Raw genomic sequence first — 57,071 nt, 5'->3', positions numbered from 1 at the left:
CTAGCTGCGGAAACAGCCGCGTCAGCAGTCGATTTCGGGGGCCCCTACCTCTTGCTGGGCGCTGGTGAACGCCGCGGCGCCGTGCAGCAGCGCTGCGCGGTCACCGTCGGGCATCTGTTCGGCGACCTCGCGGAACAGTCGGACGCGCATGTCGACGAGCTCGGTAAGGACGGCGCGGCCGGCCGACGTGAGGTCGAGGATCGTGGCGCGCCGGTTCCGGGGCGACACTCCTCGGGAGACCAGCCCGGCGGCGGCGAGGCGGTCGCTGAGCCGGCTGGCCGAGGACGGCACCAGCCCCAGCTCCGCGCCCAGTTCGGTCACTTGACTGGGCCCCAGCCGGTCGAGCGCCTGCAGCGCGCGCAGCGCCGGGAGCCCGATGCGCCGCTCCATGTGTTCGAGCACAACGACATTGAGGTCGAGTAACCCGCGGGTCGCGCGCTCGAGCGATTCCGAATAGCCGGCCACCTCCGGTGCAGCCGCCCGCGATGACGCAGGTGCCATCACCGGCCTCCGTTCGTCCGTTATGCCGCCACTTTACATCCGAACTGCACGACATCTTTACAGGAAATTATGCGGTTTGGAGATTATCCAGGATGGAAACAACTTCCCTATCCAGGGAGTCGAGCCGAATCACGTGGAGGTGACGCCATGGACAGCACACCCGATCGGCCTCTGCGCCGGATCAGCCTCGATCCGGGCCACTGGCGGCAGGTCCGTCGGCTGCTCTTCGCCGAGGCCGTGGTCCTCGCGCTGGTCGGTATCGGCGGGCTGGCGGCCTACACGTTCGCCGGCCCGCTGCGTATCGGCGCCGGTGCCCTCGAGCTCACGCCCGCCCTGAGTGTGGCGATGCTGCTGGTCGCACTGGCCGCGGCGGTCGCGGCGACCCGGCGCACCCTGGCCGGCTGGTTCAGCGCGGCGGTTGCGGTCGGTGGGTTGGTGCTGGTGATCGTCAGCGCCGTCGCCGCGACGCATTCGGCGCCCGGCCCGTTCGGGTTCACCGATGCCACCGTGCTGATCTATGCGGCGGCCTTCGTGTTCCACTTCGCGCTCGGTGTCTGGCTGATCCCCGACCACATCGAGGGCCCGGAGTGGGTGCCTGCCGGGCTGGCCGCGGTGTCGGAGCGGCGGGGCCGGGCATGAGTCGGACGGTCGACTTCGCGCCACACGTGTTGCGCGAGTACGCCCTGCTGGCAGACGGCGAGCGCGGTGCGCTGATCGGCCCGCGCGGCGACATCAGCTGGATGTGCGCACCGCGCTGGGACGACGATGCCGTGTTCGCATCGTTGATCGGCGGGCGCAGCATGTTCGCGATCACGCCGACCCGACGCCACGTGTGGGGTGGTTACTACGAGGAGGGCGCCCTCATCTGGCGATCCCGGTGGACCACCTCCGACGGCATCATCGAATGCCGGGATGCGCTGGCGTTTCCCGGTGATTCGCACCGGGCCGTCATCCTGCGCCGGCTGCTGGCGGTGCGCGGCGACGCCGACACGCGGATGGTGCTGGCACCCGGTGCCGGGTTCGGCGAACACGGTCTGGCCGACCTGCACCGCGACGACCACGGCCGCTGGCACGGCCGGGCGGGCAAGCTGTGGCTGCGGCTCTCCGGCGCCGGTACGGCGTCCGCCGACGAACACGCCGGACCGCTGCCGGCGCTCGGCGGTGCGCTGCACGTCGCCGAAGGCGGTCACCTCGACATCGTGCTCGAGTTGTCCGACACCCCGATCCAGGCCCGCGCACCCGATCCGGTCGAACTCTGGCGGCACACCGAACAGCATTGGCGAACAGCGGTTCCCGATTTCACCACCGCGACCGCACAAGGCGACATCCGGCACTCCTACGCCGTCCTGCGCGGGCTGACCAGCAGCGGCGGCGGGATGGTGGCCGCCGCGACGATGAGCCTGCCGGAACGGGCCGAGGAAGGCCGCAACTACGACTACCGATACGTATGGATCCGCGACCAGTGCTACGCCGGGCAGGCGGCGTCGATCGAGGAGGCGCATCCGCTGCTCGACAGTGCGGTGAACTTCGTCGGGCAACGCCTGCTCGACGACGGCGCCGCGTTGAAACCCGCCTACACCGTCACCGGCGACCCGGTTCCCGGCGAGCATTCGCTGCACCTGCCGGGCTATCCGGGCGGCACCGACATCGTGGGCAACCATGCCAACACGCAGTTCCAGCTCGACGCGTTCGGGGAGGCGCTGCTGCTGTTCGCGGCCGCCGCGCGCCACGACCGCCTCGACAGCCGGGCCTACCGTGCCGCCACCGTGGCCGCCGACTCGATCACCACCCGCTGGCGGGAACCCGACGCCGGAATCTGGGAACTCGACGACCGGCGTTGGACGCACTCGCGTCTGACGTGTGTGGCGGGGCTGCGGAGGATGGCCGACCACGCACCGTCGCAGTCGGCCGGTTCCTGGCGGTCACTGGCCGACACCATCGCTGCCAGCACCGCCGACTGTGTGCACCCGAGCGGGCGCTGGCAGCGGGCCCCCGACGATCCGGATGTCGACGCCTCGCTGCTGCTGCCCGCGATCCGTGGCGCGGTACCGGTGGCGGATCCGCGCAGCGTCGCGACGATCCGGGCCGTCGAACGCGACCTTGGCCGCGACGGCTACGTGTACCGGTTCCGGCACGGCGAGCGCCCCCTCGGGGAGGCGGAGGGCGCCTTCACGCTGTGCGGATTCCTGCTGGCGTTGTCCCACCACCAGGGCGGCGACGCCGTGGCCGCCGGCCGGTACTTCGAGCGCAACCGCGCCGCAACCGGGCCGCCCGGCCTGTACTGCGAGGAGTACGACGTCGTCCAGCGACAACTGCGCGGCAACATCCCGCAGGCGTTCGTGCACGCGCTGCTCATCGAGACGGCGCAGCGGCTGTCCCGGCCACCGGGCGCCGGGCAGACACCACAGCACCGATGAAAACAGGAGGCCAGATGTCCACACCGCGAACAGTCGTCGTCACCGGGGCCAGTGCCGGCACCGGCCGCGCCGTCGCCAGGGAATTCGGGGCGCGCGGCGACAACGTCGTGCTGCTGGCACGCGGCCGGGCCGGTCTCGACGGCGCCGTCGCCGAGATCGAGCGCGCCGGCGGGCGCGCGCTCGCGATACCGACCGACGTCGCCGACCACGAGCAGGTGACGCGGGCCGCCGCCACCGCCGAGGACGTGTTCGGGTCCATCGACATCTGGATCAACGTCGCATTCACCTCGGTGTTCGCCCCGTTCAGCCAGATCAGCGCCGAAGAGTTCCGCCGCGTGACCGAGGTCAGCTATCTGGGTTACGTGTACGGCACGATGGCGGCGCTGGCACACATGAAGCCCCGCAACGCCGGCACCATCGTGCAGGTGGGATCGGCGCTCGGAGCCCGCGCGATCCCGCTGCAGTCGGCATACTGCGGCGCCAAGCACGCGATCAACGGCTTCACCGAGTCCGTGCGCACCGAACTGCTGCACGACCACAGCGGCATCCACATCACCGTCGTTCAGATGCCCGCCCTCAACACCCCACAGTTCTCCTGGGTGCGGTCGCGGCTGCCGCGGCACCCACAACCCGTGCCACCCATCTACCAGCCTGAGATCGCCGCCAGGGCAGTGTGTTTCGCCGCAGACCATCCCCGGCGCAAACAGTATTGGGTGGGAGCCAGCACCGCGGCGACCATCACCGGGCAGAAGATCGTGCCCGCCCTGCTGGATCGCTACCTGGGCAGGACCGGATACGCCTCACAGCAGACCGATGAGCGGGTGGACACCGACCGGCCGGACAACCTGATGCACCCCCTGGACGCCGATCCGGGCACCGATCACGGTGCGCACGGTGAGTTCGACTCCCGCTCGCTGGGAGTGTCGCCGCAGTTGTGGATGTCCCGGCACGCCCGATCGCTGTCGGTCGCCGCGGGCGCCGGCGCGGCGCTGGCCGCCGGTGCGGTGGTGCGCCGATTGGCGGCCTGAGGCGATGTCGGCCGCTGCAATGCGCGCCATCGAACTGGGCCGGGCCGCGTGGGGTGCGGCACTGCTCGCCGACCCGGATGCGGTGCTGGGCACCGTGCACGGGCTCACCGTCGACGACCGCAGTCGTGTCGTCGCGCGCATCCTGGGCGCCCGACAGCTCACCCAGGCCACCCTGTCGGGGCTGCGGCCCACCCCGGAGGTCCTGGCAATGGGCACCTGGGTGGATGCGGTGCACGCGCTGACCGCGCTCGGCCTGGTGGTGGTCGACCGCAGCCGCGCACGTGCCGGAATCACCGACGCCGTCATCGCCGCCGGATGGGCGGGTGCGGGATGGCGCGATCTGCGCCGGGCCGCGCCGACGCCACCGGCCCATCGGCGCGTCCGGGACCGGCTGGCGGTTCGGCTACTGCATCTGGCGCCGGGCGGGCGGGGACTGCTGCGGGCGGCTCAACCACGGTGAGCGGCGGATCCCGTCGTCTGGGGAGCGTGATGCAGATGCAGGATCAGCTCGCGCGGCCCGGTCGGTAGCCGCCAATGGAACGTGATCGCGGCCAGTCGCAGCACGGTGGCGATCAGCGAACCGACCACGATGGCCAGCCACTGCGAGCCGAACCGGTCGATGGTCACGTAGAGCACCGACCCCAGCATCGCCGGCGCGGCGTACATGTCGTCGGGACCCAGCACCAGCGGCACGTCACGCGCCACCACGTCACGGATCACGCTGCCGGCCACCGCCGAGATCACTCCGAGCACCGCCGCGGCGAACCAGCTGGCCCCGTGGTCGACGGAGATCGCCGCCCCCGACGTGGCGAAGAACCCCATGCCCACCGCGTCGAGGACCAGTACCAGCCGGCCGAACCGGATGACCCACTTGGCGAACACGGTGGTCAGCGCCGACGCGACCAGGCAGACGGTGATGTCCTGCCAGTGCTGCAGCGACGCCGGCGGATCCAGGTTCAGCAGCAGGTCGCGCAGCACGACCCCGCCGATCCCGGTCAGCACGGCCAGCGTGGCGATACCGAACAGGTCGAATCCCCTGCGAACGCCGACCACCGCACCCGACGTCGCCAGCACGGCTATGCCGACGTAGTTCACGATGTGTTGGATCACGCACGCACGGTAGGGCCGCAGACTTCCGATCTTCTGGCAGCCGGCTGGGAGGCGCCGGCACGGCACCGGTCAGCTCAGCGGTGCCCGGTAGCCGGCCATCCGGTGCAGCGCGGGAGAGGCCGCGCGGGCCCCGTAGACCGCGTAGGTGTCCTCGGTGAGCAGCGCCGCGACGCGTGGGTCACCGAAACCCCGATCGATCCGGTCGCGCACGAACGCCAGCTCGGAGACGCGATGGGCGAAGAGCTGTACCGATTGCCCGGCCTGCTTGCCGCCGATGCGTGTCGCCTCGGCGATCGCCGCCTTTCGGGCCCCGATCGATCCCAGCCAGCCGGCCTCGTTCGGGGTGACCACGCCGGCGGCGACCATGCCCGGCAGTTTGGCGGCGACGACGAGTTGTTCCCGTCGTCTGCTGCGAACGGCCAGCATGATCGCCAGCGCGAAGATCGGCATCATCCAGAACACGTAGACGGCCAGATAGGCGCCGAAGCCCAACAGCGACGATCCGTTCCACATGGCGTGCAGCGTCACCGCGCCCGCGTAGCCGAGCAGCAGGCAGCCGACCCTACCGGGCACGTTGCGCTGCTGCAGCGCGAACCACACCCCGACGGCGAACATCGAGGTGAACAGCGAATGCGCGAACGGCGACATGATCAACCGCAGTGCGGCGGTGGTCAGCGAATCGGTCAGCGAATCGCCGTCGGCGATGTAGAGGATGTCCTCCAGCCAGGAGAAACCGGCCCCAACCAGACCCGCGTACACCAGGCAGTCGGTCAGCGAGTTCAGCTCGTTGCGGCGGGCGCCGGTCATCATCAACAGCAGGAACACCCCCTTGGCCGCCTCCTCGGTCACCGGGGCGCCCAGGACCAGCGTGACCGGGCTGATGTCGGTTTCGGCGGTGGCGCCCATGGCGGGGTTGAACCACATCTCGATGACGACCTGCAGGATTGCGGAGATGACGACCGCGGCAGAGGTGCCCCAGATGAATGCGAAGATCAGCAACCGGGGCGGCTCCGGGGCGAATCGGTCCAGCCACAGGTAGGCCAGCACCACGACGGTCATCGCCACGCTGGACAGCACGAACCCCACCGCGGTGCCCGCCGGGTTGACCGCTGTCAGCAGGATGACCAGCAGGCCCGCCAGCGTGCCCAGCGCGATGAGCACCCCGAGTGGGGCGCCGACGGTGCGGATACGGCGCGCGAACGGAGCTGCGAAGTGGGGCGGCCCCCCGGGAGCGCCGGTGTACGACACCCCTGCAGGGTAGCCGCCGGTGCTCACCCGGGTGGTCCGGCGCGACGCGGTTTGTCCTGCGTGTACCCAGTCGAGTAACCTCGACGTGTATCTGTGTGCGCACGAATCGCAGGTGCGAACAAAGAAGCGAAATGTCCCTACGATCAAACCTGTCCGGAGCAACCCACCACATGCCAAGTCCCTCCGTCACCTCTCCGCAAGTTGCCCTCAACGACATCGGCACTGCTGAGGATTTTCTCGCCGCCATCGACAAAACCATCAAATACTTCAACGATGGCGACATCGTCGAGGGAACGATCGTCAAGGTTGACCGTGACGAAGTCCTGCTCGACATCGGTTACAAGACTGAAGGCGTCATCCCTTCCCGTGAGCTGTCCATCAAGCACGACGTCGACCCCAATGAGGTTGTGTCCGTCGGCGACGAGGTCGAAGCTCTGGTCCTCACCAAGGAGGACAAGGAAGGCCGCCTGATCCTGTCCAAGAAGCGCGCCCAGTACGAGCGCGCCTGGGGCACCATCGAAGAGCTCAAGGAAAAGGACGAGGCCGTCAAGGGCACCGTCATCGAGGTCGTCAAGGGCGGCCTGATCCTCGACATCGGCCTGCGCGGCTTCCTGCCCGCATCACTGGTGGAGATGCGTCGTGTCCGCGATCTGCAGCCGTACATCGGCAAGGAGATCGAGGCCAAGATCATCGAGCTCGACAAGAACCGCAACAACGTGGTGCTGTCCCGCCGCGCCTGGCTGGAGCAGACCCAGTCCGAGGTGCGCAGCGAGTTCCTCAACCAGCTCACCAAGGGCGCCATCCGCAAGGGTGTGGTGTCCTCGATCGTCAACTTCGGCGCCTTCGTCGATCTCGGCGGGGTGGACGGCCTGGTGCACGTCTCGGAGCTGTCCTGGAAGCACATCGACCACCCCTCCGAGGTGGTCACGGTCGGCGACGAGGTCACCGTGGAGGTGCTCGACGTCGACATGGATCGCGAGCGGGTTTCGTTGTCGCTCAAGGCGACCCAGGAAGATCCGTGGCGGCACTTCGCCCGCACCCATGCGATCGGCCAGATCGTCCCCGGCAAGGTCACCAAGCTGGTGCCGTTCGGCGCGTTCGTGCGCGTCGAGGAGGGCATCGAGGGCCTGGTGCACATCTCCGAGCTCTCCGAGCGTCACGTCGAGGTCCCCGACCAGGTCGTGCAGGTGGGCGACGACGCGATGGTCAAGGTCATCGACATCGACCTCGAGCGTCGCCGTATCTCGCTGAGCCTCAAGCAGGCCAACGAGGACTACAACAGCGAAGAGTTCGAGGCCTGGAAGTACGGCATGGCCGACAGCTACGACGAGCAGGGCAACTACATCTTCCCCGAGGGCTTCGACGCCGACACCAACGAATGGTTGGACGGCTTCGAGGCGCAGCGTGAGGAGTGGGAGGCCCGCTACGCCGAGGCCGAGCGCCGCTACAAGATGCACACCGCGCAGATGGAGAAGTTCGCCGCCGCTGAGGCAGCCGCGGTCGCCGAGTCCGCCACCAGGTCCTCGAACGGCGTCTCGCGGTCCGACGAGCCCGCGGCCGGCGGATCGCTCGCCAGCGATGCGCAGCTCGCCGCGCTGCGGGAGAAGCTCGCAGGCAACGCATAGTTCGCACCGACCGAAGGCCCCGGCTCCATCGTGAGCCGGGGCCTGCCCCTTTCTCGGGCCGGTTCGGCGGCCCTGCCACACTGGTGCGGTGTTGCGCATCGGGTTGACCGGAGGAATCGGAGCAGGCAAGTCGACGGTGTCGGCGACGTTCAGCGACCTGGGCGGCATCGTCGTCGACGGTGACGTCATCGCCCGGGAGGTCGTCGAACCGGGTACCGAAGGGCTGGCCAGCCTGGTCGATGCGTTCGGAGAGGGCATCCTGCTGCCGGACGGGGCGCTGAACCGGCCGGCGCTGGCCGCCATCGCGTTCAGCGACGAACAGAAGCGCGCGACACTCAACGGCATCGTGCACCCCCTGGTGGGGCATCGGCGTTCGGAGCTCATCGAGAACGCCCGTGCGGCCGCCGAGAATCCGGTGATCATCGAGGACATCCCGCTGCTGGTCGAGTCCGGAATGGCGCCGATGTTCCCGCTGGTGGTGATCGTGCACGCCGATCCCGAGATCCGCGTCAAGCGCCTCATCGAGTACCGCGGCTTCACCGAGCAGGACGCGCGGGCCCGCATCGCCGCGCAGGCCGACGAGGCACAGCGCCGGGCGGTGGCCGACGTCTGGCTGGACAACTCAGGGACGGCCGGGGAGCTGGTGGAACAGGCGCATGCGCTGTGGCACGGGCGGATCCAGCCGTTCGCCCACAACCTGGCGGTGGGCCGGCCGGCCACGGTCGAGCCCCGCCTGGTTGCGCCGGATCCGCAGTGGCCCGCCGAGGCCCGGCGCATCGTGGCCCGGCTGCAAACCGCCTGCGGGCACCGGGCCGGCCGGATCGATCACATCGGATCGACCGCCATCGCGGGCATGGATGCCAAGGACATCATCGACATCCAGGTGACGGTGGACTCACTGGTGACCGCCGACGAACTCGCCGGCCCGTTGCACGCGGCCGGCTATGTGCGGACACCGATCACCGAGGATGTCGGCAAGTCCGATGCGCGCAGCACGGTGCCCGGGTTCGACCACACCGGCGATCGCGCGCTTTTCGGCAAACGGTTGTACTGCTCGGCCGATCCGGGCCGGCCCACCCATGTCCATGTCCGGGTGGCGGGCTGGCCGGGGCAGCAGTTCGCGCTGCTGTTCGTGGACTGGTTGACTGCCAGCCCCGCGGTGCGGTCGGATTATCTGGCGCTCAAACGGCGGGCGGCCGAGGCCGGGCACGCTGATACCGGCGCCTACGCGCACGCCAAGGAGCCGTGGTTCCTCGACGCCTACCGGCGGGCGTGGGAGTGGGCGGACACCACCGGTTGGCGGCCCGGCTAGGCCGGCGGGAGCGCAGCGTCGTCCGGAGTCACCGCGAGGTCGGCGGGCAGGGCGGGATCACCCGGCGGCAGGTCGGCGGGCAGCGGGGCAGCGGGGTCCACCGGAGCGACGTTGTCGATCCCGCTGACGGGCGCCTGGCAGGTCAGCGAGCCGAAGTCGGGGTCTTCGCGCTGTGGGGTCAGGCGCGGCCCGACGAAGTCGTCGGCCTGGGCGACGACGGCGTCGTCGACCAGGATCTCGCAGTGCAGGTTGGCCGAGTACGGCCATTCGATGGACACCCGGACGTTGGCGATCTGCGACGCCGGCAGCACCGCGTTGGCCTCGAACACCCGGCCCGGGACCATCGTCGGGTTGGCGGTCTGGAACTGGTCGCCGTCGGCGCGGTAGGAGATCGTCGCGCCGCGCGACACCCCGTCCACCCGGGCCCGGTAGATGATGTTGTGCAGCACCTCGGGCGCCGGAGCGGGCGTGTCGACCGCCGGCTGGATCTCCGGATCGGCCCCGGCGACCGCGGGAAACGCCGCCGGCGCCGTCAGTGCCACCGTCGCGGCCCCGACGGCCGCGCATGCGGTTCGGGTTCGGCTACCTGCACTCACAACGAAGCAGTCTATGCGTCCCGCCACGTCAGGACCATGCCGTTGGCCGCCATCCAGCCGTTGAGATCGTAATCGTGCCTGGCCAGAGCGTCGACGGTGGCCACAGCGGTGTGGATCGCGCGGTCGGCGGATTCGGCGCTGAGCAGCCCCTCGGTGACCGCGGTCAGCAGCTCGTCGACGTCGGTGACCGTGACCCCCGACCCGGTGCGCACCACGAGGTCCAGGTAGTGGTCTTCGGCGTGCCACCGGGTCGGGCCCGGGGTGTATTCGCCCACGTCGAGGTAGAAATCCTGGTCACGCTCGTGGCCGGGGTTGAAGTGGAAGACCGTCGCGCGCAGACCCAGCGACGGCAGCAGCCAGGACTCGATGTAGTGGAACTGCGCCCGGCCGGGGGTGGGCCGGGCCATGTAGAGACCCCACGGCGCGACGGTGTAGACGTCGACGGCCCGGACGATCCCCTTGGGGTCGGTGTTGGTGCGCGCCGCGATGTCGAAGGTCTCGTGTTTGGGAGGGTGGATGTCGATCAGGATATGCGGCCGGCCGGCGTCGGCGCGATCGCCGGGACAGAACATGTCGGTGCCACGTTCTACCCTGGTGAACATGGCTTTCGCGACCGAACACCCGGTGCTCGCGCACTCGGAGTACCGCGCGGTGGATCAGATCGTCCGTGACGGCGGACGCTTCGAGGTGATCAGCGAGTACGACCCGGCCGGTGACCAGCCCACCGCGATCGACGAACTCGAGCGACGCATCCGCGGAGGTGAGCGGGACGTGGTGCTGCTCGGCGCCACCGGAACCGGCAAATCGGCCACCACGGCGTGGCTGATCGAGCGGCTGCAACGGCCGACACTGGTGATGGCGCCGAACAAGACGCTGGCCGCCCAGCTCGCCAACGAGCTGCGGGAGATGTTGCCGCACAACGCCGTCGAGTACTTCGTCTCCTACTACGACTACTACCAGCCCGAGGCCTACATCGCGCAGACCGATACCTACATCGAGAAGGACAGCTCGATCAACGACGACGTCGAGCGGTTGCGCCACTCGGCGACATCGAGCTTGTTGTCCCGGCGCGACGTGGTGGTGGTGGCCTCGGTGTCCTGTATCTACGGCCTCGGCACACCGCAGTCCTATCTGGACCGGTCGGTGGAGGTCAAGGTCGGCGACGAGGTGCCCCGCGATGCACTGCTGCGGCTGCTCGTCGACGTGCAGTACACCCGAAACGACATGTCGTTCACCCGGGGAACCTTCCGGGTACGCGGCGACACCGTCGAGATCATCCCGTCCTACGAGGAGCTCGCGGTGCGCATCGAGTTCTTCGGCGACGAGGTGGAGGAGCTCTACTACCTGCACCCGCTGACCGGGGACATCGTCCGCAAGGTCGACTCGCTGCGGATCTTCCCGGCCACCCACTACGTGGCCGGGCCGGACCGGATGGCGCACGCGATCTCGACGATCGAGGCCGAGCTCGAGGAACGGCTGACCGAGCTGGAGGGGCAGGGCAAACTGCTGGAGGCCCAGCGGTTGCGGATGCGCACCAACTACGACGTCGAGATGATGCGTCAGGTCGGGTTCTGCTCGGGCATCGAGAACTACTCGCGCCACATCGACGGCCGTCCCGCGGGGTCGGCGCCGGCGACGCTGCTGGACTACTTCCCCGAGGACTTCCTGCTCGTCATCGACGAGTCACACGTGACGGTGCCCCAGATCGGGGGCATGTACGAGGGCGACATCTCCCGCAAACGCAACCTGGTCGACTTCGGCTTCCGGCTGCCGTCGGCGGTCGACAACCGGCCGCTGACCTGGGAGGAGTTCGCCGAACGGATCGGCCAGACGGTGTACCTGTCGGCCACCCCGGGCCCCTACGAGCTCAGCCAGACCAGCGGCGAGTTCGTCGAACAGGTGATCCGGCCGACCGGGCTGGTGGATCCGCAGGTGATCGTCAAACCCACCAAGGGGCAGATCGACGACCTGATCGGGGAGATCCGCAAGCGCACCGAGCGTGACGAACGGGTCCTGGTGACGACGCTGACCAAGAAGATGGCCGAGGATCTCACCGATTACCTGCTGGAGATGGGGATCCGGGTGCGCTATCTGCACTCCGAGGTCGACACGTTGCGCCGGGTGGAGCTGCTGCGTCAGCTGCGGCTGGGGGAGTACGACGTGCTGGTCGGGATCAACCTGTTGCGTGAGGGTCTGGACCTGCCGGAGGTGTCGCTGGTGGCGATCCTCGACGCGGACAAGGAGGGGTTCCTGCGGTCCCCGCGCAGCCTGATCCAGACCATCGGCCGCGCCGCCCGAAACGTCTCGGGCGAGGTGCACATGTACGCCGACACGATGACCGACTCGATGAAGGAGGCGATCGACGAGACCGAGCGGCGCCGTGCCAAGCAGATCGCCTACAACGAGGAGCGCGGCATCGACCCGAAGCCGTTGCGCAAGAAGATCGCCGACATCCTCGACCAGGTGTACCGCGAGGCCGACGACTCCGAGGCGGTCGAGGTCGGCGGTTCCGGTCGCAACGCCTCCCGCGGTAGGCGGGCACAGGGTGAGCCGGGGCGTGCGGTGAGCGCCGGCGTCTACGAGGGACGTGACACCGCGAACATGCCACGCGCCGAACTGGCTGATCTGATCAAGGATCTCACGGCACAGATGATGGCCGCGGCGCGTGACCTGCAGTTCGAGTTGGCCGCCCGCATCCGCGACGAGATCGCCGACCTGAAGAAGGAACTCCGTGGCATGGATGCCGCCGGTCTCAAATGACTTGATCTCAACCACGGTTGAGGTCGTACGGTCTGGGCTGTGAGCGACATCGCGACTTTCGCCGGCGGCGGCGGCTGGCGGGAACTGCTGGGGCCCAGGTACCTCGGGGCCTCCATCGTGCTGGCCGGTGGCGTGGCGCTGTACGCGACCAACGAATTCCTGACCATCAGCCTGATGCCCAGCGCGGTCGCCGACATCGGCGGGCAACGGTTCTACGCGTGGGTGACCACCGTCTACCTGGTGGGGTCGGTCGTCGCGGCCACGACGGTGCACTCGGTATTGATGCGGTTGGGTCCGCGCCGGTCGTACCTGACGGGGTTGGGCATGTTCGGGGTGGGCAGCCTGGTGTGCGCCACCGCTCCCAGCATGGAAGTGCTGCTCGTGGGGCGCACCGGGCAGGGCGCCGCCGGGGGACTGCTCGCGGGCCTGGGGTACGCGGTGATCAACACCGCGTTGCCGAGTTCGCTGTGGACCAAGGCATCGGCGCTGGTGTCAGCGATGTGGGGGGTCGGAACCCTGGTGGGCCCGGCTGCCGGCGGGCTGTTCGCCCAATACGGTTCCTGGCGTTGGGCTTTCGCGCTCCTCGTCGCGATGGTGCTGGTGATGTCGGCGCTCGTCCCCGTCGCGCTGCCGCGACACACCGGCAGCCCCGATGGTCGCGGCCCGGCGCGCATCGGCGTCCCGGTGTGGTCGCTGCTGCTGCTCGGCGGCGCGGCCCTGGTGGTCAGTATCGCCGGCATCGCGCGCGACGTCCGGGTCACCGCGGCTCTGGTGGCGGGCGGGTTCGTGCTCGTCGCGGCGTTCATCGTCGTCGATCGGCGGGTGCGGGCATCGGTCCTGCCGCCCAGCGCCTTTCGGCCCGGACCGCTCAAATGGGTGTATCTGACACTGGGCGTGCTGATGGCGGCGACCATGGTGGACATGTACGTCCCGTTGTTCGGTCAGCGGCTGGCGCATCTGGTGCCGGTGGCTGCCGGTTTCCTCGGCGCCGGGCTGGCGGTGGGCTGGACGACGGGTGAGATCAGCAGCGCGTCGCTGACCCGGAACCGGGTCATCGTCGGCGTCGTGGCGGTGGCGCCACTGGTCATGGCGACGGGCCTGACCATCAGCGCGCTGACGCAGCGGCCGGACATGGGGCCGGTGCTGGTCGGGGTGTGGGCGGTTGGTCTGGTGGTCAGCGGGGCCGGGATCGGGATGGCCTGGCCACATCTGTCGGCGTGGGCGATGAGCAAGGTCGCCGACCCAGCCGAGGGTCCGGCCGCCGCGGCGGCCATCAACACCGTGCAGGTGATCTCCGCGGCACTCGGTGCCGCGCTGGCCGGCGTGGTGGTCAACCTCAACGAGGTCGGCAGTGTCGCGGCGTCGCGCTGGCTGTTCGCGGTATTCGCCGTGCTGGCCGCGCTGGGCGCGGTCTCCGCCATCCGCAGTGGCCGGCCGGCCGCAGCGCCGAAAGCCTGACCGGCTTCACTCCTCCACACGACGCACGAGCGTCCAGTGGTTGCCTTCGGTGTCGCGGCGGTACGGCAGTTCGTCGAGCAGCTTCTGGATGGCCTCGAGTGTCTCGGGGCCGGTCGTGGTCTCCGGGACGCATCGCGGTTCAGGACCGGTCATCACAGGCGCTTTCGGCCGTCGCCTACACGCTGAGGGTGGCGATAGACGGTGATGGGGTTGTTGCAGCACACATGGGCAAGCGTTGGATCACCGTTGGGTTGGCGCCCGGTACGGATTTGCTGGGGGATGTCAGCGTTGCGATGTCCCCGTCTCGTGACCCACCGTTGCTCAGAGTTCGGGTCTTGGTGGCGAAGCCTAAGGTCGGTGACCAGGCGTCAGTCACCGCGTCGCGTCCGGGCGGTATCGGTTGGATAACCGAATCCGCCAGCGCTTGAGTAACTCCGGTGACGCGATACGTTTCTCTGCGGGTGGACCAGGCGAACGAATTCAGGAAAGACCATGTCAAGAAAGATCAGTCGGATCGGTGTCATGGCGCTGGCGGCCGTGGGTATGGCCGGTCCGGCGCTGATGATCTGTGCTCAGGCAGTGGCCGAACCGAGCCCGGGTGTGCCGTGTATGGACTTGGTGCAGCAGCTGGTTTCAGAACCGCCGAGTGTGCCCGAATCGCTCGACACGGCGACCAACGTGTTGAACACCGTTGTGCCCGAGCAGGCTCCGTCTTTACCGCCGGTGCCGGTCGCCGAGGTGGTGCACGGTGTAACTGCGCTGGCGGCCCCCGGACCGGTGCCCCCGCCACTACCGGCGGGTCAGATCCCGCCGGTCCCTGCCGCCGCGCCGATGGTGCAGGCGGCAGCGGTGCCGGAGCCGGCCGTGCCGGTCGTTCCCTTCGCCGCCGCCCCCGTTCCGGCGGTGGTGCCACCCATCCCGCCCGTGCCGGTGGTCACCGGGGCGCCGCCCGCGGCACCACTGGTCGACGCGGCGGCGCCGATACCCGCTCCTCCGGTGGAAGCACCGGTGGAGGCCGCTGTGGCCGCGCCCGCTCCGGTCGAACCCGTAGCCGCCGCCCCGCCGCCTCCCGTCGTCGCCGAGGCGCCCATCGAGATGTCAGCTGCCGCACCGGAACCGGCAGTGGCTGCCCCCGCCGCGCCGGAATTGCCCGCCCCCACCATGCCGGAACCACCGGTGGCCGCACCGGCCGATGCGCCGCTCGCGGCGCCGGTCCCGGCCGCCGAACCCGTTGTGCCCGAAGCGATCGCGGTTTCAGGTCCGCCGGCCGCCGCGCTCCCGGAAGCCGCGCCGGTGGCCCATGCCGCCGCCGGGCCGGTGGCCCCGGGGCCGGTGGTACCCATCGTGGCCGCGGTGCCGCCCGTCCCGATCGTGCCGGTTGTTCCCGCGGGTGCGGGCGCGCCGGCGCCCGCCGGGCTCCCGATCCCCGCGGTTCCGCTCGGCGATGTGATGCCGGGGATGCTGCTGCCCTCGACGCTGCCGGTGCCGCAGGACCTGGTGTGCGAGGGCACCGCATGGTCGGCCTCCGACAACCCCGCCGACCCCGGCCCGGCGGCGATAGAAGAGCGGATCCGCCGCGATCAATGGTGACCTGGACCACTTCTGCCGCTCCAGGTAACAGAGGTGGCAAGATATTCCTTGCCGCAGTGCGTGATTGACTACGGGTGTATGCCCCGTCACGTTGTGGCGGCGATCGTGACGTTGTCGGCGCCGGCGAGACCGGTTCCTGGGAGAATGCGATCCCGGTGTGGTGATTCGCACCCGTGTTCGCCTGATGCCGGGTTACTGTCTCGGTGGCGTTGCAACTGACACTGGGAGGATATGGATGAGCGCCTATCAAACCGTGCTGGTTGGTACGGACGGATCGGATTCATCGTTGCGTGCCGTGGACCGCGCCGGCGAGATCGCCGCCGGGGCCCACGCGAAGCTCGTCGTGGCGACGGCCTACTTCCCACAGAGCGAGGATCACCGGGCCGCCGACGTCCTCAAGGACGAGGGCTACAAGATGTCGGGCAACGCCCCGATATACGCGATCCTGCGTGAGGCGCGCGACCGCGCCAGGGCGGCCGGCGCCGAGAACATCGAGGAAAAGGCCGTGGTCGGGGCACCCGTCGATGCGCTCGTCGAACTCGCCGAGGAGGTCGGAGCCGACCTGCTGGTGGTCGGCAACGTCGGTCTGAGCACCATCGCCGGGCGGCTGCTCGGGTCGGTGCCCGCCAACGTCGCGCGCCGGTCCAAGACCGATGTGCTGATCGTGCACACGTCCTAGCGACACAGCGGCGGTTCGACCCGAACCTCGGGGCCCGCGGTCACCAGCCCCGCTCGCGCCACTCGGCGAGATGCGGGCGTTCCGCGCCGAGCGTGGTGTCGTCGCCGTGCCCCGGATACACGGCGGTCCGATCGTCGTAGACGTCGCACACCTTGGTCGTCACGTCCCCGAGCAACTGCTCGAAGTCGCCTTCCTTCCACGTCTTGCCCACCCCACCCGGGAAGGGAGTGGCGGTTGTCACTTCACCCACGGTGTCTGCGGTGAGGGTCTAGCCGTTGGCACAATCATGTGCCATTCGGTGGACGACCGACTCCTGGGCCTAGTGAGCCACGCCGGGGCAGGCCGATGTCCTTTGCCTTATGTAGTGGAGTAGCTAGCGCCGCCGCGCTGATGCTCCGATGCCAAGTACTCCACCATCTGGCAAAGGTTGACAACAGCCGCGCTCAACTTATAGATAGTGGCGTCCCGATCTTCCACGCACGACTGCCAGTCCGGGAACTCCTGCGGCAACTTATAGTTGTCTGCGTTGGTGTGGATTTTTTGCTCGATTTGGTCGCACAGATCTGTAAGGGTCAACTCTCCCGGGGCACCGATGTCGGTGAACCATTTATCAGTCATGTCAGATCGTCTCCTTATTGTTTCCATGTAGTGCAAGCGTCGGCCCCTGCGCCGGACTGAGACTAGGGTCGGAGGTCATTCCGAACCTCCTGGCAAGCGACTGGCCCCGCCCGGCGGTTGTCACGTCACCAGCCCCGCGCGCGCCATTCGGCGAGGTGTGGACGCTCGACGCCTAGCGTGGTGTCGTCACCATGTCCGGGGTAAACGACCGTGTTATCCCCATAGCAGCCGAAAACCCTGGACTCGAGGGAACTCATCAGTGAATCGAACTCTTCTGGGCGTGTTGTCCGGCCAGGACCACCCGGGAACAGGCAGTCGCCGGTGAAAAGGTGCACCCGGCCGCCGGTGGCCGGCCCGTCGAGGGCCAGCGCGACCGAGCCGGGGGTGTGCCCGCGGAGATGAAGGACCTCGAAGGTGAGGTCACCGATGTCGATCGTGTCGCCGGCGGCCAGCAGGACGTCCGGGGCGACCGGTAGCGGGCCCGCGTCCAGGCGGTGGGCGGCGGTCGGTGCGCCGGTCGAGCCGGCCACCTCGGCCAGCGCCAGCCAATGGTCCCGATGCTGATGGCTGGTCACGATCAACGACACCTTCGGTGCGTACCGCTCGATCAGCTCCAGCAGCACCGCGGCGTCGTTGGCGGCGTCGATCAGTAGCGTCTCCCCGGTCGCCGTGCTCGTGATGAGGTAGGCGTTGTTGTCCATCGGGCCCACCGACACCTTGACGATCGAGGCGCCGGGAAGGGTCCGTCGGGCGGCCGTCCCGCGCTCCACGTGCCCGGTGTAGTTGTCGTCGACCACTGTCATGAGCCTCACGGTACTGCGCGCGGGCGCGCCGCCGTGGCCGCCGGCACGATTCTGCGGTCTTACCGGGTCGGGACTTGTCGGTGGCGGCACCTAGCATGGTGCCTGTACTGCGTCTGCGGCCCGAATCGCGGCCATTTCACGTGGAAGGGACATCGTTGGCTGACCGCCTGATTGTCAAGGGTGCCCGGGAGCACAACCTGCGTGGCGTCGACCTCGACCTGCCCCGCGACGCGATGATCGTGTTCACCGGCCTGTCGGGTTCCGGCAAGTCATCGCTGGCGTTCGACACGATCTTCGCCGAGGGGCAACGTCGCTACGTCGAGTCGCTGTCGGCCTATGCGCGCCAGTTCCTCGGGCAGATGGACAAGCCGGACGTCGACTTCATCGAGGGACTGTCGCCCGCGGTGTCGATCGACCAGAAGTCCACCAACCGCAACCCGCGCTCCACCGTCGGCACCATCACCGAGGTGTACGACTATCTGCGTCTGCTCTATGCCCGGGCGGGCACCCCACACTGCCCGGTGTGCGGTGAGCGGATCGCGCGTCAGACTCCCCAGCAGATCGTCGACCAGGTCCTCGCGATGGACGAGGGACTTCGCTTCCAGGTCCTCGCGCCGGTCGTGCGCACCCGCAAGGGCGAGTTCGTCGACCTGTTCGACAAGCTGAACACCCAGGGTTACAGCCGGGTGCGTGTCGACGGGGTGGTGCATTCGCTGAGCGATCCGCCGAAGCTGAAGAAGCAGGAGAAGCACGACATCGAGGTGGTCGTCGACCGGCTGACCGTGAAGGCCGGCGCCAAGCAGCGCCTCACCGACTCGGTGGAGACCGCCCTCAACCTGGCCGACGGCATCGTCGTGCTCGAGTTCGTCGACCGTGAAGACGATCATCCCCATCGTGAACAGCGCTTCTCGGAGAGGCTGGCCTGCCCCAACGGCCATCCGCTGGCCGTCGACGATCTGGAGCCGCGGTCGTTCTCGTTCAACTCGCCCTATGGCGCGTGCCCGGAATGCGCAGGTCTGGGCATCCGCAAGGAGGTCGACCCCGACCTGGTGGTGCCCGACCCGGATCTGACGCTGGCGGAAGGAGCCGTGGCCCCATGGTCGATGGGGCACACCGCCGAATACTTCACCCGCATGCTGTCGGGGCTGGGCGACCAGTTGGGATTCGACGTGGACACCCCGTGGAAGAAGCTGCCCGCCAAGGCCCGCAAGGCCATCCTGGAGGGCTGCGACGAACAGGTGCACGTGCGGTACAAGAACCGCTACGGCCGCACCCGCTCCTATTACGCCGACTTCGAGGGCGTGATGGCGTTCCTGACGCGGCGTATGGAGCAGACCGACTCCGAGCAGATGAAGGAACGTCTCGAAGGCTTCATGCGCGATGTGCCGTGCCCGGAGTGCCAGGGCTCCCGGCTCAAGCCCGAGATCCTGGCGGTGACGCTGGCCGCGGGCACGTTCGGCGCGAAGTCGATCGCCGAGGTCGCCGAGATGTCGATCGCCGGCTGTGCGGATTTCCTCAACGCACTGACGCTGGGCACCCGCGAACAGGCCATCGCGGGTCAGGTGCTCAAGGAGATCCAGTCCCGGCTGGGTTTCCTGCTCGACGTCGGGCTGGAGTACCTGTCGCTGTCGCGGGCCGCGGCGACCCTGTCCGGCGGTGAGGCCCAGCGGATCCGGTTGGCCACCCAGATCGGTTCCGGGCTGGTCGGTGTGCTCTACGTGCTCGACGAGCCGTCGATCGGGCTGCACCAACGCGACAACCGCAGGCTGATCGACACGCTGGTTCGGCTGCGCGACCTCGGCAACACCCTGATCGTCGTCGAGCACGACCTGGACACCATCGCCCACGCCGACTGGGTCGTCGACATCGGCCCGGCGGCCGGCGAACACGGCGGCCGAATCGTGCACAGCGGCCCGTACGACGAGCTGCTCGGCAACCCGGACTCGCTGACCGGGGCCTACCTGTCGGGCAAGGAAGAGATCGAGGTGCCCGCGCTGCGCCGCCCGGTCGACCGGAAACGCCAGCTGACCGTCGTCGGGGCGCGCGAGCACAACCTGCGCGAGATCGACGTGACGTTCCCGCTCGGTGTCCTGACCTCGGTGACCGGAGTATCCGGCTCGGGCAAGTCCACGCTGGTCAACGACATCCTGGCCGCGGTGCTGGCCAACAAGCTCAACGGCGCCCGGCTGGTGCCCGGCCGGCACACCCGGGTCACCGGCCTGGACAAGGTCGACAAGCTGGTCCGGGTCGACCAGTCGCCGATCGGGCGCACGCCGCGATCCAACCCGGCGACCTACACCGGCGTGTTCGACAAGATCCGCACACTGTTCGCCGCGACCACCGAGGCCAAGGTGCGCGGCTACCAGCCCGGGCGGTTCTCGTTCAACGTCAAGGGCGGCCGGTGCGAGGCCTGCTCCGGTGACGGCACCATCAAGATCGAGATGAACTTCCTGCCCGACGTGTACGTGCCGTGCGAGGTGTGCCAGGGCGCCCGGTACAACCGGGAGACGCTCGAGGTGCACTACAAGGGCAAGACGATCGCCGAGGTCCTCGACATGTCGATCGAGGAGGCCGCGGAGTTCTTCGCCCCGATCACCTCCATCCACCGCTACCTCAAGACGCTGGTGGACGTCGGCCTCGGTTACGTGCGGCTCGGTCAGCCCGCCCCGACGCTGTCCGGTGGCGAGGCGCAGCGGGTCAAGCTGGCCTCCGAGTTGCAGAAGCGCTCCACCGGCCGGACCGTGTACATCCTCGACGAGCCCACCACCGGGCTGCACTTCGAGGACATCCGCAAGCTGCTCTCCGTCATCAACGGACTGGTCGACAAGGGCAACACCGTCATCGTCATCGAGCACAACCTCGACGTGATCAAGACCTCGGACTGGATCGTCGACATGGGTCCCGAGGGTGGCTCGGGTGGCGGAACGGTGGTGGCCACCGGCACGCCGGAGGATGTTGCCACGCACCCCGGGAGCTACACCGGACACTTCCTGGCGGAGACGCTCGGGGTGTCGCGTCCGGCCCGCAAGACCCGCCGCAGCAGCAAGGTCAGCGCGTAGTCCACAGCCCCGCGCCCCGACGGTGGATCCGCCGGGTCGGTGGCATGCGGTCCGGTGGAGGTCGCGGTCGCCGCCGCCGATATTTGGGATCGGTAGCGCCGCGGCGGGCATTGACTTCACCCGACGACGCCACCGAGGCGAAGCAGGACGAAGGGATGGATCGATGAAGCGAGTTGTCGCTGGTGTGATCGGGATCGCTGCGGGCGCCGCCATGCTGGTGGGCTGTTCCGACGACAAGGGCGCCCAGGACCCGGGCACCGGTACCGAGAGTTCGGTGGCCGCCGACGCGCAGGTCAGCACCGGACAGAAGACCGAGGTCAAGGTCGACGGCGCCGACTTGGCGGGGCTGGACCTGAATTCGGTGACCTGCGTCAAGCAGGGCGGGAAGATCAACGTGGCCAGCGGTGCGATCGGCGGTCAGCAGGGTCTGGGCATCGTGATGACCGACGAGGCGACGCCGGTCGTCGAGTCGCTCGGCATGGTGGTCGACGGTAATGCGCTCGCGGTGACCAACACGATGGGCGCCGAGGTCGGCTCGGCCGAGGTGAGTGTCGACGGCGACACCTACACCGTCACCGGGGAGGCCACCGGCGCCGACATCAGCAATCCGATGGCCGGGATGATCACCAAGCCGTTCACCGTCACGGTGAGCTGTAGCTGAGTCCCGCGTCCGGAGCGGCGGGCGTATCCAACACGCCCGCCGCTTCCTATGATTCAGCAGTGACGATCCGCGCGATCGAGCAGGACCTGGACCGGGCCCGTCAGCTCGCGCTGGCCGCGGACGAGGGGTCGGCCAAGGACGTACTGCTGTCGCTGATGCCCCCTATCGAAGAGGCGGGGCGTGAGGATCTGATGCTGGAGGTCTACGCCCAGCTCGGCGAGATCTATCTGGTCAGAACCGCCTACGACGGAGTCACCGAATGTCTCGGCCGGATCGAGGCCTCCTTGCAGGCCTACCGCGACATCCGGGCCGGGCTGCGCGTCGGGGCGGCCGGGGACGTCACGATGACCGATGACGAGATCGACGCAGTACTCTGCCGCTACCGGCGACGCGCGCTGTTCCTGCAGAGCGGACTGGCCGCTGCGCACGGCGAGCACGAGCGCGCCGGGGCCGCACTTCGATCACTGGCCGGGGACACCGGCGGCGGCGCGTTGGCCGCCGAGCACGCCTATCTGGTCACGTACGCGAACATTCTGTGCGCCGTCGCGCTGTGCGACGACGACCTGCATGTGCAGTCGCTGCCGCTGTGGGAGAGGGTCTTCGAGGATCTCGATGCGCCGGCCGACGGCAGTGAGCTCGACGACAACCTGCGCGTGCTGGCCGGCACCGGCTACGGCAGGTTCTGCGTCGAGACCGGCCGGTTGACCGAGGCCGACCCGCATCTGCGTCGTGCCGGCGCCCGCGCGCAGGCCCGCGGCTGGCAGTTGGCCACGGCGCGTACGCAGTTGGAGCGGGCCACCGCGGCATGGGCCGCGGGGGACCGGCGGCTGGCCCAGGATCTGGTCCACGAGTGCTATCCGGCGATCGCCGAGCACGCCCGTGCGCACGACGTGTCCCGCTGCTGGTTGTACTTCGGCCTGATCAGTATCTCGGTGGGGGCGCTCGACGACGCCGACGAACGACTCGGCCACGCCGAGCGGCACTGGCGCGAGCTCGGGCGGCCGCTGCACATCCACCGGATCCTGTTGCAGCGCAGCTGGGTCGACATCCTGCGCGGCGATTTCGCCGCGGCGACCGCACGGGTCCACGCGGCCCGCGAGCTACTCGACAGCTGGCCCAGGCACAGCTGGCTGCAGTACGCCAGGCTCGACGACCACCTCGGGTCGATCCTGCGCGCCGAGGCGCTGGCCGACCCCGATCATGCCGGGGAGAAGTTCGCGCAGGCGGCCGAGCTCAAGGTTCCCGCGGCACTGGCCGTCGATTCCGTGCGGCACGCGATCGCCGACGCCGATGCGCGGATGCGGTGGGCCACCTGCGTGTCGGCGCGCATCCTCGCCGGGGCTTTCGCGGTCGCCGCCGACTGGGGGAACACCGAGCTGCTCAGCGAGCTGATCGAATATCACTGCGCGCGAGGTACTTTCAGCATGCCCGAAGCCCCGCAGGGGGCCGACTGGGCCGATACCGCCACGGCGGCGGTGCCGGTCGAGGACGCCGACGAGTACGCGCTGGTGGCCTCCGGTAACGGGCCGGTGCCCGATGGCCCGCTGAGCACGCTGGGTGCGCTGCCGCCGCTGCGGATGGACCCGGCCGGCGAGCCGGTGCTGGTCGGCTACCGCGAGCTGGCCCATCGGCGGTACGGCAGGCGGGTCACCGCCGACGACGCCGAATGGTCGACGTGGCCGTGACCGGCCCGGGCCCGACCCTGATGATGCGCTACGCCGACGTCGGCGCGGCGGTCTATGCCGGCCTGAGGGTGGTCGGGTGCCCCCAGGCGACGGTCACCTGGGCGATCGAGGAGCCCGCCCTCGACACGGTGCGCGATCTGCTGACCGGCGCGCTGCCCGACCCCCGCCCCGGCGAAACCCCGGGCGACGCGGTCGAACGTGCGTTGACCGCCGGCTCGCTCGCGACACCGGCAGCCGAGCGCGAGCTCGCCGGCGTGCTCGGCGAGCAGCTGATCTCGCCGAACGCCTGGCGGTTGATCGCCGAGTACGCCGGCACGCCCGGCGCGGCACTGTTCGTCGCACCCGCCGCACGGCTGGCGCAGGTGCCATGGTCGGTCCTCACCCCGCCGGATGGCGACGGCCGGCGACTGGTCGAGCTGATCGATGTCCTGCTCGCGGCGCCGCCCAGCATCGCCAACGCGGACCGTCGCCCGGCTCGCTGGCAGGACCGGTCCGACCGCCCGCCGCTGCTGATCCTCGACCCGCGGGTACCCGGGCAGCGTCCCGACTCCGCGCTGGGCTCGGTGCTGGGCAGGCCGGACGCCGAGAGCCGGCTGGTCCGGCATTTCGCGGCGGTGATGCGGCACCGGGAGGTGCTGCCCGAGGTGGGGTCGGCGGTGGAGCTGTTCCGCCGGGCGACGGCCGACCGCGGGTGGCTGGCCGCACAGCTCGGCCGCCAACCCGGTCGGCTGCTGTTCGTCGGGCACGCCACAGCTGCCGACGGTGACGTCGGCCATGCCGACCGCGCCGCCGTGCATCTGGCCGAGGACGACCCGCTGACCGCGGCCGACCTGATGGCCTCCGGGCTGGCGCTGCCGCCACGGGTGGCGTTGCTGGCCTGTTCCTCGGGTGGGGACTACCGATTCGACGAGGCGACCGGGCTGGTCGCGGCCTTCGTCCTGGGCGGTGCGGTGCTCGTCACCGCGACGCTGTGGTCGCTGCCCACCACCGCCGGGTACCACCGCTTCTGCAGCGCGGCAGGGGACCTGGCCGATCCGATGGCCGATGTGGTGCTCGCGGTGGACGCCGCGCACGATGCCGACGAGCCCGGCCGGGCGATCAACGTGTGGCAGCGTTGTCAGCTGGCGCGCTGGGGCGACGGCGACGTCACGGCCAGCCCGCTGTATTGGGCCGCACTGGTGACCTTCGCGGTGGACGGTGCCCGATGACGGTCAGCCACGCCGCCGGGGCGGGATCCGCACCGCCACCGAGGATTCGTCGTCGGGCCGATAGAACATGTCGATGACCCTGCCGGGGGTGAACCACCCCAGTGAGTTCTCCGGGATCAGCGTGGTCTCGCGCGCGGCGAATTGCCCCCCTTCGGGCCTGCTCACCATGACGTCGAGTTCCACCTCGCGACAGTCCGCGCGGGCGGCACCGGTTAGCCGGACGGCGACGACCACGCCGCGCGAGCGCACCACGGCGCGGGTCGGGGCGAGCAGGACCGCCGCCGATCCGGCGATCAGGAAGCTGACGAACACCAGGGGGAGCACGCTGGACATACTTCGAGGCTCGGCGAGCGGGCGGGCTACCGAACCCAACTTCTATCGGGCTACCGAACCCGACTTCTATTCTGTTGCGATGAGGGCGGGCCCGGAGTCGGCGGTGGCGGTGCGGCAGCCACGCCGCGCGGTGATCGAACGGGCCTGGCGCGCCATCGGTCCCGGTGTCGAGGTGCTCAGCGCCGCCGACGGCGGCCCGCTCAGCCGTACGGTCAAGCGCATCGTCGATCCGCTGGTGCTGCGGCTACGGGTCAACGCGCGGTTCTCGGCGCCGTTGGTGACCGCCGACGTCGCGGTGCAGATCCACGACGTCATCGTCGGGCAGAGCGGTCCGCTGCGGGCCACCGCCGGATGGTTCGAGTTGCTCAAACGCGAACGCCGCCGACAGCGCATCACCACCGGGAACGCCCAGGAACTGTATTTCCCGGTCTGTTTCGAGCTGGCCGTGCTCCATGGCGCGCCGGGCCGGCATGCCCGCGAGACCGCCGCCCGGGTGCTCGCGGAGCTGCACTCCGATCGTGACCGTACGGCGACCGAAACGCTCAACGACTACATCGACGACGCCGGCGTCGTCGCCGGGTTGGCCGCCCAGCGTGACCGCTCCTGGCGCGACGTGCGCAGCGGCGGCGAGATCACCGGGCCGTTCCTGGCCGGGCTGACAACCGTTCTGGGCCGTGCGGACGGTCACAACGCCAGGGCGGCACGCGGGCGGGTGTGGTCGGCGCTGGTCGCCGATCCCACGCCGTACAACCTCGGTGCCCAGGCACACACCGACGGGGCGGAGCTGCCGTGGTCGATCGCCGATCTGGGCCTGAGCGGGGCTGACCGGCAGCGCCCCCCGGAGATCACCGGTGCCGACGGCGAGCGTCCGCTGGACCGCAGTGTGGTCGACCGGGTCCGCGCGACCCTGCGCCGGGCGATGGCCCGCGACGAGCTGCCCACCGTGGCGCTGCTGTGCGCCGAAGAGGTCGACCGCGCCTGCGCGCCGTGGGGTCTGCTGGCCGAGGACAAGCAGGCGACGTTGGTCGCCGGCGTCGAGGTCGCGCTCGACCTGGCCCCGCTGGACGAATCGGCACCGGCCCGCCACGATCTGTCGGCCAGGATCCAGGCCCGGCTGCGTAAGGAGGCCTATGTGCTGCATGCGCGGCGCCACCTGGCCGACGGCGCCGCTCTGCATCCGCGCCAGCGGCAGGTCGTCGACGAACTCGCCGTGTTCCGCAGGCCGTATCTGAGCCGGCTCTGGGCCCGGCTGCACGGTCGCGATGTGTGGCAGGAGCCGTGCACCGATGTCGACGACGTGTTGAGCCTGCTCGACGGTGTAGCGCGTTCGGTCAGCCTCGATCACCGGCAGCGGATCAAGGCGATGCTCGGCGACGGGGGCCCGCGATGAGACTGGTGGCCGAGTCGGGTCTGTGGAGCACCGGGGAGGTCCCCGAGCCGGCGCCGCTCACGGCGGTTCTCGAGGTTGCCGGCGCGGTGCTGTCGTGGACGGTCGACGACGGGTCGGGATCGGCGCACATCGCCTTCACCGCCGCCGAGCGGGCGGACTGGTTGTGGCGCCTCGCGGGCGAGAACGGGCACGACGCGATCGTGACCGCGCTGACCGCCCGCGCGCCCGAAGGCGAACTCGAGGTTCCCGGTGTCACCCTCGACACCGCCGCGCTGAACCGATTGCGGCACCTCGCCATCGGCCACTGGCTGCGCCGCTGGTGGCCGGCCAGTCGGCGCGACGGTATCGCCGATCTCGACGCCGCGCTGCTCGACGCCGAGCTCGCGCTGCTCACGGCCGGGGCGCAGGAGTACTTCACCGACGACACCCTGGACTCCGACATCTCCGGGCTGCTGCGTCCACACGCGGACCTGCTCGCCGGGCTGAGCCGGCTGGGCGATCCGCGGATCGCGGAGCTGGCCCGCGCGTGTACCGCGCTGGCCGAGGACACCGGCGTGCCACCACCCGATCGCCCACCGGTGGTGGCACGCCGCGACGACTACGCGCTGGCGGCCGGATCCGACGGCCAGGGTGGGCCCGCTACCGCGATCGCCGCCGGCACCGGATCGGTACGCTGGGCGGCCGTGCCACCCGGGATCTTCGACTCCGCGGAGGACACCGTCGACTGGCACATCGATGCGGTCGGCGCCGAGGTGATCGCGCGCGTGCACGCCGACCTGTCCGGCGGCGCCTCACCGGCCGGCGTCGGGGTACGGCTGGCCTCCGGCGCGATCGGCGGCGCCGGTGTGCTCGACGAGACCGGGAGGGCGACGGTCGCGCTGTTCGAGGCGCACGAACCGGTCACCGAAACCATTGCCTGGAACCATGATTGGCGTGACACCGACGTGATGATCGGGGTGCCGGTACGGGAGTCGCGCGAGCACCGGGAGCGGGCCAGGGAGTTCGCGCGGTCCCGGCTGCGCACGCCTGGCGCCGACGCGTTCCTGGCCGAGGTGCTCGCCGCCGAATCGGACTATTGAGCCTGCTCGTCGCCGTCTACACCGTGCATCGAGCGGCGGATCTGCTCGAGCCGTTCGGCCGCCGCCTTCTGGCGGGCCTCGTAGGCCTCCTCGACCGATCGGCCCTCGGGGGTGTCCGCCGCGAGCTCGGTGGCGCCCATCGCGGTGCCGTAGCGGGTCTCGATCTTCTCCCGCACCGAGTCGAACGTCGGCACTCCGCTGGCGCTGTATCCGCTGTCGACCGGCGCCGGGGTGACGTCAGGTTCGGGGCTGGGTTCGTCCGGCATGAGATCACGGTACCGCCGACGGCCTACCCTGCGGCCGTAACGGCGGCCACCGGCGTGACGCCGACCGGCAGCCCCACGTGCGGGACATCCGGGGTGTCCAGCGCGCCGGCCAGCCACGGCAGCGCCGCGGTGAAGGCCTGCGACGCGAACGGCCAGTCGTGGTTGCCCGGCTGTGCGACGACCGCGCAATCGATGCCGGCGGGCCGGCCCTGCGCACACAGCGTGCGCGCGGCGACGGTCTGCTCGTTGGGGGGTGCCGAGCTTGTGGTGAAGTTGACGTCGAACCACCCCGCGGTGTCGCGGTAGGGCCCGTGCCGGGCGATCACCTGGGTGGGGTCGAACGACGCGTAGGCCACGGCGTTGCCGCCGAAGAGACGGTCGATGGTCTGCCGGCGGTTCCCGGCGTTCGGAACGAGATCGCCGGCGATGTCTTCGAAGGCGCTGAACATGTCGGGGTGCATGACGGCCAGGTCCAGCGCGCAGGTGCCGCCCATCGACCAGCCGACCACGCCCCAGTTCGCCGCGTTCGCGCTGACCCCGTACCGGGACTCGATGAACGGCACGACATCCTCGGTGAGATGGTTGGCGGAGTTGCCCCGGCTGCCGTTGACGCACTCGGTGTCGTTGTTGAACGTGCCACCGGGATCGACGAACACCAGCACCGGCGCGTAGCCGTGATGGGCGGCGGCGAACCTGTCGATCGTGTTGATCGCCCCGCCGGCGCGCATCCAGTCCGCCGGGGTGTTGATGTCTCCGCCGATCATCATCACCGTCGGCAGCGCCGGCGGTGGGCCGCTCTCATACCAGGCGGGCGGCAGGTAGACGTATTCCCGGCGGTGGGCGAAACCCGAAGCGGTGTCCGGGATGTCGACCGCGATCACGCTGCCGCGGGGCGGCAGCACGTGGCGCTTCTGCATGGCGGCGATGGTGACCTGATCGGTCTGATCGGGCAGCGGCCCCGCAGTGACCTGGGTCCAGACCGATGCGGCGGTGGGGAAGTAGCCGGTCCACAGGTTCAGCCCCAGGGCGGCGGCCAGCACCGACAGTGGAACCGCCAGCACCGACGCGCACCTGCGCCACCATGGAGCGGATGCCCAGCCGGACACCAACACCCCGACGGCCATCCCGGACAGTGCGATCCACAGCCACAGGGTGTGGGGTGCGGGGTTGGTGTCGTCGGCCAGGTCGGCCGACCGGATGTAGCCGTAGGTCGCTGCGGCCAGCGCGGCGCCGACGAGTGCCGACCACGGCAGCCACACGGTGCGCCAGCGCCGGTTGCGCCAGCCGATCGCGGTGACCAACGCTACGGCGGCGAGGACCTGGACCAGGACGGGCAGCCATCCGTGTGTCAGAAGCAGGGGGTCGTGCAGGACAAACGGCAGTGTCACAGAACCAGACTGGGCGCCGTTCCTTGGAGCCTGCTGTGGTGTGGCTGTCGAGCGGGTGCGGGCTCAGCGCGGCTTGGCCAGCGGGAACGGCAACGTCTCGCGGATGCTGCGCCCGGTGATGAGCATCACCACCCGGTCCACCCCCATGCCGAGCCCACCGGTCGGCGGCATCGCATACTCCATCGCCTGCAGGAAATCCTCGTCGAGCTCCATGGCCTCCGGATCCCCGCCGGCAGCCAGCAGCGACTGCTCCTGCAGCCGGCGCCGCTGCTCGACGGGATCGGTCAGCTCGCTGTAGGCGGTGCCCAGCTCCACCCCCCAGGCGACCAGATCCCAGCGCTCGGCGATGCCCGGGATGCTGCGGTGCGGCCGGGCCAGCGGGGACACCGAGGTGGGGAAATCCTTGTAGAAAGTCGGCTCTTCGGTGCGTTCCTCGACGAGACGCTCGTAGAGTTCCAGCACCACCGCGCCGGCGTCCCAGTGCGTCAGGTAGGGGATCTTGGCGGCGTCGCACAACCGCCGCAGCGTCGCCAGGTCGGTGCCGGGGCCGATCTGTTCACCGAGGGCCTCGGACACCGCGCCGTGCACGGTCTTGACCGTCCAGTCGCCGGAGATGTCGACCGGCTCGAGAGCGTTGTCGGGGCCCGGCCGCATGAAGACCTGGGAGCCGTTGGCCGCCTCGGCGGCGTTCTGGATCAGCTCGCGGCAGCCGTCGATCCACACGTTGTAGTCGGCATGTGCCTGATAGGCCTCCAGCAGGGTGAACTCCGGATTGTGGCTGAAGTCCACGCCCTCGTTGCGAAATGCGCGGCCCAGCTCGAAAACCCGTTCCACCCCGCCGACACAGAGCCGCTTGAGGTACAGCTCCGGCGCGATACGCAGGTACAGGTCGAGATCGTAGGCGTTGATGTGGGTCAGGAACGGTCGGGCGTTGGCACCTCCGTGGATCTGCTGCAGGATCGGCGTCTCGACCTCCAGGAAGCCCTTGCCGACGAGGGTCTCCCGGATCGCGTGCAGGACCCCGCTGCGGGCCTTGATCAGGTCACGGGCCTCGGCGTTGATCGCGAGGTCGACATAGCGCGCCCGGACCCGGGCCTCCTGGTCGGTCAGGCCCTTCCATTTGTCGGGCAGCGGCCGCAGACACTTGCCGATCAATCGCCATCGGGACACCAGCACCGACCACGCGCCCGACCGGCCGTGGCCCATGGCGCCGGTCACCTCGATCAGGTCCCCGAGGTCGATGCTGCCGGTGAACTCGGCGGTGGTGGCCTCGGTCAGATGCGAATTGTCCAGCAGCAGTTGGGTTTCCCCGGACCAGTCGCGCAGCTGGGCGAACAGCACACCGCCGTAGTCGCGCATCCGCAGCACCCGGCCGGCGACCGTGACCGGCGTGCCCTCGTCGGCGGCGAGGGCCTGGGCGACGGTGTGGCTCGGCGGGCTGCCGACCGGGTAGGCATCGACACCCCGCCGTTGCAGCGCCGCGAGTTTGGCCATCCGCACCCGGACCTGCTCGGGCAACCGGCGCGCTCCGTCTGCGGGCAGATCGTCGACCAGCCGGTCGATGTCGGGTGCGGTCCCGTCGCTGTGCAGCACGCCCGTCGCGACCAGCGGTCCCGGCGCCGCGATGTGATGCCCGGTGTGCGGCTGGTCGTGGCGCCGGGAAAACGGCAGCACCAGAAAGCCTTCGGCGATCACCGAGGCGACACCGACACGCGGCACCAGCCTGGCGTCCTCGTAGCACGCGTAACGCGGCACCCACTGCGGCTGGTATTTCATGTTCGAGCGGTACAACGTCTCCAGCTGCCACCACCGCGAGAAGAACACCAGGATCCAGCGCCACAGCCGGGCGACCGGCCCGGCGCCGAGCTGGGATCCCTGTTCGAACGCCGAGCGGAACATCGCGAAGTTCAGCGAGATGCGGGTCACGCCGATGTCCTCGGACCGCAGGCACAGCTCGCTGACCATCAGCTCGATGGTGCCGTTGGGCGACTGCGGGGAGCGCCGCATCAGGTCCAGCGACACCCCGTTGGTGCCCCACGGGACCAGCGAGAGCATCGCCACCACCCGCTCGTCCTGTACCGCCTCGACGAGCAGGCAGTCCCCGTCGGCGGGATCGCCGAGCCGGCCCAGCGCCATCGAGAACCCGCGTTCGTCCTCGGTGTCGCGCCACCGGTCGGCCCGCTCGACCACCCGTGCCATCTCCTCGGCGGACAGATCGCGGTGCCTGCGCATCCGCACTCCCACCCCGGCGCGCCGCGCGCGGGTCACCGCCTGGCGCACGGCGCGCATGTCCGGACCCGAGAGCCGGAAGTCGTCGGTGTACAGGATCGCCTCGTCGCCGAGTTGCAGTGCGTTGAGCCCGGCCTCGCGGAACGCCTGCGCGCCGGTCGAGCTCGCGCCCATCACCCCGGGGGCCCATCCGTAGGTCTGGCACAGCTCGAGCCACGCATCGATCGCCTGGGGCCAGGCCTTCTGGTCGCCGATCGGGTCGCCGCTGGCCAGGCACACACCCACTTCGACCCGGTAGGTGACGGCCGCGCGGCCGTCACCGGCGAACACCACCGCCTTGTCGCGACGGGTGGCGAAGTAGCCCAGCGAGTCGTTCTTGCCGTACAGCTCGAGCAGGCCCCGGATCGCGGACTCGTCCTCGCCGGTCAGCGCGTTCTCGGCGCGCTGGGACTGGAACAACACCACCGCCGTGACCATCAGGGCGAGCGCACCGAACAGGCCGAGTGCGGCGTTGACCAGCACGTGCGGATAGCCGCTGAACGCGTCGGCGTCGGCGCCGGCGAACGCACCGACCCGGTTCAGCGCGTACCAGAACCGGTCCTCCCGGGCCAGCGTGCCCGGGAACAGCTCGACCAGACCCCAGCCGATCAGCGTGCCGACCGCCAACCCGGCCACCAGCACCGCGGCCGCCTTGAACAGCGCGCCCCGGCGCACCTTGGCCCAGAACTCCTTGCGGGCCAGCAGCAGGAACACGATCGCGGCCAGGTGGAACCCAAGCCCGATGACCTCGCCGATCTCCTCGACCCAGGATTCGCCGCCGGTGAGCAGGTCACCGATGTTCCACCCGACGCCGGCGACCATGTACCCGAACAGGATCCACCAGGCGATGCGCTTGCGGGCGGCCAGCGCGGCGGCCAGCAGGGCGAGCACGAACGCCCACGCGAAGCTGGTGTCGGGGAAGTTGAAGATGTAGTCGTTGACGAACTCGCGCGGGACCCTGATGGCCCACCGGATCAGCGGCGAGATACTGGCCACCAGCGACAGCGTCGCGATGATGCCGACGGTCCACCCGGCGGCCGCGGGCACCCACCGGTACGGGGACGTCGGGCGTGCCCGCACCGGGCGCGTAGCGGTCATACGCCGGGAGAATATTCGCTCGGTGGGGGAAAGTGGCGCTACCAGACCGGGCCGGTGTATTTCTCGCCCGGACCGTGCCCCGGGTCGTCGGGCACCGCGCTGGCCTCGCGGAATGCCAGCTGCAGGGTCTTGAGCCCGTCGCGCACCGGCCCGGCGTGCGGGCCCAGGTACTCCGCGGATGCCGTCACCAGGCCGGCCAGCGCGGTGATCAGCCGCCGGGCCTCGTCGAGATCGCGGTGCGGGCTGTCGTCGGGATCCTCGGACGACAGCCCGAGTTTCTCGGCCGCCGCGCTCATCATCATGACCGCGGCCCGGGTGATGACCTCGACGGCGGGAACCTCGGCCAACTCGCGCACGTTGGGTTCGGCGGTGTTAGGAACATCGGTCATGCCTGCTAGACTGGCATGCGCGACCGTCCCGGCAACGCCCGGGACAGCAAGTGGAGTCCCACTCCCACCGCTGACCGACGATCGAGTCGAAGGTACAGCGGTCCGGTCACAGACATCACCGATGTCTGTCCTGGTCGGCGATGGGCCCTGCTGTGAGCAGGGCTTTTCTGTTCTTGGCGGAACGGAGGCGCCGGCGGCGGAGGGGCTCCTCAGGACAACATAGGAGGCCCCATCAGCACTGAGACCCGCGTCAACGAGCGCATCCGCGTACCTGAAGTCCGCCTGATCGGACCGGGCGGTGAACAGGTAGGCATCGTGCGCATCGAAGATGCCCTCCGCGTCGCCGCGGACGCCGATCTCGATCTCGTCGAAGTCGCCCCCAACGCCAGGCCTCCGGTCTGCAAGATCATGGACTACGGCAAGTACAAGTACGAGACGGCCCAGAAAGCGCGCGAGTCTCGCAAGAACCAGCAGCAGACCGTCGTCAAGGAACAGAAGCTGCGACCCAAGATCGACGACCACGACTACGAGACCAAGAAGGGCCACGTGGTCCGCTTCCTCGAAGCGGGGTCGAAGGTCAAGGTGACCATCATGTTCCGCGGGCGCGAGCAGTCGCGGCCCGAACTGGGTTACCGACTCCTGCAACGCCTGGGCGCCGACGTCGCCGAGTACGGCTTCGTCGAGACGTCCGCCAAGCAGGACGGTCGCAACATGACGATGGTGCTGGCCCCGCACCGCGGCGCGAAGACTCGCGCCAAGGCGGCGCACGATGCAGACACCCCGTCGGCTCCGCGCGGAACCGCGCAGGCTGACGAAGCACAGACCGATTCACCACAGAACTGAGGAAACATGCCCAAGGCGAAGACCCACAGCGGCGCTTCGAAGCGGTTCCGCCGCACCGGAACCGGCAAGATCGTGCGTCAGAAGGCGAACCGTCGCCACCTGCTCGAGCACAAGCCGACCTCGCGCACCCGCCGCCTCGACGGGCGCACCGCGGTGGCCGCGAACGACACCAAGCGCGTCGCGAAGATGCTCAACGGCTAGGCGCCGGCACTCAACTCGAACTGACCTGACCAAGATAGGAAGACACTCATGGCACGCGTGAAGCGCGCGGTCAACGCGCAGAAGAAACGGCGCACCGTACTGAAGGCATCCAAGGGCTACCGGGGCCAGCGGTCCCGGCTGTACCGCAAGGCCAAGGAACAGCAGCTGCATTCGTTGACCTACGCCTACCGGGACCGGCGCGCCCGCAAGGGCGAGTTCCGCAAGTTGTGGATCTCGCGGATCAATGCGGCGGCCCGGGCCAACGACATCACCTACAACCGGCTGATCCAGGGCCTCAAGGCCGCGGGCGTCGACGTCGATCGCAAGAACCTCGCCGAGATCGCGATCAGCGACCCGGCCGCCTTCACCGCGCTGGTGGAGGTCGCCAAGGGCGCCCTGCCCGACGACGTGAACGCTCCGTCGGGCGAGGCTGCCTGACGCTCACCGAGCGCTCTGCCCGGGTGGCGGCGGCGGTCAAACTACACCGCCACGTCGGGCGCCGCCGCGCCGCACGCTTCCTCGCCGAGGGCCCCAATCTCGTCGAGGCAGCGTTGCGGCGCGGACTCGTTTCCGAGGTCTTCGCCACCGAATCCGCCGCCGACCGGTTCGCCGGGCTGCTGGCCGGCGCACCCGTACACCTGGTCACCGAGCGCGCGGCCAAGGCGCTGTCCGACACCGTCTCGCCGGTGGGTCTGGTGGCGGTGTGTGCGGTACCCGAGACGGGGCTCGACGATGTGCTGGCCGCGCAGCCGACGCTGCTGGCCGTGCCGGTGGGCATCGCCGAACCGGGGAACGCCGGCACGATCATCCGGGTCGCCGACGCGATGGGGGCCGACGCGGTGGTGCTCGCCGGAACGAGCGTCGATCCCTACAACGGCAAGTGTCTGCGCGCATCGGCGGGCAGCATCTTCTCGATCCCGGTGGTCAGCGACCCCGATGCCGTGTCGGTCGTCGGCAGGGTGCGTGATGCCGGGCTGCAGGTGCTGGCCACGGTGCTCGACGGCGAGCTCAGCCTCGAGGACGCGGAGCTGGCCGGACCGACGGCGTGGCTGTTCGGCCCCGAGGCACACGGCCTTCCACCGGAGGTCGTCGCACTGGCATCCGCCGGTGTGCGGATCCCGATGGCCGGTGGTGCCGAGAGCCTCAACATCGCCGCGGCCGCCGCGATCTGTCTGTATCAGAGCGCCCGCGCGCTTGCTCGCCGCGACCACCGCTGACGGGGGCCCCTGCCCCGGAGGGCTTCAGCCCGCGATCGGCGCGGCGCGCGTGCATTCTGCGTCGATACAAATCTGGCGGACTCTGTAACGTCCGTTGTTCGACGGGATCGGGGGTTCGGTGCCTTCCTACGACTACGTCATCGCCGGTGCCGGATCGGCCGGGTGCGTGCCGGCCAACCGGCTCTCCGCCGATCCCGGCGTATCGGTGCTGCTCGTCGAGGCCGGTGGCCCGGACCGCCATCCGATGTTCCACGTGCCCAAGGGCTCCGGGCTGCTGATGGAGAACGAAAAGTACGTGTGGCGGTATGCCACGACACCATTCGGACCCAAGCAACGCCCCGAATTCTGGACCCGCGGGAAGGTGATCGGGGGCTCCAGCTCGATCAACGGGATGGTGTACAACCGCGGCAACCGTGCCGACTACGACGAGTTGGAACGGCTCGGCAACCACGGGTGGGGCTGGGACGACATCCTGCCGATCTACACCGCGTTCGAGGACCACGAGTTCGGGCCGACCCCGACGCGCGGCACCGGAGGCCCACTGCACGTCTCGGTGGCCGCCGAGCAGGACCGCCTCTGCGGGTAGATCGTCACTTCCGGCACCCGGATCGGGCTGCGCGAGGTCACCGATGTCAACGAGACCGACGACCCGCGTATCGGTTTCACGCCGGCCACCATCCGGCGGGGTAGACGGGTGAGTGCCGCGGACGCGTTCCTCAAACCGGCCCGCAGGCGGCCCAACCTGGAGGTCCGCACCGGCACCACGGTGACGCGGGTGATCGTCGAGAACGATCGCCCGGTAGGGGTCGAGCTCGCGACGCGCGGGGGGAGCGACCGCACAGGTCCGCGCCGACCGGGAGGTGCTGCAGCGCGCGGGTGTGCCGGTTCTGCTCCATCGCGAGCACGTCGGCAGGCGGATGCGCGAAAACCGTTGCTTCGCAATGAAGTTCCGGCTCAACGCCGATCTCGGGTACAACCGGCAGCTCGCTACCGGCTGGGGGCAGGCGAGGACGGCGGCGCGCTACCTGGCGGCCCGGAGGGGCTCACTGGCCACCCCCACCTTCGACGTGCTGGCGTTCGTCAAATCCACGCCGTCCGCCGACCGGGTCGACGGGCAGTTGTTGCTGGGGCCCTTCACCATCCCGGCTTACCAGGAGGGCGAACCCGTCTCGATCGAGCGGGCGCCCGGGCTGTCGTGTCTGGGCTTCGCGCTGCGTCCGACCTCGGAAGGTTCGGTGGCGATGACATCGGCGAACCCGGGTGCACCGCCGCTGCTGGAGCCCAATTATCCGGCCAGCGAGCACGACCGGACCACGACGGCGAACGTGATGCGCCGCACGCGGGAGTTGTTCGCGCAGTCGCCGATCGCCGACCGGATCGATCACGAGACGTTCCCCGGTCCCGGTGCCCGGAGTGACGATGAACTGCTCGACTCGGCACTCGACGGCGGATACACCGGATACCACGCCATCGGCAGCTGCGCGATGGGTCCCGCCGACGACGACGTGGTCGACAGCCGGCTGCGGGTCAGGGGGGTGGACGCGCTGCGTGTCGTGGACTGCTCGGCGATGCCGATCATGATGGCGGGCAACCTGAACGGTCCCGTGATGGCGATGGCGGCCCGGGCCGCGGAGTTCATCCGCGAAGATCGGTGAGATTGAGCCCGTCGGCTTCGCGCGAAAGACGTTACCGGAGTGGTGGATGGGTTCGGCCAGAAAGCGTCCGAACTACCCCCGCCGGATGCTCCTACCTGATGAACGCAGCCATCGGGGTTGTGATCACCGAACAAGGAGCACATCATGAGCACCACCCGCGCTAAACGTCTCATCACCACCACCGTCCGCGTCGCCGTCGCCGCCGCGGCCGCCCCGGCAGTGCTGTTCGTCGGGGCCGGAATCTCTCACGCTCTGCCCGTCGACTACCTGCCGGCTGCACCCATATGCGCCGACTGCGTGGGCTTCAACCCGCAGCCGGATCCGCCCGGGTATCCGTCCGACCACCTGCCGATCAACAACAAGCCCGAGTACGGCGGCCCCGACAGCGTTCCGTCGCCAAGGCGGTGACACCCGGCCGCACGTCGCTCGAACTGACGCGCGTCGAGGTCAGCGAACCAGTCTGGACATGGGACTGGCGGTCAGTGATGGCTGCCAGTCCCGTTGCGCGCGTGAGCATCGACGAGTGCCACGCCGACTTTCGACGTCGGTTCCCGGTGTCTGAAAGCGCGAGAAATCTCGGGGCGAAAAGTGTCCGAGATGCCGGGGACGACGACTCCTACCCATGAGCGCGGCCGATCGCGCGCCGCGACGACCACACCGAAGGAGCACATCATGAACACAACACCATCGGGACCGCAGTCGGCCCGGCAAACAGCTGTGAACCAGGTCAAGCGGTTGGCGATGACAGGGCTCGTCGCGGGGGCTCTGGGCCTGGCCAGCGTGGGTCTGGGCGCGGGCATCGCAAATGCCGGCGGCCCCTATCAGTGGTGCCCGGGAGACGATCCCCTGGGATTCGGCGCCGGATTCGACACCCCCGCGGACGCCAGACCCAATTGGGATTGGAACATCTGCCATACCTATCACTACGTCAACCACGGGCAGGGCAATGTTTCACCCACGGTCTGGGATGGCGAGAATCCCCCACCCCCGTACCCCTGGCAGCCCCCGAATGTGTGCTGGGCCCTGTTCATTCCGCGCCCGTGCTGATGGAAGTTGTGCTGCCGCGACGTGTCGCGAGGCCGCCCTGCGGTGCTGTGCTGGATGCGGGCAATCGACGCCCGGCCATCGCCGAGATCCGCGGGGCGGCACTCACCGCCACAGCCTGCGCGATGGGCCTAGGCAAATCGGCGTGAGTGCTGAACACTAGACATGTCATGGAAGTTCGATCATGACCGCACTACCCGATCACGGGGACACGTCAGGCCGGTCCGACGCGGAACTGGCGGGTGCGGCCGCGGCCGGCGACCGATCGGCCTTCGCCGCAATCTACGACCGCTACGCCGATCGGCTGTTCGACTTCTGCGTGGGGATGCTCCGCGACCGCGACGGCGCTGCCGACTGCGTGCAGGACGCGTTCTGCATCGCAGTCACCCGGCTCTCGCAACTTCGCGAACCCGACAAACTCCGCCCGTGGCTGTACGCGATCGCCCGCAACGAAGCATTGCGCCGCCTCCGGGAACGCCGCCGCGAAACCCCTTCCGCTGAAATGCCTGAAACACTGTCTGAAGATCCTGGTCCGGACGCCCTGGCCGCACGCAGCGAACTCACCGATCTGATCGCCGAGGCCTCGGGCGGGCTCTCCGATCGCGACCGCTCGGTCCTCGAATTGACCTACCGCCACGGACTGGACGGACCCGAGCTCGCCGATGCGCTGGGCGTGACCCCGGCCAACGCCAACAAGATGCTTTCGCGCCTGCGGAAGACGTTCGAGCTGTCGCTCGGCGCTCTGCTGGTGTCCCGGCGGGTGTTCAACAAGCCTGATGAATGCCCCGCGCTGGCCGGGATCCTCGACGACTGGGATGGGCGCTTCAGCGTTCTGATGCGCAAGCGCGTCGCCCGGCACATCGAATCGTGCCCGACCTGCGATGAGCACCGGCAACGACTCGTCAGTCCCGCCGGGCTGCTCGCGGGTGCGCCGGTGTTCATTCCGGCGCCGTCATGGCTGCGCGAACGCACCCTCAGCGACGTCCGTCTCGAGGCCGTCGCCCCTCCGATCGACGTGGTGACTGTTGCGGAACACGCCGGGGGCGCGTCGGGGGCCGGCAACGATGCCCCGCCGGGCCCGACCGGTGGCGGGCGCCGCAGGAGCGTGATCGTGGTGGCCGCGTTGTTCTTCGCCGCGCTGATCGCGTCCGTCGGGCTCACGCTCGTCTGGTCCCAACACCACGGGGTGTCGATCTTTCCGACCGAGGTGGGTGACACCGTGCCGGCCGGCCCGAGCGGAGTGCCCAAGTCCGGGTACTACCCGAGCAGTTCGACCGACACCCCGACCACTGTCGCGGAGACGACGACGCCCGGCGCCGTCCGATCCCCCGACCCGGTCACCACGCCAGCTCCGCCCCCGCCGCCACCGGTCGTCGAGCCGACCCCGGCCGCGACGATGACGGTCGCTCCGCCTGTTCCACCGCCGCTCCAGCCGTCGATTCCGCCGCCGGCCACGGAGCCCCCGTCGGTCCGTACCTCCGAACCACCGCCGGAGACCACAGCCGAGCGCACACCCACCACGACCGCGGCGCGTACGTCGAGCAGGACCCAGCCGAACACCGGCAGCAGGACCTCCGGCGGCAGCAATTCGGGCGGCAGTTCCGGCGGTGGCGACTCGGGCAGCAGGAGTTCCGGCAGCAGCGGGTCCGGGAGCAGAGGGTGAGGATGCGCACGCGGATTTCACGAACGGGCGGACCGCTTCCGGCGACCAGACGAAACTAGTCGCCGAGCAGCCCCCTGGCCACATGGGTGATCTGCACTTCGTTGCTGCCCGCGTAGATCATCAGCGACTTGGCGTCGCGGGCGAGCTGCTCGACCCGGTACTCGGTCATGTAGCCGTTGCCGCCGAACAGCTGCACCGCATCCATCGCCACGTCGGTCGCGGCCTGCGAGCAGTACCACTTGATCGCCGACGCCTCGGCCAGCGAGATCGGGCTGCCCTGCTGGGCCGCCTCGATGACCCGGAACAGCATGTTGCGCACGTTCATCCGGGCCAACTCCATCGAGGCGAGCTTGAGCTGGATCAGCTGGAACTGCCCGATCTCCTTGCCCCACAGGGTCCGTGACTTGGCGTAGCCGACGCTCAGCCGCAGGCATTCCTCGATGACACCGAGCGCCATCGCGGCGACACCGATGCGTTCGGCGGAGAAGTTGGACCGGGCGCTGGCCCGCCCGTCACCCGCGGCGTTGTCCTCGGTCTCGCCCAGCAGCCGGTCCGGGCCGAGCCGGACGTTGTTGAAGAACAGCTCACCGGTACGCGACGAGTGAATACCCATCTTGCGGAAGGGTTTCGACTGGATGAAGCCCTCCATGCCGCGATCCAGCACGAAGGTCAGGACCTTGCGGTCCCGCGGGTCGGCCGAGGCGGCGGCGTCGTCGTTGAGTTTTGCGTAGACCACCACCACGTCGGCATCCGGGCCGTTGGTGATGAAGGTCTTCTGGCCGTTGAGCAGGTAGCCGCCGGAGCCGTCGCGAACCACGTAGGACTTCATGCCGCCGAAAGCGTCTGATCCCGAGTCCGGTTCGGTGATCGCCCAGGCGCCGACCTTGTCATAGGTGACCAGATCGGGCAGCCAGCGCTCCTGCTGGGCAAGGCTGCCGCGGCTCATGATCGTGGGCACGGTGAGCCCGAGGCTGACGCCCATCCCGGTGACCACGCCCATCGATACCCGGCACAGTTCGCTGATCACCACGAAGCCCATGCCCGGCGATCCGCCGAACATGCCGCCCGAGCCGGAGCCGTCGGTGGCCGGCCCACCGCCGTCGCGCAGCCGGGCCAGCCGCTTGTCCAGCGAGTCGCGGGCCATCTCGGCGATGCCGAACGTGGCGAACAGCTTACGGATGATGGGATAGGGCTCCATCTCGCCGCTTTCCAGCGCATCGACGTGCGGCCGGACCTCCTTGTCGACGAACTCGCGGACCGCATCGCGCACGGCGAGATCGACGTCAGACCATTCGAGCATGTGTTCAGGCTGCCTTACCGCGTCCGCGGGCGGGACGCACCCCCGCCAACGAGAACGTCGAGTGCACCAGCGAGCCGACCCGGTCGAGCAATGTCTTGTGTGGTGGCAGGTAGTGCATCGGCTGGTCGCGGCGGTCCCGCGGTGGCGCCGTGAACGACGGCGCTTCGACCAGCGGGGCATCTGCGGGCAGCCTGCCCTCGGCACGCCGGTAGGCGGCCAGCGCGCGCGGGTGCAGCCTGATCTCGTCGGGCACGGCGACGAACGCCAGCTCCACGAGCTTGCCGAACAACCGCAGCAGGATCTCGTCGCCCGGGGTCCAGCGCATCCCGGCGCGCTCGCGCACGACGGGGTCGAAAACGCCTGCGGCGAACCAGCGTTGGGCGCCCACCAGCGGTCTGAACATCTGGTCCCACAGCGGGGTGGGCATCAGCACGAACCACGGTTTCGGAATGCGGATCGTGAAGATGTCCAGCGTCGCGCGGTTGATCTCGAGTTCGTCGCGGCACTTGTCGTCCCAGTACTCGCAGAAGGCCTCCCAGGACTCGGGGACCGGGCGCATGCTCATCCCGTACATCCGGTACCACTGCACATGCTCGTCGAACAGCCGGCGCTTCTCGGCCTCCGTCAGCCCGCCGCAGAAATACTCCGCGGTCTTGAGGATCAGCATGAAGAAGGTGGCGTGTGCCCAGTAGAAGGTCTCCGGGTCGAGCGCGTGGTAGCGCCTGCCCTCGGCGTCGGTGCCCTTGATCGTCGTGTGGTAGCCGCGGATCCCGGTGCGGACGTCGCCGAAGTACTTCCACGTCAGCGAATCGGGGCCCAGGGGGAACCCGCCGCCATCCGGTGCTGCGGAAGGATCGCTGGAATCTGCCATCGCCATTGATCGCATCGCCTCACGATAGGCGCTGACAACAGTCGTTGTCCACGATTCCGGCGTGCGTCCGGAGTGGTGTCACGCAGCCTCCATCCCGCCGCCATACGCATGTGAGCTGGTGGTTTACCGTGATTTCGGTGCTCGATTAGGCTGGCGGCGTGGACGACCACCCGTCGATGGAACCCGCCGGCGGCCACTCGTCCGGTCCGATCGGCTGGTGGCGCGACGTCAACCAGAATCCAGGCCTCATCTCGATGCTGCGCCGTGCCCGCCGGGTGCTGCCCGGGGACCCGGAGTTCGGCGACCCGCTCTCGGTCGCCGGGGTCGGCGGCCCGAGCGCCGCGGCCAGGGCGGCCGACCGCATCCTCGAGCGCGACTGGGCCTCGCGCGAGATCAGCCTGGGCGCGTTGCAGGTGTGGCAGGCGCTGACCGAGCGGGTGTCGGGGCGGCCGGCCAACGCCGAGGTGACGCTGGTGTTCACCGACCTGGTCGGTTTCTCGGCCTGGTCGTTGGAGGCCGGCGACGACGATGCGTTGCGCCTGCTGCGGCGCGTGGCCCAGGTCGTCGAACCCCCGCTGCTGGAATCCGGCGGGCACATCGTCAAGCGGATGGGCGACGGGCTGATGGCGGTCTTCGCCGACCCCGCGACCGCCGTCCGCTCGGCGATCACCGCCCGCGAGGCGCTCAGAACCGTTGAGGTGTCGGGTTATACGCCACGGATGCGGGTGGGCATCCACACCGGCCGGCCGCAGCGGCTGGGGTCGGACTGGCTGGGCATCGACGTGAACCTGGCCGCACGCGTGATGGAACGCGCCACCCGCGGCGGGCTGGTCGTCTCGCAGGCCACCCTGGATCGCATCGACCCGGAGGAGTTGGAGGCACTCGGCGTCACCGCGCGCAAGCTGCGCAGACCGGTGTTCCCCCCGAAACACGACGGGGTGCCCGCCGACTTCGTCATGTACCGGCTCAAAACTCGCAGGCAGGTGCAAGGCGACGAGGACGAGGACGGCACCGCGGCCGGCGCATAGTGGGTCCGGCGCGGGCCTGCGGTCAGCGGAACTCGTCGGCGCGGGCCTCGATCCAGTCCGAGCGCCACGACTCGGGCGGATCGTCGAGCAGTTCGCCGGGCATCAGCCAGTCGTAGATCTCGGCATAGGTGCGGGACCGCTGCCCCTCGACACGGCGGTTGAGCATCGCGGGGGACAGCTCGTGGAAGCCGGCCAGGCCCATTGACGCGACGATCTGAGCGGCGCTGGCCACCGTGGCCCGCTGGAAGTTGTACACCCGGGCGGTCTTGTCGGTGACGTCGAGCGCCTTGGCGCGGCCGGGGTCCTGGGTGGCGACCCCGGTCGGGCAGTGGTTGGTGTGGCACTCCAGCGCCTGGATGCACCCCACCGCGAACATCATCGCCCGCGCGGCCAGCGTGAAGTCCGCGCCCTGGCAGATCCGGCTGACGATGTCGACGCCGCTGGCCACCTTGCCCGACGCCCCGACTCTGATCCGGTCCCGCAGCCCGGTCCCGACCAGGCTGTTGTGCACCAACATCAGACCTTCGGTCAGCGGCATCCCGACGTGGTCCTCGAACTCCTGCGGCGCCGCGCCGGTTCCGCCCTCCGCTCCGTCGACGATGACGAAGTCGGGTGCGATGCCGGTGGCCAGGATGCCCTTGCAGATCGACAGGAACTCGGTGCGCGCGCCCACACAGAGCTTGAAGCCGACCGGCTTGCCGCCGGACAGCCGACGCAGCGTCGCGATGAACTCGGCGAACTCGGTGGGTGTGCGAAACGCGGTGTGCGCCGGCGGCGAGACCACCGGGTGGCCCATCGGGACCCCGCGGGTGGCGGCGATCTCCCCGCTGACCTTGGCGGCGGGCAGCACCCCGCCCAACCCGGGCTTGGCGCCCTGGGACAGCTTCACCGACACCGCCTTGACGGCCGGCATCGCGGCCTTCTCGGCGAATTTCGCGGCGTCGAAGTTCCCGTCGGCGTCGCGGCACCCGAAGTAGCCCGAGCCGATTTCCCAGATCAGGTCCCCGCCGCGCAGGTGATACGGGCTGATGCCGCCCTCGCCGGTGTCGTGGGCGAACCCGCCGCGCGCGGCTCCGCCGTTGAGCGCCGCGATGGCGTTGGCCGACAGCGCCCCGAAGCTCATCGCCGACACGTTGAGCAACGCGATGTCGTAGGGCTGCGTGCACTCGGTCGTAGGGCTGCGTGCACTCGGGCCCGCCGAGGCGCACCCGCGGCGCGAGGTCTTCGGCGAAGCAGGCCCGCAGCGAGTGCCGCAGAAACTCGTAGCCGAACACGTTGACATCGCGCTGGGTGCCGAACGGCTCGTTGCCCTTCACGCCGTTGGCCCGGTCGTACACCAGATCGCTTGTCTCGCGGTCGTACGGCGTGGCCTCGGTGTTGGACTCGATGAAGTACTGCCGGATCTGCGGCCGGATCGATTCCAGCAGCGGGCGCATGTGCCCGACGATCGGATAGATGCGCAGCAGGGTATGCCGGGTCTGGATCAGATCCCAGGTGCCCAGCGCCGCCAACGCCAGCAGGATCGCCCCAGGCACGGCCCACCACCCGTGCAGCGACACCGCCAGCGCGGCGGCGGCCGCCCCGGACAACCACACCGCGGCGACGATCAGGGGCCGGATCAACACGGCGTGAGGGTATCGCGCCGCGCGGCAACTGCAGATGAAGTGCGGCTGGGGCGATCGCCTATGATCGCCGGGTGGCTGAGCAGCCAGTAGACCTATCAGACGACGCGTTGACCGAGGCGGTGCGCGCCGCCACCGCCGCTTTCGGTGCGGCATCGGACCTCGACGAACTGGCCCACGCCAAGACCGAACACCTCGGGGACCGCTCGCCGATCGCGCTGGCGCGCCAGGCGCTGGGTTCGCTGCCGAAGTCCGACCGCGCCGACGCGGGCAAGCGGGTGAACGTCGCGCGCACCGGCGTGCAGGCCGGCTACGACGAACGCCTGGCCGTGCTGCGGGCCGAGCGGGACGCCGCCGTGCTGGTCGCCGAGCGCATCGACGTCACGCTGCCGTCGACGCGGCAGCCCGTCGGCGCCCGCCACCCGATCACCATCCTGGCCGAGCACGTCGCCGACACCTTCGTCGCGATGGGCTGGGAGCTGGCCGAGGGGCCGGAGGTGGAGACCGAGCAGTTCAACTTCGACGCGCTGAACTTCCCGCCGGACCACCCGGCCCGCAGCGAGCAGGACACCTTCCACGTCGCCCCGGAGGGATCGCGGCAGCTGCTGCGCACGCACACCTCGCCGGTGCAGATCCGGGCGCTGCTCGAGCGCGACCTGCCCGTGTACATCATCTCGATCGGGCGCACCTTCCGCACCGACGAACTGGACGCCACCCACACCCCGGTGTTCCATCAGGTGGAGGGTCTGGCGGTGGACGAGAACCTGACGATGGCCCACCTGCGCGGCACGCTGGACGCCTTCGCCCGCGCCGAGTTCGGCCCGGAGGGACGCACCCGGTTCCGGCCGCATTTCTTCCCGTTCACCGAACCGTCGGCCGAGGTCGACATCTGGTTCCCGAACAAGAAGGGCGGGCCCGGCTGGGTGGAGTGGGGCGGCTGCGGCATGGTCAATCCGAATGTGCTGCGCGCCTGCGGGATCGACCCGGAGGTGTACTCGGGGTTTGCGTTCGGCATGGGCCTGGAGCGCACGCTGCAGTTCCGCAACGGCATCCCCGACATGCGCGACATGGTCGAAGGCGACGTCCGGTTCTCGCTGCCGTTCGGGGTGGGGGCCTGATGCGGCTGCCGTACAGCTGGCTCCGCGAGGTCGTCGCGGCGGGCGCACCGGGCTGGGACGTGCCGGCCGATGACCTCGAGCAGGCCCTGATCCGCATCGGCCACGAGGTCGAGGAGATCATCCCGGTCGGACCGGTCAGCGGTCCGCTCACCGTCGGCCGGGTCGCCGAGATCGAAGAGCTCACCGACTTCAAGAAGCCCATCAGGGCCGTCAAGCTCGACGTCGGCGAGGCGGAGCCGCGTGACATCGTCTGCGGAGCAACGAACTTCGCGGTCGGCGATCTGGTTGTCGCCGCGCTGCCCGGCACCGTGCTGCCCGGCGATTTCACGATCGCCGCCCGGCAGACCTACGGCCGCACCTCCGACGGCATGATCTGTTCGACGGCCGAGCTGAACCTGGGCACCGACCACTCCGGGATCCTGGTCCTGCCGCCGGGTACCGCCGAACCGGGCACCGCCGCGGCCGACGTCCTCGGGCTCGACGACGTGGTCTTCCACCTCGCGATCACCCCGGACCGGGGCTACTGCCTGTCGGTGCGCGGGCTGGCCCGCGAGATCGCCAACGCCTACGACCTCGACTACGCCGACCCCGCCGCCGTCGCGCCGCTGCCCGCCGAGGGCGAGGGGCTGCCGGTGACGATCGACCCGGGCACCGGGGTGCTGCGCTTCGGGCTGCGCCCGGTCTCCGGCATCGACCCGAATGCGGTGTCGCCGTGGTGGATGCAGCGCCGGCTACTGCTGTCGGGGATCCGGGCCATCTCGCCGGCGGTCGACGTGACCAACTACGTGATGCTCGAGCTGGGGCATCCGATGCACGCACACGACAGCGGCCTGATCACCGGTGGTTTCCGGGTGCGCTTCGCCGAGCCCGGCGAGACCGTGGTCACCCTCGACGACGTCGAGCGCAGGCTGGACCCGGCCGACGTGCTGATCGTCGACGACACCGCGACCGCGGCGATCGGCGGGGTGATGGGCGCCGGCACCACCGAGGTCCGCGACAGCACCACCGACGTGCTGCTCGAGGCCGCGGTGTGGGATCCCGCCGCGGTGTCGCGCACCCAGCGGCGCCTGCACCTGCACAGCGAGGCCGGCCGCCGTTACGAGCGCACCGTCGACCCCGCCATCTCGGTGGCCGCGCTGGACCGCTGCGCCACGCTGCTCGCCGACATCGCCGGTGGGACAGTGCAACCCACGCTGACCGACTGGCGGGGCGACCCGCCGACCGAGGACTGGTCGCAGCCGCCGGTGAGCATGCCGGCCGATCTGCCCGACCGCACCGCCGGTATCGACTACCCGAGCGGCGCCGCCGAGAGGCGGTTGCGTCAGATCGGTGCCGAGGTGGTCGTCGACGGCGACCTGCTGACCGCCACACCGCCGAGTTGGCGCCCGGACATCCGTCAGCCCGCCGACCTGGTGGAAGAGGTGATGCGACTGGAGGGCCTCGAGGCCATCCCGTCGGTGCTGCCGCCGGCCCCGGCGGGACGCGGCCTGACGCCGGTGCAGAAGCGCCGCCGCGCGATCGGGAAGTCGCTGGCGCTGGGCGGCTTTGTGGAGATCCTGCCGACCCCGTTCTTGCCCGCCGGGGTGTTCGATCAGTGGGGGCTGCCCGCCGACGATGCGCGCCGCAGCACGAGCGCGGTGCTCAATCCGCTGGAGTCCGACCGGCCGCACCTGGCCACCACGCTGCTGCCCGGCCTGTTGGAGGCCTTGAGCCGCAACGTCTCCCGCGGTGCGGTCGATGCCGCGCTGTTCGCCATCGCGCAGGTCGTCGAGCCGACCAGCCACACCCGGGCGGTGCCGCGCATCCCCAACGACCGCAGGCCGACCGCAGAGGAGATCGCGAGATTGGACGCCTCGTTGCCGCGTCAGCCGCAGCACGTCGCGGCGGTGCTCACAGGTCTGCGCGAGCCCGCGGGCCCGTGGGGCGCCGGGCGCCCGGCCGAGGCGTCCGACGCGTTCGAGGCCGTCCGCATCATCGGCCGCGCCGCCGCCGTCGAGTTCACCCTGCGCGCGGCGCAGTACCTGCCGTGGCATCCCGGCCGCTGCGCCGAGGTCCTGGTGGGCGATGTCGTCGTCGGCCATGCCGGTCAGCTGCACCCGGCGGTCATCGAGCGCTCCGGACTGCCGAAGGGCACCTGCGCGCTCGAGCTGAACCTCGACGCCGTGCCGATCACGGAGGCGCTGCCGTTGCCGTCGGTGTCACCGTTCCCTGCGGTGTTCCAGGACGTGGCGCTGGTGGTCGACGAGGGCGTCGCCGCGCAGAGCGTGGTCGACGCGGTCCGCGCCGGCGCCGGCGAGCTGCTGGAGGACGTCCGGTTGTTCGACGTCTACACCGGTCCGCAGGTCGGCGAGGGCCGCAAGTCGCTGGCGCTGGCGCTGCGGTTCCGGGCCCCCGACCGGACCCTGACCGAGGACGAGGCCAGCGCCGCGCGCGATGCCGCGGTGGCCGCGGCGGGTGAGCGGGTGGGCGCGCAGCAGCGCCGGTGACCTAGCGTCATTTAGACAATTCGTCGTACTTCTGCCAGAAACGACTACGCAAACGCACGCGAACCAGGTCGCTCAACTCGTAACTGCCGACAGCATCGGAGAGATCCAGCAGCAGCGCCTTGTCGATATCGGGCGGAATCGACGGCCTTCCGTCGGAAAGCGCGTTCTTTGCCTCGGCATCCGCGCTGTTTCGAAATGAGTCGATGACGTTAGCGACGACCTGATCGATCTGTTCGTCGTCCGGCTCGTCGGGGAGGAAGGCCACATCGAAGGAACGACTTCCGGTCGAACTGCTGTAGACGGGCACGGATTGTGACTCGCGTACCGGGGCAGGTCTGGCGGACGTCGCCGTGGGACGACGCGCAGCCAAGTCACCCGGCGACGGAACAATCGACCCGGCCTTGGGTGACGCCGGCGCAACCGGTACCGATGGCACAGGCTGCGGTGTCTCGACTTTCATCACGTTGTCGTCGATGGTCGAGGGGCACACCGTGCGCAGTTCATCGGCAGCTCGCAACAGGTGCCGGCTCACGGCGTGAGGCTTGCCATCCGGGTTGGGTACCGCCAGCACGACAACCTGCACGCCCTGGGCCTGTGCTTCCTCCACGGCCTCCGTCAGGTCGTCGTCTCCGGACACGAGGAAGAACACGTCGGCTGTCCCACTGCGGGCGTGCGCGACGAGGTCGAGGCCGATGCGCAGGTCGACTCCCTTCTGCTGACCATCGACGCCGAAGCGGCCGAGGCGCAGTTTGACCCTGGGGAGTTCGCCGATGCGTTCCTGCTGTTTGTCGGGCACGCCGTTCTTTGCCGAGTCATACCAGTGCAGCCTGAGCACCGGTAACCCCGAGATCTGTTGCGCCTGCTCGATCAGGGCCTCGATCATCGGCCGGAATTCGACATGAATGCCGTTGCGCAGGGACGTACCCGTGACGCGAGTGGCGGCCGCAGCCAGCAGGTAGCCCGCATCCACGTACAAGGCACAATTCGAACGCATGTCGTCTCCTACGGGTCGCTGCGAGGTCAGCGTAGAGCCCTGGTACGACAACCTACTTCTAATGTATTTGCATCAATCTGCATAAAGTTGCAATGATGGGCGGATGACGTCCGGCGCGGTCGCCGGGGCCATCATCGACGGCGGTGCGGACTTCCGGCTCACCGACGCCGGCGACTGGCAGTGCTTCTACGGCTCCGAGCACGCCGGCAGCGGGCCCTAAGGTCAAGGCGGCTCCGGTGCTTTGGTCGGCCCAGGTGCTGAGCGGGCGGGGTGCCGGCGAGTTGCCGGAGGACGTCCGGCTTTTCAACGTCTACACCGGCCTCCAGTGGCTCCGTCTCGTTTCATCCGGCGTTCGATTAGGCGGCCGGCGGGGATGGTGCTACCTCACCTCAGCTCTGATCGTTCAGGGTCGTGACCACATGTTCGGCGATGGCCAACGCCGAGGTCGCCGCCGGGGAGGGCGCGTTACGCAACACCACGATCCGATCGTGCACGCTGATCCGGAAGTCGTCGACCAGGCCACCGTCGCGGTCCAGCGCCTGGGCCCGGATACCTGCTCTGCTGGGCACGACGTCGTCGATCTGCAGTTCGGGTAGGTAGGCGCGGGCGGCCGCGACGAACCGGTGCCTGCTCAGCGAACCGGACATCTCCCGGATGCCGGTGCGCCAGTGCCGGCGCGCGAAGCGCCAGAACGCCGGGCTGCGGGCCACCCCGGCGAGATCGCCCACCGACACGGTCTTCCACGTGTAGCCCTCCCGGGCCAGCGCCAGCACCGCGTTCGGTCCGATCAGCACCTCGCCGTCCACCCGGGGCGTCAGGTGCACGCCCAGGAACGGGTAGCGCGGATCGGGCACCGGGTAGACCAGGCCGTTGACCAGGTGGCGGCGCTGCGGTTTGAGGGCGTAGTACTCGCCCCGGAACGGCATGATCACCGGATCCGGCCCGTCGCCGGCCAGCACCGCGAGGCGGTCGCTCTGCAGGCCGCCGCAGGCGATCACCTGGTCGAAGGCGGTGTCATCGGTGCCGTCGGCCGACCGGGCGGTGACCACGACCTCGGTCGCGGTGGCGCGCATGCCGGTGACCTCGTGACCCAGGGCCACCGTGGCGCCCGCGCCCTGCGCGTCGGCCGCCAGCGACCTGGTCACCTCGGCGTAGTCGACGATCGACGTCGACGGTGAGTGCAGCGCTGCGATGCCGGTGACGTGCGGTTCGAGTTCGCGCAACTCCGCGGGGCCGATGATGCGGATCCCGGGGACACCGTTGGCGTTGGCGCGATCCTGGATGTCGCAGAGGCGGGCGCGTTCGGCGTCGTCGAGCGCGACGAGGACCTTGCCGCAGCCGATCCGGGTGATGCCTCGCTGTGCGCAGTAGTCCTCGAGCAGGCCGACCCCGCGCCGGCACAGCAGCGCCTTGGCCGAACCGGGCTGGTAGTACAGCCCGGCGTGGATGACGCCGCTGTTGCGCCCGGTCTGATGGGCGGCCAGGTGGTCTTCCTTCTCGAACACGGTGACCTCGGCATCCCGCCGCCCGGTGAGCTCCCGGGCGATCGCCGCACCGAGAATGCCCCCGCCGACCACCGCGATCCGCCGAGTCATCCACCACCTCCCGATCGCCATTATCGGCGACTACGGCGGCCCCGCACCGTCCACCCGGTGCGTCCGGCCGCACGGCGCGGGAAGTTCGGGCGATCTGCCCAAACCCTCCCGATTCGGTGGCCAGGAGCGCAGGATTGACAGTGCTGGCGAAACTTCCCGTTAAGGAGGCGACAGCAATGTCATGGAATATCGCCGGAACGTATATCGAGACGTGTTCGTGTGAATTCTTCTGTCCCTGCAATTTCAACCTCGCGCACGGTGCCGACTACGACCGGTGCCGGGTGGTGCTGGTGTTCAACATCACCGCCGGTGCGGTCGACGGGGTGAACGTCGGCGGCACGGTGGTGGCGTTGGTCGCCGAGACACCCAAGGTCATGACGGACGGCAACTGGCGGGTGGGCGTGTTCGTCGATGCGACCGACGAGCAGGCCGACAAGCTGCAGGGAGTGTTCGGCGGGCAGCTCGGCGGTCCGATGGCGGCGCTGGGACCGCTGATCGGCGAACATCTGGGCGTCGAGCGTGCGTCGGTCGAGGTCGTCGAGGACGGCCTGCGCCACAGCGTGCGCATCGGCGACGCCGTCGACTTCGAGATCGAGAACCCCGTCCCCTTCGGTGTGGAGACCGGCAAGCCGGCGCGCGTCGTGGGCATGTTCCATCCCGCGGGTTCCGAGTTCGAGGTCGCCGAGGCCACCCGCGCGGACATCGACGCCTTCGGCATCGCGTTCGAGGGCAAATCCGGCATCTCCGCTGCCGAGTTCAGTTGGGCTGCCTGAGCCGGTGACGGTGCGCCGCGACGGGGTCGACGCCGAGCCGGCGTTCGCCCGTCTCGCGGTGCGCGGCCATCTCGGGCTGGTGGCGTTGCTGTTCGGGCTCGCCGTCGCCGCCTGGTGGTTCACCGTCGATCAGATGCGCGGCATGGACGCCGGTCCCGGAAGCGCACTCGGCTCGCTGGGCTGGTTTCTGGGCATCTGGGCGGTGATGATGGCCGCGATGATGCTGCCGTCGATCTGGCCGACGGTCGCGCTGTATGCACGGATGACCGGGGAGCGGTCGCCGGCGGCCCCGCTGGTCTTCGTCGCCGGATATCTGATCATCTGGACCGCGGCCGGCCTGCTCGCGTTCGCCGTGTCGGAGACCGGTCGCAGGCTTCTCGGCTCGGTCTTGACGTGGGACGGTGGGGGTCGCTGGCTGGCCGGGGGGATTCTGGTGGCCGCGGCGGTCTACGAGCTCACCCCGGCCAAGGCCGTGTGTCTGCGGCACTGTCGTACCCCGTTGGGGTTTCTGCTCGGCCACTGGCGAGACGGTCTCGCAGGTGCGCTGCGCATGGGGATGACCCACGGCGCCTGGTGTCTCGGGTGTTGTTGGGCGCTGATGGCATCGCTGTTCGCGCTCGGGATCATGAGCATCGTCTGGATGGCGTTCGTGACCGCACTGATCGCGGTGGAGAAACTGCTGCCCTGGCGGCGGCTCGCGGTCTACGGTGTCGCCGCCTTCCTGCTGGTCCTCGGCGTGCTGATCGTCGTGGCGCCCGAGGCGGTTCCCGGTCTGACGGTGCCCGGCCAGACGCCGATGGGAGAGATGCCCGGCATGGCGGGCTGAGGACATCCAGAATTGGTTTGCAATCTTCTGTATAACCATGCACGATGGCCGTTATGACTTCCGTCGCGGTCGCCGGCGCCAGTGGGTACGCCGGCGGCGAGATCCTGCGGTTGCTGCTCGGGCATCCGGCCTGCGCCGACGGGCGCCTGCAGATCGGCGCGCTGACCGCCGCGGCCAGCGCGGGATCGTCACTGGCCGAACATCATCCGCACCTGCTGCCGCTGGCCGACCGGACGCTGGAGCCCACCGAGGTCGACGTTCTGGCCGGTCACGACGTGGTGTTCCTCGGTCTGCCGCACGGGCACTCGGCGGCGCTGGCCGACCAGCTCGGTCCCGACACCCTGATCATCGACTGCGGGGCCGACTTCCGGCTCACCGACGCGGCCGCCTGGCAACGCTTCTACGGTTCCGAACACGCGGGCAGCTGGCCCTACGGCCTGCCCGAACTGCCCGGCGGCCGGGACCGGCTGCGCGGCACCAAACGGATCGCGGTGCCCGGCTGCTATCCCACCGCCGCCCTGCTCGCGCTGTGGCCCGCGCTGGCCGCCGGCCTGGTCGAGCCCGCGGTCACCGTGGTGGCCGTCAGCGGCACCTCGGGCGCCGGGCGCGCCGCCAAGGTGGATCTGCTGGGCTCGGAGGTCATCGGGTCGGCGCGGGCGTACAACATCGGCGGAAAGCACCGGCACACCCCCGAGATCGCCCAGGGGCTGCGGGCCGTCACCGACGCCGAGGTCAGCGTCTCGTTCACCCCGGTGCTGATCCCGACCTCACGCGGCATCCTGTCCACCTGCACGGCGCGCACCGCCGCCAATGTCTCCGAGCTGCGGGCGGCCTACGAGAAGGCCTATGCCGACGAGCCTTTCGTTCATCTGCTGCCCGAGGGCCAGCTGCCCAGGACCGGCGCTGTGATCGGCAGTAACGCCGCACAACTGGCCGTCGCGGTGGACGAGGACGCCGCCACGTTCGTCGCGATCGCCGCCATCGACAACCTCGTGAAAGGCACCGGAGGAGCAGCCGTGCAGTCGATGAACCTGGCCCTGGGATGGGCTGAGACCGAGGGTCTCTCGATCGTCGGGGTGGCGCCGTGACCGATATCGGCCAGCCCACCACCCGGCTGCTGCGCACCCAGGGCGTCACCGCGCCCGAAGGCTTCCGGGCCGCCGGGATCGCGGCGGGCATCAAGGCCTCCGGAGCACACGACCTGGCCCTGGTGTTCAACGAGGGGCCGGACTACGGCGCCGCCGGCGTGTTCACCCGCAACAAGGTCAAGGCCGCCCCGGTGCTGTGGTCGGCACAGGTGTTGACCACGGGCCGGCTACGCGCGGTGATCCTGAACTCCGGCGGGGCCAACGCCTGCACCGGACCGCAGGGCTTCCAGGACACCCACGCCACCGCGGAAGCCGTCGCGGCGGCGCTGTCGGACTGGGGCACCGAGACCGGTGCGATCGAGGTCGCGGTGTGTTCCACCGGCCTGATCGGGGACCGGCTGCCAATGGACAAGGTGCTGGCCGGCGTGGCAGAGATCGTGCACGAGATGGCCGGCGGGCTCAGCGGTGGCGAGGAGGCCGCCCGGGCCATCATGACCACCGACACCGTGCCCAAGCAGGCCGCGCTGCACCACCGGGACAAGTGGACGGTCGGCGGGATGGCCAAGGGCGCGGGCATGCTGGCCCCGTCGCTGGCGACCATGCTGTGCGTCATCACCACCGACGCCGTCGCCGGTGCCGACGCGCTGCGCTCCGCCCTGGCCGCCGCCACCGCCACCACGTTCGACCGCCTCGACATCGACGGCAGCTGCTCCACCAACGACACCGTGCTGCTGCTGTCGTCGGGGGCCAGCGAGATCGCGCCGAGCCAGCAGGATCTCGACGACGCGGTGCTGCGGGTCTGTGAGGACCTGTGCGCGCAACTGCAGGCCGACGCCGAGGGCGTCACCAAGCGGATCGCGGTCACCGTCACCGGCGCGCTCAGCGAGGACGACGCGGTCGTCGCGGCCCGGGTCATCGCGCGCGACAGCCTGGTCAAGACCGCGCTGTTCGGCTCCGACCCGAACTGGGGCCGGGTGCTGGCCGCGGTCGGGATGGCCCCGGTCACGTTGGATGCCGGGCGGATCACCGTGTCCTTCAACGGGTTCCCGGTCTGCATCGACAGCGTCGGCGCACCGGGCGCGCGCGAGGTCGATCTGTCCGGGGAGGACATCGCGGTGACCGTGGACCTCGGTGTCGGCACGGACTCGGCGACGATCCGCACCACCGACCTGTCGCACGCTTACGTCGAAGAGAACTCGGCGTACAGCTCATGAGCGTGCAGACCAGCGACAAGGCCGGCGTGCTCGCGGCAGCGCTGCCCTGGCTCAAGGCGCTGCACGACAAGATCGTCGTGGTCAAGTACGGCGGCAACGCGATGACCGACGACGCGCTGAAGGCGGCCTTCGCCGCCGACATGGTGTTCCTGCGCAACTGCGGCATCCACCCGGTCGTCGTGCACGGCGGTGGCCCACAGATCAGCGCGATGCTCAAGAAGCTCGGTATCGCAGGCGATTTCAGGGGTGGGTTCCGGGTCACCACCCCCGAGGTGCTCGATGTGGCCCGCATGGTGCTGTTCGGTCAGGTGGGCCGGGAACTGGTCAATCTGATCAACGCCCACGGCCCCTATGCGGTGGGCATCACCGGGGAGGACGCCCAGCTGTTCACCGCGGTGCGGCGCACCGTGCTGGTCGACGGCGTGGCCACCGACATCGGCCTGGTCGGCGACGTCGCACAGGTGAACACCGACGCCCTACTCGACCTCATCGACGCGGGCCGGATCCCGGTGGTGTCGACGATCGCCCCGGACGCCGACGGGCTGGTCTACAACATCAACGCCGACACCGCCGCGGCCGCGCTGGCCGAGGCGCTGGGCGCCGAGAAGCTGCTGATGCTCACCGATGTCGAGGGCCTGTACACCAGCTGGCCGGACCGCGGATCGCTGGTGAGCCAGATCGACGCCGCATCGCTGACCCAGCTGCTACCGACACTGGAGGAGGGCATGGTGCCCAAGATCGAGGCCTGCCTGCGGGCGATCAACGGCGGGGTGCCCAGCGCCCACGTCATCGACGGCCGGGTCGAGCACTGCGTGCTGGTCGAACTGTTCACCGACGAGGGGGCCGGCACGAAGGTGGTGAGCGCCGGATGACCGGCCTGCTGGATCGCTGGTCGGCGGTCATGATGAACAACTACGGCACCCCGCCGATGGCGCTGGCCAGTGGGGACGGCGCGGTGGTCACCGACGTCGACGGCAGGAGCTATGTCGATCTGCTCGGCGGTATCGCGGTCAACGTGCTGGGTCACCGCCACCCCGCGGTCATCGAGGCAGTCACCCGACAGCTGAACACCCTGGGCCACACCTCCAACCTGTACGCCACCGAGCCCGGTGTGGCGCTGGCCGAGGAACTGGTCGGTCTGCTCGGCGCGCCGGCACGGGTGTTCTTCTGCAACTCCGGCACCGAGGCCAACGAGGTGGCGTTCAAGATCACCCGGCTGACCGGGCGCATCAAACTCGTTGCCGCACAGGGTGCTTTCCACGGCCGCACGATGGGCTCGCTGGCGCTGACCGGTCAGCCGTCCAAGCAGGCTCCGTTCGAGCCGCTGCCCGGTGAGGTCACCCACGTGCCCTACGGGGACGTCGAAGCGCTTTCTGCCGCGGTCGACGACCAGACCGCGGCGGTGTTCCTCGAACCGATCATGGGGGAGGGTGGCGTCGTGACGCCACCGGCGGGCTACCTGGCGGCGGCCCGCGAGGTCACCGCCGCCCACGGCGCCCTGCTCGCGCTCGACGAGGTGCAGACGGGGGTCGGGCGTACCGGAGCTTTCTATGCCCACCAGCACGACGGGATCACCCCGGACATCGTCACGCTGGCCAAGGGCCTCGGCGGCGGGCTGCCGATCGGCGCCTGCCTGGCGATCGGCGAGACGGCCGATCTACTGACTCCGGGTCTGCACGGCAGTACCTTCGGCGGTAACCCGGTGTGCACGGCGGCCGCGCTGGCGGTGCTCAAGGTGCTCGCCGACGAGCATCTGGTCCAGCGTGCCGACGTGCTCGGCAAGACGCTGAGCCACGGCATCGAGTCGATGGGCCACCCGCTCGTCGACCATGTCCGCGGCCGCGGACTGCTGCGCGGCATCGTGCTGACCGCCGAGGCCGCCAAGCCACTGGAGGCCGCCGCCCGCGACGCCGGCTTCCTGGTCAACGCCGCCGCGCCGGATGTGATCCGGCTGGCCCCGCCGCTGATCGTCACCGAACCCCAGATCGAGGCCTTCCTGACCGCGTTGCCCGGGGTGCTCGACACCGCGGCCGCGCAGGTGAACCCGTCATGACCCGGCACTTCCTGCGCGACGACGACCTGGGCCCGGCCGAACAGGCCGAGGTGCTGGCCCTGGCCGCGGACCTGAAGAAGGATCCGTTCAGCCGGCGGCCGCTGGAGGGACCACGCGGCGTCGCGGTCATCTTCGAGAAGAACTCGACCCGTACCCGGTTCTCGTTCGAGATGGGCATCGCACAGCTGGGCGGCCACGCGGTGGTCGTCGACGGCCGCAGCACCCAGCTGGGCCGTGAGGAGACCCTGGAGGACACCGGCCGGGTGCTGTCGCGCTACGTCGACGCCGTCGTGTGGCGGACCTTCGCGCAGGAACGGCTGTCCGCCATGGCATCCGGCGCGACCGTGCCGATCGTCAACGCGCTCTCCGACGAGTTGCACCCGTGCCAGGTGCTGGCCGACCTGCAGACCCTCGCGGAGTGGAAGGGCGCGCTGAAAGGGTTGACGCTGAGCTACTTCGGCGACGGCGCCAACAACATGGCGCACTCGCTGATGCTCGGCGGCGTCACCGCCGGGATCCACGTGACGATCGCCGCACCGCGCGGGTTCGAGCCGCACCCGATGTTCGTCGCGGCCGCCCGGGAACGTGCCGCGCTCACCGGCGCCACCGTCACGATCACCCACGATCCGCTGGCCGCGGCCGACGGGGCCGATGTCCTGGTGACCGACACCTGGACGTCGATGGGACAGGAGAACGACGGGCTGGACCGGGTCCGGCCGTTCCGGCCCTTCCAGCTCGACTGCGCGATGCTGGCCCGCGCCGACTCCGAAGCCGTCGTGCTGCACTGCCTTCCGGCGCACCGCGGAAACGAGATCACCGACGAGGTGCTCGACGGGCCGCAGAGCGCGGTGTGGGACGAGGCGGAGAACCGGCTGCACGCACAGAAGGCGCTGTTGGTGTGGCTGCTGGAG

General features: G+C 69.7%; 51 protein-coding genes and 4 pseudogenes (1 of these 55 running past the window's edge). 36 read left to right on the top strand and 19 right to left on the bottom strand.

The annotated features are described in order from the left end of the window. Nucleotides 1-4, top strand: partial view of a DNA polymerase I gene (polA, locus tag JDV09_RS19910; protein WP_308124179.1) — the end only. It extends 2,735 nt beyond the left edge of the window; 4 of the gene's 2,739 nt are visible here — the last part of the coding sequence; the start codon falls outside the window, past its left edge; it ends in the stop codon at nt 2-4. 17 nt (nt 5-21) lie between these two features. On the opposite strand, the gene JDV09_RS19905 is transcribed toward polA, so the two are convergent. After that, nucleotides 22-501, bottom strand: a complete 480-nt coding sequence (locus JDV09_RS19905; protein ID WP_221370859.1) for a MarR family winged helix-turn-helix transcriptional regulator — start codon at nt 499-501, stop codon at nt 22-24. A gap of 147 nt (nt 502-648) precedes the next feature. Here JDV09_RS19905 and JDV09_RS19900 point away from each other — a divergent pair, with 147 nt between their 5' ends. The 4 genes from JDV09_RS19900 to JDV09_RS19885 are packed head-to-tail and all read left to right on the top strand — an operon-like array spanning nt 649 to nt 4,406. Beyond that, entirely contained in the window at nt 649-1,140 is a 492-nt protein-coding gene (locus tag JDV09_RS19900) for a hypothetical protein (RefSeq protein WP_221370858.1), read from the top strand. After that, a complete protein-coding gene (locus JDV09_RS19895; RefSeq protein ID WP_221370857.1) occupies nt 1,137-2,918 on the top strand; it encodes a glycoside hydrolase family 15 protein in 1,782 nt (593 codons plus the stop codon). The genes JDV09_RS19900 and JDV09_RS19895 overlap by 4 nt, the downstream gene beginning before the upstream one ends. A gap of 14 nt (nt 2,919-2,932) precedes the next feature. Then, nucleotides 2,933-3,946 (top strand): SDR family oxidoreductase, encoded by a 1,014-nt coding sequence (locus JDV09_RS19890; protein WP_221370856.1) that lies wholly within the window; start codon nt 2,933-2,935, stop codon nt 3,944-3,946. Nucleotides 3,947-3,950: 4 nt separating this feature from the next. After that, a complete protein-coding gene (locus JDV09_RS19885; protein ID WP_255605675.1) occupies nt 3,951-4,406 on the top strand; it encodes a hypothetical protein in 456 nt (151 codons plus the stop codon). Here JDV09_RS19885 and JDV09_RS19880 read toward each other — a convergent pair. After that, nucleotides 4,394-5,056: a trimeric intracellular cation channel family protein gene (locus JDV09_RS19880; protein WP_221370855.1), complete on the bottom strand. Its 663-nt coding sequence runs from the start codon at nt 5,054-5,056 to the stop codon at nt 4,394-4,396. The genes JDV09_RS19885 and JDV09_RS19880 overlap by 13 nt on opposite strands. A 69-nt stretch (nt 5,057-5,125) precedes the next feature. Next, on the bottom strand, nt 5,126-6,304 hold the full coding sequence (locus tag JDV09_RS19875) for a PrsW family intramembrane metalloprotease (RefSeq protein ID WP_221370854.1): 1,179 nt from the start codon (nt 6,302-6,304) through the stop codon (nt 5,126-5,128). Nucleotides 6,305-6,474: 170 nt separating this feature from the next. On the opposite strand from JDV09_RS19875, the gene rpsA reads away from it, so the two are divergent. Then, nucleotides 6,475-7,929: a 30S ribosomal protein S1 gene (rpsA, locus tag JDV09_RS19870; protein WP_221370853.1), complete on the top strand. Its 1,455-nt coding sequence runs from the start codon at nt 6,475-6,477 to the stop codon at nt 7,927-7,929. An 88-nt stretch (nt 7,930-8,017) separates the two neighbouring features. After that, nucleotides 8,018-9,241, top strand: coding sequence for a dephospho-CoA kinase (gene coaE, locus JDV09_RS19865; RefSeq protein ID WP_221370852.1), 1,224 nt, complete (start codon nt 8,018-8,020; stop codon nt 9,239-9,241). On the opposite strand, the gene JDV09_RS19860 is transcribed toward coaE, so the two are convergent. Together JDV09_RS19860 and JDV09_RS19855 are read right to left on the bottom strand one after the other, a co-directional pair. Next, entirely contained in the window at nt 9,238-9,837 is a 600-nt protein-coding gene (locus JDV09_RS19860) for a hypothetical protein (protein WP_372452975.1), read from the bottom strand. The genes coaE and JDV09_RS19860 overlap by 4 nt on opposite strands. An 11-nt stretch (nt 9,838-9,848) precedes the next feature. Beyond that, the gene (locus JDV09_RS19855) at nt 9,849-10,355 is read right to left on the bottom strand and encodes a ribonuclease FAU-1 family protein (RefSeq protein ID WP_221370874.1); all 507 of its coding nucleotides are present in this window, start codon (nt 10,353-10,355) and stop codon (nt 9,849-9,851) included. An 82-nt stretch (nt 10,356-10,437) separates the two neighbouring features. Between JDV09_RS19855 and uvrB the strand changes: the two genes are divergently transcribed. Both uvrB and JDV09_RS19845 read left to right on the top strand, forming a co-directional pair. Next, entirely contained in the window at nt 10,438-12,597 is a 2,160-nt protein-coding gene (gene uvrB / locus JDV09_RS19850) for an excinuclease ABC subunit UvrB (protein WP_221370851.1), read from the top strand. A gap of 39 nt (nt 12,598-12,636) precedes the next feature. Beyond that, on the top strand, nt 12,637-14,055 hold the full coding sequence (locus JDV09_RS19845; RefSeq protein WP_221370850.1) for an MFS transporter: 1,419 nt from the start codon (nt 12,637-12,639) through the stop codon (nt 14,053-14,055). Nucleotides 14,056-14,061: 6 nt separating this feature from the next. Here the strand turns inward: JDV09_RS19845 and JDV09_RS19840 are convergent, their stop codons facing one another. Further along, nucleotides 14,062-14,208: a hypothetical protein gene (locus JDV09_RS19840; protein WP_221370849.1), complete on the bottom strand. Its 147-nt coding sequence runs from the start codon at nt 14,206-14,208 to the stop codon at nt 14,062-14,064. A gap of 339 nt (nt 14,209-14,547) precedes the next feature. On the opposite strand from JDV09_RS19840, the gene JDV09_RS19835 reads away from it, so the two are divergent. After that, nucleotides 14,548-15,645: a hypothetical protein gene (locus JDV09_RS19835; RefSeq protein ID WP_221370848.1), complete on the top strand. Its 1,098-nt coding sequence runs from the start codon at nt 14,548-14,550 to the stop codon at nt 15,643-15,645. Nucleotides 15,646-15,880: 235 nt separating this feature from the next. Continuing rightward, nucleotides 15,881-16,324, top strand: coding sequence for a universal stress protein (locus tag JDV09_RS19830; protein ID WP_221370847.1), 444 nt, complete (start codon nt 15,881-15,883; stop codon nt 16,322-16,324). Nucleotides 16,325-16,364: 40 nt separating this feature from the next. On the opposite strand, the pseudogene JDV09_RS19825 reads toward JDV09_RS19830, so the two are convergent. The 3 genes and pseudogenes from JDV09_RS19825 to JDV09_RS19815 all read right to left on the bottom strand — a co-directional run. Next, nucleotides 16,365-16,547, bottom strand: a pseudogene (locus tag JDV09_RS19825) (MBL fold metallo-hydrolase); the annotation flags it as partial. A 134-nt stretch (nt 16,548-16,681) separates the two neighbouring features. Then, complete coding sequence (locus JDV09_RS19820) at nt 16,682-16,942, bottom strand: hypothetical protein (protein WP_221370845.1); 261 nt, start codon at nt 16,940-16,942, stop codon at nt 16,682-16,684. A gap of 125 nt (nt 16,943-17,067) precedes the next feature. Then, nucleotides 17,068-17,745, bottom strand: a complete 678-nt coding sequence (locus tag JDV09_RS19815) for an MBL fold metallo-hydrolase (RefSeq protein WP_221370844.1) — start codon at nt 17,743-17,745, stop codon at nt 17,068-17,070. A gap of 155 nt (nt 17,746-17,900) precedes the next feature. On the opposite strand from JDV09_RS19815, the gene uvrA reads away from it, so the two are divergent. The 4 genes from uvrA (at nt 17,901) to JDV09_RS19795 (ending at nt 24,358) form a co-directional block, all read left to right on the top strand. After that, nucleotides 17,901-20,804, top strand: a complete 2,904-nt coding sequence (uvrA, locus tag JDV09_RS19810; RefSeq protein ID WP_221370843.1) for an excinuclease ABC subunit UvrA — start codon at nt 17,901-17,903, stop codon at nt 20,802-20,804. A gap of 163 nt (nt 20,805-20,967) precedes the next feature. Next, nucleotides 20,968-21,465: a lipoprotein LpqH gene (locus JDV09_RS19805; RefSeq protein ID WP_221370842.1), complete on the top strand. Its 498-nt coding sequence runs from the start codon at nt 20,968-20,970 to the stop codon at nt 21,463-21,465. A 59-nt stretch (nt 21,466-21,524) separates the two neighbouring features. Continuing rightward, nucleotides 21,525-23,150, top strand: coding sequence for a hypothetical protein (locus JDV09_RS19800; protein WP_221370841.1), 1,626 nt, complete (start codon nt 21,525-21,527; stop codon nt 23,148-23,150). Beyond that, nucleotides 23,132-24,358 (top strand): CHAT domain-containing protein, encoded by a 1,227-nt coding sequence (locus JDV09_RS19795; RefSeq protein ID WP_221370840.1) that lies wholly within the window; start codon nt 23,132-23,134, stop codon nt 24,356-24,358. The genes JDV09_RS19800 and JDV09_RS19795 overlap by 19 nt, the downstream gene beginning before the upstream one ends. 3 nt (nt 24,359-24,361) lie before the next feature. On the opposite strand, the gene JDV09_RS19790 is transcribed toward JDV09_RS19795, so the two are convergent. Further along, nucleotides 24,362-24,691, bottom strand: a complete 330-nt coding sequence (locus JDV09_RS19790; protein ID WP_221370839.1) for a hypothetical protein — start codon at nt 24,689-24,691, stop codon at nt 24,362-24,364. A 79-nt stretch (nt 24,692-24,770) separates the two neighbouring features. Here JDV09_RS19790 and JDV09_RS19785 point away from each other — a divergent pair, with 79 nt between their 5' ends. Together JDV09_RS19785 and JDV09_RS19780 are read left to right on the top strand one after the other, a co-directional pair. Continuing rightward, nucleotides 24,771-26,081 (top strand): hypothetical protein, encoded by a 1,311-nt coding sequence (locus JDV09_RS19785; RefSeq protein WP_221370838.1) that lies wholly within the window; start codon nt 24,771-24,773, stop codon nt 26,079-26,081. Further along, entirely contained in the window at nt 26,078-27,160 is a 1,083-nt protein-coding gene (locus JDV09_RS19780) for a hypothetical protein (protein WP_221370837.1), read from the top strand. Before JDV09_RS19785 ends, JDV09_RS19780 begins: the two co-directional genes overlap by 4 nt. On the opposite strand, the gene JDV09_RS19775 is transcribed toward JDV09_RS19780, so the two are convergent. The 4 genes from JDV09_RS19775 to JDV09_RS19760 form a co-directional block, all read right to left on the bottom strand. Next, on the bottom strand, nt 27,154-27,426 hold the full coding sequence (locus tag JDV09_RS19775; RefSeq protein WP_221370836.1) for a PspA/IM30 family protein: 273 nt from the start codon (nt 27,424-27,426) through the stop codon (nt 27,154-27,156). The genes JDV09_RS19780 and JDV09_RS19775 overlap by 7 nt on opposite strands. A gap of 23 nt (nt 27,427-27,449) precedes the next feature. Beyond that, on the bottom strand, nt 27,450-28,814 hold the full coding sequence (locus JDV09_RS19770) for an alpha/beta hydrolase (protein WP_221370835.1): 1,365 nt from the start codon (nt 28,812-28,814) through the stop codon (nt 27,450-27,452). 63 nt (nt 28,815-28,877) lie between these two features. Further along, the gene (gene lysX, locus JDV09_RS19765) at nt 28,878-32,180 is read right to left on the bottom strand and encodes a bifunctional lysylphosphatidylglycerol synthetase/lysine--tRNA ligase LysX (protein WP_221370834.1); all 3,303 of its coding nucleotides are present in this window, start codon (nt 32,178-32,180) and stop codon (nt 28,878-28,880) included. Nucleotides 32,181-32,218: 38 nt separating this feature from the next. Then, complete coding sequence (locus JDV09_RS19760; RefSeq protein ID WP_221370833.1) at nt 32,219-32,569, bottom strand: DUF1844 domain-containing protein; 351 nt, start codon at nt 32,567-32,569, stop codon at nt 32,219-32,221. A 231-nt stretch (nt 32,570-32,800) separates the two neighbouring features. Here JDV09_RS19760 and infC point away from each other — a divergent pair, with 231 nt between their 5' ends. The 8 genes and pseudogenes from infC (at nt 32,801) to JDV09_RS26965 (ending at nt 39,192) form a co-directional block, all read left to right on the top strand. Continuing rightward, nucleotides 32,801-33,412 carry a translation initiation factor IF-3 gene (gene infC / locus JDV09_RS19755; protein WP_221370873.1) on the top strand — a complete coding sequence of 204 codons (612 nt, stop codon included), beginning with the start codon at nt 32,801-32,803 and terminating at the stop codon, nt 33,410-33,412. 6 nt (nt 33,413-33,418) lie between these two features. Further along, on the top strand, nt 33,419-33,613 hold the full coding sequence (rpmI, locus tag JDV09_RS19750; protein ID WP_221370832.1) for a 50S ribosomal protein L35: 195 nt from the start codon (nt 33,419-33,421) through the stop codon (nt 33,611-33,613). Between the two features lie 48 nt (nt 33,614-33,661). After that, a complete protein-coding gene (rplT, locus tag JDV09_RS19745) occupies nt 33,662-34,051 on the top strand; it encodes a 50S ribosomal protein L20 (protein WP_221370831.1) in 390 nt (129 codons plus the stop codon). Nucleotides 34,052-34,074: 23 nt separating this feature from the next. Beyond that, entirely contained in the window at nt 34,075-34,830 is a 756-nt protein-coding gene (locus JDV09_RS19740; protein WP_221370830.1) for a TrmH family RNA methyltransferase, read from the top strand. A 118-nt stretch (nt 34,831-34,948) separates the two neighbouring features. Next, nucleotides 34,949-36,485, top strand: a pseudogene (locus JDV09_RS27535) (GMC family oxidoreductase). A 144-nt stretch (nt 36,486-36,629) separates the two neighbouring features. Next, nucleotides 36,630-36,893: a hypothetical protein gene (locus tag JDV09_RS19730; RefSeq protein WP_221370829.1), complete on the top strand. Its 264-nt coding sequence runs from the start codon at nt 36,630-36,632 to the stop codon at nt 36,891-36,893. A 264-nt stretch (nt 36,894-37,157) separates the two neighbouring features. Beyond that, entirely contained in the window at nt 37,158-37,532 is a 375-nt protein-coding gene (locus JDV09_RS19725; protein WP_255605674.1) for a hypothetical protein, read from the top strand. 181 nt (nt 37,533-37,713) lie between these two features. Then, the gene (locus tag JDV09_RS26965; protein WP_255605673.1) at nt 37,714-39,192 is read left to right on the top strand and encodes an RNA polymerase sigma factor; all 1,479 of its coding nucleotides are present in this window, start codon (nt 37,714-37,716) and stop codon (nt 39,190-39,192) included. A gap of 55 nt (nt 39,193-39,247) precedes the next feature. Here JDV09_RS26965 and JDV09_RS19715 read toward each other — a convergent pair whose 3' ends face one another. Further along, nucleotides 39,248-40,492 (bottom strand): acyl-CoA dehydrogenase family protein, encoded by a 1,245-nt coding sequence (locus JDV09_RS19715; RefSeq protein ID WP_221370828.1) that lies wholly within the window; start codon nt 40,490-40,492, stop codon nt 39,248-39,250. 4 nt (nt 40,493-40,496) lie between these two features. Next, a complete protein-coding gene (locus JDV09_RS19710) occupies nt 40,497-41,369 on the bottom strand; it encodes an oxygenase MpaB family protein (protein ID WP_304620459.1) in 873 nt (290 codons plus the stop codon). A gap of 170 nt (nt 41,370-41,539) precedes the next feature. On the opposite strand from JDV09_RS19710, the gene JDV09_RS19705 reads away from it, so the two are divergent. Continuing rightward, nucleotides 41,540-42,391 (top strand): adenylate/guanylate cyclase domain-containing protein, encoded by an 852-nt coding sequence (locus tag JDV09_RS19705; RefSeq protein ID WP_221370872.1) that lies wholly within the window; start codon nt 41,540-41,542, stop codon nt 42,389-42,391. A gap of 22 nt (nt 42,392-42,413) precedes the next feature. Here JDV09_RS19705 and JDV09_RS19700 read toward each other — a convergent pair. After that, a pseudogene (locus JDV09_RS19700) lies at nt 42,414-44,013 on the bottom strand (FMN-binding glutamate synthase family protein). A gap of 74 nt (nt 44,014-44,087) precedes the next feature. Between JDV09_RS19700 and pheS the strand changes: the two are divergent. Both pheS and pheT read left to right on the top strand, forming a co-directional pair. Next, on the top strand, nt 44,088-45,131 hold the full coding sequence (gene pheS / locus JDV09_RS19695) for a phenylalanine--tRNA ligase subunit alpha (RefSeq protein WP_221370826.1): 1,044 nt from the start codon (nt 44,088-44,090) through the stop codon (nt 45,129-45,131). Beyond that, on the top strand, nt 45,131-47,617 hold the full coding sequence (pheT, locus tag JDV09_RS19690; RefSeq protein ID WP_221370825.1) for a phenylalanine--tRNA ligase subunit beta: 2,487 nt from the start codon (nt 45,131-45,133) through the stop codon (nt 47,615-47,617). Before pheS ends, pheT begins: the two co-directional genes overlap by 1 nt. 7 nt (nt 47,618-47,624) lie before the next feature. Here the strand turns inward: pheT and JDV09_RS19685 are convergent, their stop codons facing one another. Continuing rightward, nucleotides 47,625-48,587, bottom strand: a complete 963-nt coding sequence (locus JDV09_RS19685) for an NYN domain-containing protein (protein WP_308124177.1) — start codon at nt 48,585-48,587, stop codon at nt 47,625-47,627. 154 nt (nt 48,588-48,741) lie between these two features. Between JDV09_RS19685 and JDV09_RS26960 the strand changes: the two are divergent. Beyond that, nucleotides 48,742-48,828, top strand: a pseudogene (locus JDV09_RS26960) (hypothetical protein); the annotation flags it as partial. A 172-nt stretch (nt 48,829-49,000) separates the two neighbouring features. Here JDV09_RS26960 and lhgD read toward each other — a convergent pair. After that, nucleotides 49,001-50,206, bottom strand: coding sequence for an L-2-hydroxyglutarate dehydrogenase (gene lhgD / locus JDV09_RS19680; RefSeq protein WP_221370823.1), 1,206 nt, complete (start codon nt 50,204-50,206; stop codon nt 49,001-49,003). Nucleotides 50,207-50,382: 176 nt separating this feature from the next. Here lhgD and JDV09_RS19675 point away from each other — a divergent pair, with 176 nt between their 5' ends. From JDV09_RS19675 to argF, 7 genes are all read left to right on the top strand, one after another. Continuing rightward, on the top strand, nt 50,383-50,979 hold the full coding sequence (locus JDV09_RS19675) for a DUF1326 domain-containing protein (RefSeq protein WP_221370822.1): 597 nt from the start codon (nt 50,383-50,385) through the stop codon (nt 50,977-50,979). Between the two features lie 4 nt (nt 50,980-50,983). Continuing rightward, nucleotides 50,984-51,805: a DUF2182 domain-containing protein gene (locus JDV09_RS19670; protein ID WP_221370821.1), complete on the top strand. Its 822-nt coding sequence runs from the start codon at nt 50,984-50,986 to the stop codon at nt 51,803-51,805. A gap of 44 nt (nt 51,806-51,849) precedes the next feature. Next, nucleotides 51,850-52,893 (top strand): N-acetyl-gamma-glutamyl-phosphate reductase, encoded by a 1,044-nt coding sequence (argC, locus tag JDV09_RS19665; protein WP_255605672.1) that lies wholly within the window; start codon nt 51,850-51,852, stop codon nt 52,891-52,893. Between the two features lie 5 nt (nt 52,894-52,898). Continuing rightward, entirely contained in the window at nt 52,899-54,107 is a 1,209-nt protein-coding gene (gene argJ, locus JDV09_RS19660; RefSeq protein WP_372452976.1) for a bifunctional glutamate N-acetyltransferase/amino-acid acetyltransferase ArgJ, read from the top strand. Further along, on the top strand, nt 54,104-54,979 hold the full coding sequence (gene argB / locus JDV09_RS19655) for an acetylglutamate kinase (protein WP_221370818.1): 876 nt from the start codon (nt 54,104-54,106) through the stop codon (nt 54,977-54,979). The genes argJ and argB overlap by 4 nt, the downstream gene beginning before the upstream one ends. After that, entirely contained in the window at nt 54,976-56,160 is a 1,185-nt protein-coding gene (locus tag JDV09_RS19650) for an acetylornithine transaminase (RefSeq protein ID WP_221370817.1), read from the top strand. The genes argB and JDV09_RS19650 overlap by 4 nt, the downstream gene beginning before the upstream one ends. Then, the coding region (gene argF, locus JDV09_RS19645) for an ornithine carbamoyltransferase (RefSeq protein ID WP_221370816.1) at nt 56,157-57,071 on the top strand (915 nt) is incomplete at its 3' end. The genes JDV09_RS19650 and argF, both read left to right, overlap by 4 nt.

This window comes from Mycolicibacterium xanthum (assembly GCF_019710635.1).
Classification (GTDB): Bacteria; Actinomycetota; Actinomycetes; order Mycobacteriales; family Mycobacteriaceae; genus Mycobacterium; species Mycobacterium xanthum.
The sequence above is the reverse complement of the archived record's forward strand: the minus strand, read 5'-3'. Positions and strand labels throughout refer to the sequence as shown.

What these genes read in the sequence shown, in the direction of transcription:
- JDV09_RS19905 (WP_221370859.1), bottom strand. Translation starts at nt 501, where the DNA reads ATGGCACCTGCGTCATCGCGGGCGGCTGCACCGGAGGTGGCCGGCTAT.
- JDV09_RS19900 (WP_221370858.1), top strand. Translation starts at nt 649, where the DNA reads ATGGACAGCACACCCGATCGGCCTCTGCGCCGGATCAGCCTCGATCCG.
- JDV09_RS19895 (WP_221370857.1), top strand. Translation starts at nt 1,137, where the DNA reads ATGAGTCGGACGGTCGACTTCGCGCCACACGTGTTGCGCGAGTACGCC.
- JDV09_RS19890 (WP_221370856.1), top strand. Translation starts at nt 2,933, where the DNA reads ATGTCCACACCGCGAACAGTCGTCGTCACCGGGGCCAGTGCCGGCACC.
- JDV09_RS19885 (WP_255605675.1), top strand. Translation starts at nt 3,951, where the DNA reads ATGTCGGCCGCTGCAATGCGCGCCATCGAACTGGGCCGGGCCGCGTGG.
- rpsA (WP_221370853.1), top strand. Translation starts at nt 6,475, where the DNA reads ATGCCAAGTCCCTCCGTCACCTCTCCGCAAGTTGCCCTCAACGACATC.
- uvrB (WP_221370851.1), top strand. Translation starts at nt 10,438, where the DNA reads ATGGCTTTCGCGACCGAACACCCGGTGCTCGCGCACTCGGAGTACCGC.
- JDV09_RS19840 (WP_221370849.1), bottom strand. Translation starts at nt 14,208, where the DNA reads ATGACCGGTCCTGAACCGCGATGCGTCCCGGAGACCACGACCGGCCCC.
- JDV09_RS19835 (WP_221370848.1), top strand. Translation starts at nt 14,548, where the DNA reads ATGTCAAGAAAGATCAGTCGGATCGGTGTCATGGCGCTGGCGGCCGTG.
- JDV09_RS19830 (WP_221370847.1), top strand. Translation starts at nt 15,881, where the DNA reads ATGAGCGCCTATCAAACCGTGCTGGTTGGTACGGACGGATCGGATTCA.
- JDV09_RS19820 (WP_221370845.1), bottom strand. Translation starts at nt 16,942, where the DNA reads ATGACTGATAAATGGTTCACCGACATCGGTGCCCCGGGAGAGTTGACC.
- JDV09_RS19815 (WP_221370844.1), bottom strand. Translation starts at nt 17,745, where the DNA reads ATGACAGTGGTCGACGACAACTACACCGGGCACGTGGAGCGCGGGACG.
- JDV09_RS19805 (WP_221370842.1), top strand. Translation starts at nt 20,968, where the DNA reads ATGAAGCGAGTTGTCGCTGGTGTGATCGGGATCGCTGCGGGCGCCGCC.
- JDV09_RS19795 (WP_221370840.1), top strand. Translation starts at nt 23,132, where the DNA reads ATGGTCGACGTGGCCGTGACCGGCCCGGGCCCGACCCTGATGATGCGC.
- JDV09_RS19790 (WP_221370839.1), bottom strand. Translation starts at nt 24,691, where the DNA reads ATGTCCAGCGTGCTCCCCCTGGTGTTCGTCAGCTTCCTGATCGCCGGA.
- JDV09_RS19785 (WP_221370838.1), top strand. Translation starts at nt 24,771, where the DNA reads ATGAGGGCGGGCCCGGAGTCGGCGGTGGCGGTGCGGCAGCCACGCCGC.
- JDV09_RS19780 (WP_221370837.1), top strand. Translation starts at nt 26,078, where the DNA reads ATGAGACTGGTGGCCGAGTCGGGTCTGTGGAGCACCGGGGAGGTCCCC.
- JDV09_RS19775 (WP_221370836.1), bottom strand. Translation starts at nt 27,426, where the DNA reads ATGCCGGACGAACCCAGCCCCGAACCTGACGTCACCCCGGCGCCGGTC.
- lysX (WP_221370834.1), bottom strand. Translation starts at nt 32,180, where the DNA reads ATGACCGCTACGCGCCCGGTGCGGGCACGCCCGACGTCCCCGTACCGG.
- JDV09_RS19760 (WP_221370833.1), bottom strand. Translation starts at nt 32,569, where the DNA reads ATGACCGATGTTCCTAACACCGCCGAACCCAACGTGCGCGAGTTGGCC.
- rpmI (WP_221370832.1), top strand. Translation starts at nt 33,419, where the DNA reads ATGCCCAAGGCGAAGACCCACAGCGGCGCTTCGAAGCGGTTCCGCCGC.
- rplT (WP_221370831.1), top strand. Translation starts at nt 33,662, where the DNA reads ATGGCACGCGTGAAGCGCGCGGTCAACGCGCAGAAGAAACGGCGCACC.
- JDV09_RS19730 (WP_221370829.1), top strand. Translation starts at nt 36,630, where the DNA reads ATGAGCACCACCCGCGCTAAACGTCTCATCACCACCACCGTCCGCGTC.
- JDV09_RS19725 (WP_255605674.1), top strand. Translation starts at nt 37,158, where the DNA reads ATGAACACAACACCATCGGGACCGCAGTCGGCCCGGCAAACAGCTGTG.
- JDV09_RS26965 (WP_255605673.1), top strand. Translation starts at nt 37,714, where the DNA reads ATGACCGCACTACCCGATCACGGGGACACGTCAGGCCGGTCCGACGCG.
- JDV09_RS19715 (WP_221370828.1), bottom strand. Translation starts at nt 40,492, where the DNA reads ATGCTCGAATGGTCTGACGTCGATCTCGCCGTGCGCGATGCGGTCCGC.
- JDV09_RS19710 (WP_304620459.1), bottom strand. Translation starts at nt 41,369, where the DNA reads ATGGCGATGGCAGATTCCAGCGATCCTTCCGCAGCACCGGATGGCGGC.
- JDV09_RS19705 (WP_221370872.1), top strand. Translation starts at nt 41,540, where the DNA reads ATGGAACCCGCCGGCGGCCACTCGTCCGGTCCGATCGGCTGGTGGCGC.
- pheT (WP_221370825.1), top strand. Translation starts at nt 45,131, where the DNA reads ATGCGGCTGCCGTACAGCTGGCTCCGCGAGGTCGTCGCGGCGGGCGCA.
- lhgD (WP_221370823.1), bottom strand. Translation starts at nt 50,206, where the DNA reads ATGACTCGGCGGATCGCGGTGGTCGGCGGGGGCATTCTCGGTGCGGCG.
- JDV09_RS19675 (WP_221370822.1), top strand. Translation starts at nt 50,383, where the DNA reads ATGTCATGGAATATCGCCGGAACGTATATCGAGACGTGTTCGTGTGAA.
- argC (WP_255605672.1), top strand. Translation starts at nt 51,850, where the DNA reads ATGGCCGTTATGACTTCCGTCGCGGTCGCCGGCGCCAGTGGGTACGCC.
- argB (WP_221370818.1), top strand. Translation starts at nt 54,104, where the DNA reads ATGAGCGTGCAGACCAGCGACAAGGCCGGCGTGCTCGCGGCAGCGCTG.
- JDV09_RS19650 (WP_221370817.1), top strand. Translation starts at nt 54,976, where the DNA reads ATGACCGGCCTGCTGGATCGCTGGTCGGCGGTCATGATGAACAACTAC.